Annotated in this window: 52 protein-coding genes and 1 pseudogene (2 of these 53 cut by a window edge); 19 read left to right on the top strand and 34 right to left on the bottom strand. The window is 66.9% G+C overall.

The genetic code is table 11. The features are described 5' to 3' along the window. From AC6LJ9_RS04980 to AC6LJ9_RS04970, 3 genes are all read right to left on the bottom strand, one after another. A protein-coding gene (locus tag AC6LJ9_RS04980) for an MFS transporter (RefSeq protein ID WP_392409957.1) crosses the window boundary here: on the bottom strand, positions 1-261 show its beginning. 942 nt of this gene lie to the left of the window's left edge; only the first 261 of its 1203 coding nucleotides appear in the window; it begins with the start codon at positions 259-261; its stop codon lies beyond the left edge, outside the window. A gap of 163 nt (positions 262-424) precedes the next feature. Beyond that, entirely contained in the window at positions 425-1624 is a 1200-nt protein-coding gene (locus tag AC6LJ9_RS04975) for a DUF1501 domain-containing protein (protein ID WP_498146660.1), read from the bottom strand. A 44-nt stretch (positions 1625-1668) separates the two neighbouring features. Further along, the gene (locus tag AC6LJ9_RS04970) at positions 1669-3297 is read right to left on the bottom strand and encodes a DUF1800 domain-containing protein (protein WP_498146659.1); all 1629 of its coding nucleotides are present in this window, start codon (positions 3295-3297) and stop codon (positions 1669-1671) included. A 244-nt stretch (positions 3298-3541) separates the two neighbouring features. On the opposite strand from AC6LJ9_RS04970, the gene AC6LJ9_RS04965 reads away from it, so the two are divergent. Beyond that, complete coding sequence (locus AC6LJ9_RS04965) at positions 3542-3862, top strand: hypothetical protein (protein ID WP_498146658.1); 321 nt, start codon at positions 3542-3544, stop codon at positions 3860-3862. Here the strand turns inward: AC6LJ9_RS04965 and AC6LJ9_RS04960 are convergent. From AC6LJ9_RS04960 to phrB, 4 genes are all read right to left on the bottom strand, one after another. Then, a complete protein-coding gene (locus AC6LJ9_RS04960) occupies positions 3859-4506 on the bottom strand; it encodes a hypothetical protein (RefSeq protein ID WP_498146657.1) in 648 nt (215 codons plus the stop codon). The genes AC6LJ9_RS04965 and AC6LJ9_RS04960 overlap by 4 nt on opposite strands. 15 nt (positions 4507-4521) lie before the next feature. Next, positions 4522-5010, bottom strand: coding sequence for a type III secretion system chaperone (locus AC6LJ9_RS04955; RefSeq protein ID WP_498146656.1), 489 nt, complete (start codon positions 5008-5010; stop codon positions 4522-4524). Positions 5011-5070: 60 nt separating this feature from the next. After that, on the bottom strand, positions 5071-6753 hold the full coding sequence (locus AC6LJ9_RS04950; protein WP_498146655.1) for a methyl-accepting chemotaxis protein: 1683 nt from the start codon (positions 6751-6753) through the stop codon (positions 5071-5073). 234 nt (positions 6754-6987) lie between these two features. Then, entirely contained in the window at positions 6988-8406 is a 1419-nt protein-coding gene (gene phrB / locus AC6LJ9_RS04945) for a deoxyribodipyrimidine photo-lyase (RefSeq protein ID WP_498146654.1), read from the bottom strand. A gap of 269 nt (positions 8407-8675) precedes the next feature. Here phrB and AC6LJ9_RS04940 point away from each other — a divergent pair, with 269 nt between their 5' ends. Further along, positions 8676-10124, top strand: coding sequence for a CoA transferase (locus tag AC6LJ9_RS04940; protein WP_498146672.1), 1449 nt, complete (start codon positions 8676-8678; stop codon positions 10122-10124). 43 nt (positions 10125-10167) lie between these two features. Here the strand turns inward: AC6LJ9_RS04940 and AC6LJ9_RS04935 are convergent, their stop codons facing one another. From AC6LJ9_RS04935 to AC6LJ9_RS04925, 3 genes are all read right to left on the bottom strand, one after another. Beyond that, positions 10168-10707: a peroxiredoxin gene (locus AC6LJ9_RS04935; RefSeq protein WP_498146653.1), complete on the bottom strand. Its 540-nt coding sequence runs from the start codon at positions 10705-10707 to the stop codon at positions 10168-10170. 181 nt (positions 10708-10888) lie between these two features. Beyond that, a complete protein-coding gene (locus AC6LJ9_RS04930) occupies positions 10889-12247 on the bottom strand; it encodes a YXWGXW repeat-containing protein (RefSeq protein WP_498146652.1) in 1359 nt (452 codons plus the stop codon). Positions 12248-12278: 31 nt separating this feature from the next. Then, on the bottom strand, positions 12279-12434 hold the full coding sequence (locus AC6LJ9_RS04925) for a hypothetical protein (protein ID WP_199770848.1): 156 nt from the start codon (positions 12432-12434) through the stop codon (positions 12279-12281). A gap of 363 nt (positions 12435-12797) precedes the next feature. Here AC6LJ9_RS04925 and AC6LJ9_RS04920 point away from each other — a divergent pair, with 363 nt between their 5' ends. Beyond that, entirely contained in the window at positions 12798-13427 is a 630-nt protein-coding gene (locus AC6LJ9_RS04920) for a dihydrofolate reductase family protein (protein ID WP_498146651.1), read from the top strand. Positions 13428-13499: 72 nt separating this feature from the next. Here AC6LJ9_RS04920 and AC6LJ9_RS04915 read toward each other — a convergent pair whose 3' ends face one another. Continuing rightward, entirely contained in the window at positions 13500-14177 is a 678-nt protein-coding gene (locus AC6LJ9_RS04915) for a TetR/AcrR family transcriptional regulator (protein ID WP_498146650.1), read from the bottom strand. Between the two features lie 151 nt (positions 14178-14328). On the opposite strand from AC6LJ9_RS04915, the gene AC6LJ9_RS04910 reads away from it, so the two are divergent. The 5 genes from AC6LJ9_RS04910 to AC6LJ9_RS04890 are packed head-to-tail and all read left to right on the top strand — an operon-like array spanning position 14329 to position 20982. Beyond that, positions 14329-15330 carry an HlyD family secretion protein gene (locus AC6LJ9_RS04910; RefSeq protein ID WP_498146649.1) on the top strand — a complete coding sequence of 334 codons (1002 nt, stop codon included), beginning with the start codon at positions 14329-14331 and terminating at the stop codon, positions 15328-15330. Continuing rightward, complete coding sequence (locus tag AC6LJ9_RS04905; RefSeq protein WP_498146648.1) at positions 15327-17108, top strand: ATP-binding cassette domain-containing protein; 1782 nt, start codon at positions 15327-15329, stop codon at positions 17106-17108. Before AC6LJ9_RS04910 ends, AC6LJ9_RS04905 begins: the two co-directional genes overlap by 4 nt. Further along, the gene (locus tag AC6LJ9_RS04900) at positions 17105-18241 is read left to right on the top strand and encodes an ABC transporter permease (RefSeq protein WP_498146647.1); all 1137 of its coding nucleotides are present in this window, start codon (positions 17105-17107) and stop codon (positions 18239-18241) included. The genes AC6LJ9_RS04905 and AC6LJ9_RS04900 overlap by 4 nt, the downstream gene beginning before the upstream one ends. A 3-nt stretch (positions 18242-18244) precedes the next feature. After that, complete coding sequence (locus tag AC6LJ9_RS04895; protein ID WP_212320631.1) at positions 18245-19360, top strand: ABC transporter permease; 1116 nt, start codon at positions 18245-18247, stop codon at positions 19358-19360. A gap of 14 nt (positions 19361-19374) precedes the next feature. Then, the gene (locus tag AC6LJ9_RS04890) at positions 19375-20982 is read left to right on the top strand and encodes a TolC family protein (protein WP_498146646.1); all 1608 of its coding nucleotides are present in this window, start codon (positions 19375-19377) and stop codon (positions 20980-20982) included. Positions 20983-20991: 9 nt separating this feature from the next. Here the strand turns inward: AC6LJ9_RS04890 and AC6LJ9_RS04885 are convergent, their stop codons facing one another. Together AC6LJ9_RS04885 and AC6LJ9_RS04880 are read right to left on the bottom strand one after the other, a co-directional pair. Next, positions 20992-21561, bottom strand: coding sequence for a cysteine hydrolase family protein (locus AC6LJ9_RS04885; protein ID WP_212320633.1), 570 nt, complete (start codon positions 21559-21561; stop codon positions 20992-20994). Between the two features lie 8 nt (positions 21562-21569). Further along, on the bottom strand, positions 21570-23651 hold the full coding sequence (locus tag AC6LJ9_RS04880; protein WP_498146645.1) for a DUF8189 domain-containing protein: 2082 nt from the start codon (positions 23649-23651) through the stop codon (positions 21570-21572). Positions 23652-24199: 548 nt separating this feature from the next. Between AC6LJ9_RS04880 and AC6LJ9_RS04875 the strand changes: the two genes are divergently transcribed. From AC6LJ9_RS04875 to AC6LJ9_RS04865, 3 genes are all read left to right on the top strand, one after another. Further along, complete coding sequence (locus AC6LJ9_RS04875) at positions 24200-25267, top strand: YkvI family membrane protein (RefSeq protein ID WP_498146644.1); 1068 nt, start codon at positions 24200-24202, stop codon at positions 25265-25267. Positions 25268-25414: 147 nt separating this feature from the next. Continuing rightward, positions 25415-25828 carry a PaaI family thioesterase gene (locus AC6LJ9_RS04870; protein WP_498146643.1) on the top strand — a complete coding sequence of 138 codons (414 nt, stop codon included), beginning with the start codon at positions 25415-25417 and terminating at the stop codon, positions 25826-25828. A 127-nt stretch (positions 25829-25955) separates the two neighbouring features. After that, positions 25956-26396: a hypothetical protein gene (locus AC6LJ9_RS04865; RefSeq protein ID WP_498146642.1), complete on the top strand. Its 441-nt coding sequence runs from the start codon at positions 25956-25958 to the stop codon at positions 26394-26396. A 22-nt stretch (positions 26397-26418) separates the two neighbouring features. On the opposite strand, the gene AC6LJ9_RS04860 is transcribed toward AC6LJ9_RS04865, so the two are convergent. The 3 genes from AC6LJ9_RS04860 to AC6LJ9_RS04850 form a co-directional block, all read right to left on the bottom strand. Beyond that, positions 26419-26862 (bottom strand): DUF695 domain-containing protein, encoded by a 444-nt coding sequence (locus tag AC6LJ9_RS04860; protein ID WP_498146641.1) that lies wholly within the window; start codon positions 26860-26862, stop codon positions 26419-26421. 402 nt (positions 26863-27264) lie between these two features. Then, the gene (locus AC6LJ9_RS04855) at positions 27265-27597 is read right to left on the bottom strand and encodes a hypothetical protein (RefSeq protein ID WP_498146640.1); all 333 of its coding nucleotides are present in this window, start codon (positions 27595-27597) and stop codon (positions 27265-27267) included. A 314-nt stretch (positions 27598-27911) separates the two neighbouring features. Then, positions 27912-28463 (bottom strand): helix-turn-helix domain-containing protein, encoded by a 552-nt coding sequence (locus tag AC6LJ9_RS04850; protein WP_498146639.1) that lies wholly within the window; start codon positions 28461-28463, stop codon positions 27912-27914. A 71-nt stretch (positions 28464-28534) separates the two neighbouring features. Here AC6LJ9_RS04850 and AC6LJ9_RS04845 point away from each other — a divergent pair, with 71 nt between their 5' ends. Then, entirely contained in the window at positions 28535-29056 is a 522-nt protein-coding gene (locus tag AC6LJ9_RS04845; RefSeq protein ID WP_498146638.1) for a GNAT family N-acetyltransferase, read from the top strand. A 15-nt stretch (positions 29057-29071) separates the two neighbouring features. Here the strand turns inward: AC6LJ9_RS04845 and AC6LJ9_RS04840 are convergent. After that, positions 29072-29260: pseudogene (locus AC6LJ9_RS04840) on the bottom strand (IS256 family transposase); the annotation flags it as partial. 181 nt (positions 29261-29441) lie between these two features. Between AC6LJ9_RS04840 and AC6LJ9_RS04835 the strand changes: the two are divergent. Genes AC6LJ9_RS04835 through AC6LJ9_RS04825 form a run of 3 tightly spaced genes read left to right on the top strand, consistent with a single transcriptional unit; the run spans position 29442 to position 30733 of the window. After that, complete coding sequence (locus AC6LJ9_RS04835; RefSeq protein ID WP_498146637.1) at positions 29442-29879, top strand: hypothetical protein; 438 nt, start codon at positions 29442-29444, stop codon at positions 29877-29879. Then, positions 29876-30244 (top strand): Imm8 family immunity protein, encoded by a 369-nt coding sequence (locus tag AC6LJ9_RS04830; protein WP_498146636.1) that lies wholly within the window; start codon positions 29876-29878, stop codon positions 30242-30244. Before AC6LJ9_RS04835 ends, AC6LJ9_RS04830 begins: the two co-directional genes overlap by 4 nt. A 36-nt stretch (positions 30245-30280) precedes the next feature. Further along, positions 30281-30733 carry a hypothetical protein gene (locus tag AC6LJ9_RS04825; RefSeq protein WP_498146635.1) on the top strand — a complete coding sequence of 151 codons (453 nt, stop codon included), beginning with the start codon at positions 30281-30283 and terminating at the stop codon, positions 30731-30733. Positions 30734-30778: 45 nt separating this feature from the next. On the opposite strand, the gene AC6LJ9_RS04820 is transcribed toward AC6LJ9_RS04825, so the two are convergent. Beyond that, on the bottom strand, positions 30779-31156 hold the full coding sequence (locus AC6LJ9_RS04820; protein WP_498146634.1) for a hypothetical protein: 378 nt from the start codon (positions 31154-31156) through the stop codon (positions 30779-30781). Between the two features lie 103 nt (positions 31157-31259). Continuing rightward, positions 31260-31877: a LysE family translocator gene (locus AC6LJ9_RS04815; protein WP_498146633.1), complete on the bottom strand. Its 618-nt coding sequence runs from the start codon at positions 31875-31877 to the stop codon at positions 31260-31262. Positions 31878-31958: 81 nt separating this feature from the next. Here AC6LJ9_RS04815 and AC6LJ9_RS04810 point away from each other — a divergent pair, with 81 nt between their 5' ends. Further along, on the top strand, positions 31959-32411 hold the full coding sequence (locus AC6LJ9_RS04810) for an Lrp/AsnC family transcriptional regulator (RefSeq protein ID WP_103274152.1): 453 nt from the start codon (positions 31959-31961) through the stop codon (positions 32409-32411). A 156-nt stretch (positions 32412-32567) separates the two neighbouring features. Beyond that, positions 32568-33086, top strand: coding sequence for an O-acetyl-ADP-ribose deacetylase (locus AC6LJ9_RS04805; protein ID WP_498146671.1), 519 nt, complete (start codon positions 32568-32570; stop codon positions 33084-33086). A gap of 56 nt (positions 33087-33142) precedes the next feature. Here AC6LJ9_RS04805 and AC6LJ9_RS04800 read toward each other — a convergent pair whose 3' ends face one another. The 5 genes from AC6LJ9_RS04800 to AC6LJ9_RS04780 form a co-directional block, all read right to left on the bottom strand. Then, entirely contained in the window at positions 33143-33568 is a 426-nt protein-coding gene (locus AC6LJ9_RS04800; RefSeq protein WP_498146632.1) for a DUF6896 domain-containing protein, read from the bottom strand. 94 nt (positions 33569-33662) lie between these two features. Further along, positions 33663-35066, bottom strand: coding sequence for a cysteine--tRNA ligase (cysS, locus tag AC6LJ9_RS04795; protein ID WP_103274154.1), 1404 nt, complete (start codon positions 35064-35066; stop codon positions 33663-33665). A 621-nt stretch (positions 35067-35687) separates the two neighbouring features. Beyond that, positions 35688-35858 carry a hypothetical protein gene (locus AC6LJ9_RS04790; RefSeq protein ID WP_158658400.1) on the bottom strand — a complete coding sequence of 57 codons (171 nt, stop codon included), beginning with the start codon at positions 35856-35858 and terminating at the stop codon, positions 35688-35690. Between the two features lie 795 nt (positions 35859-36653). Then, the gene (locus AC6LJ9_RS04785; RefSeq protein ID WP_498146631.1) at positions 36654-37256 is read right to left on the bottom strand and encodes a hypothetical protein; all 603 of its coding nucleotides are present in this window, start codon (positions 37254-37256) and stop codon (positions 36654-36656) included. Between the two features lie 31 nt (positions 37257-37287). Next, positions 37288-37911 (bottom strand): glutathione S-transferase family protein, encoded by a 624-nt coding sequence (locus AC6LJ9_RS04780; protein WP_498146630.1) that lies wholly within the window; start codon positions 37909-37911, stop codon positions 37288-37290. Positions 37912-38247: 336 nt separating this feature from the next. Between AC6LJ9_RS04780 and AC6LJ9_RS04775 the strand changes: the two genes are divergently transcribed. Further along, positions 38248-38781: a DUF1697 domain-containing protein gene (locus tag AC6LJ9_RS04775; protein ID WP_498146629.1), complete on the top strand. Its 534-nt coding sequence runs from the start codon at positions 38248-38250 to the stop codon at positions 38779-38781. Positions 38782-38878: 97 nt separating this feature from the next. On the opposite strand, the gene AC6LJ9_RS04770 is transcribed toward AC6LJ9_RS04775, so the two are convergent. The 7 genes from AC6LJ9_RS04770 to AC6LJ9_RS04740 form a co-directional block, all read right to left on the bottom strand. Beyond that, positions 38879-41596 (bottom strand): autotransporter family protein, encoded by a 2718-nt coding sequence (locus tag AC6LJ9_RS04770; protein ID WP_498146628.1) that lies wholly within the window; start codon positions 41594-41596, stop codon positions 38879-38881. Between the two features lie 626 nt (positions 41597-42222). Then, positions 42223-44097: a PepSY-associated TM helix domain-containing protein gene (locus tag AC6LJ9_RS04765; RefSeq protein ID WP_498146627.1), complete on the bottom strand. Its 1875-nt coding sequence runs from the start codon at positions 44095-44097 to the stop codon at positions 42223-42225. A gap of 70 nt (positions 44098-44167) precedes the next feature. Beyond that, positions 44168-46627: a TonB-dependent siderophore receptor gene (locus tag AC6LJ9_RS04760; RefSeq protein WP_498146626.1), complete on the bottom strand. Its 2460-nt coding sequence runs from the start codon at positions 46625-46627 to the stop codon at positions 44168-44170. A gap of 131 nt (positions 46628-46758) precedes the next feature. After that, positions 46759-47880 (bottom strand): FecR domain-containing protein, encoded by a 1122-nt coding sequence (locus tag AC6LJ9_RS04755; protein WP_498146625.1) that lies wholly within the window; start codon positions 47878-47880, stop codon positions 46759-46761. After that, positions 47880-48539 carry an RNA polymerase sigma factor gene (locus AC6LJ9_RS04750; protein ID WP_498146624.1) on the bottom strand — a complete coding sequence of 220 codons (660 nt, stop codon included), beginning with the start codon at positions 48537-48539 and terminating at the stop codon, positions 47880-47882. Before AC6LJ9_RS04750 ends, AC6LJ9_RS04755 begins: the two co-directional genes overlap by 1 nt. A 321-nt stretch (positions 48540-48860) precedes the next feature. Beyond that, positions 48861-49895, bottom strand: coding sequence for a 5-methylcytosine restriction system specificity protein McrC (locus tag AC6LJ9_RS04745; protein ID WP_498146623.1), 1035 nt, complete (start codon positions 49893-49895; stop codon positions 48861-48863). 2 nt (positions 49896-49897) lie between these two features. Beyond that, on the bottom strand, positions 49898-51655 hold the full coding sequence (locus AC6LJ9_RS04740; protein ID WP_498146622.1) for an AAA family ATPase: 1758 nt from the start codon (positions 51653-51655) through the stop codon (positions 49898-49900). Positions 51656-52168: 513 nt separating this feature from the next. On the opposite strand from AC6LJ9_RS04740, the gene AC6LJ9_RS04735 reads away from it, so the two are divergent. Further along, positions 52169-52420, top strand: coding sequence for a hypothetical protein (locus AC6LJ9_RS04735; protein WP_498146621.1), 252 nt, complete (start codon positions 52169-52171; stop codon positions 52418-52420). Here the strand turns inward: AC6LJ9_RS04735 and AC6LJ9_RS04730 are convergent. The 3 genes from AC6LJ9_RS04730 to dbpA all read right to left on the bottom strand — a co-directional run. Next, on the bottom strand, positions 52407-53093 hold the full coding sequence (locus AC6LJ9_RS04730) for a class I SAM-dependent DNA methyltransferase (RefSeq protein WP_498146620.1): 687 nt from the start codon (positions 53091-53093) through the stop codon (positions 52407-52409). The genes AC6LJ9_RS04735 and AC6LJ9_RS04730 overlap by 14 nt on opposite strands. 228 nt (positions 53094-53321) lie before the next feature. Further along, positions 53322-53729, bottom strand: a complete 408-nt coding sequence (locus tag AC6LJ9_RS04725; protein ID WP_498146619.1) for a DoxX family protein — start codon at positions 53727-53729, stop codon at positions 53322-53324. 183 nt (positions 53730-53912) lie between these two features. Then, a protein-coding gene (dbpA, locus tag AC6LJ9_RS04720; protein ID WP_392409992.1) for an ATP-dependent RNA helicase DbpA crosses the window boundary here: on the bottom strand, positions 53913-54610 show its 3' portion. It continues 691 nt past the right edge of the window; the window shows 698 of its 1389 coding nt (coding positions 692-1389); its start codon lies beyond the right edge, outside the window; its stop codon occupies positions 53913-53915.

Below are 54610 nucleotides of genomic sequence, written 5' to 3'. Positions count from 1 at the left end.
CAGCGCGCACAGCAGGTTGCCGATCACGAAGGTGCTGGCCAGCCCGATCAGCGTGGTCTTGCGCGGCAGCCGGGCGGTGATGATGGCCATGATGGGCGCGCCGATCACCACGCCCATGGCGTAGCCGGTGATCAAGAGGCCGGCGATGTCGATCGACACGCCCAGGTCGGCGGCCACGTCGGGCAGCAGGCCCATGATGACGAATTCGCTGGTGCCGATGCCGAAAGCGGCGGCGGCCAGCGCGATGAGGTGCAAGGGCATGGAAAGAGGCGGGAAGGGGGCGGTCCCGGGACAGGACGCCCGGCGGCACGGGGAAACCCACGAATTCTAGAACAAGGCGTCGCCGCGTCCGGCGCAATGCCCTGCCGGCGTCGTGGAAATGAGCGCTTGCGTCCCGGCCGGGCTGGCGGACTCGCGCCCGCGTTCAGACCAGTTTCAGGTCCAGCGGCCGGACGCCCGGAAACACCTGCGCCAGTCGGGCCGCGTCCAGTCCGTACAGGCGCGCGAACAGGCCGGCGAAGACGGCGCGGTACTCGTTCAGCACCGGGTAGTCGCGGTCCTGGAACAGGGTGTCGCGGCGCACCTCGACCTGGCGGCCGGCGATGCGTCCGCCGCGCACCGCGCCGCCCATCACCCAGTACACGGTGCCGTGGCCATGGTCGGTGCCCTTGTTGCCGTTCTCGCGGAAGGTGCGGCCGAATTCGCTGATGACCACCACCGTGGTCCGCTTCCAGGCATCGCCCATGGCGTCGGCGTAGGCCGCCAGCGCCCGTCCCAGCTGGCCCAGCCGCGTGGCCAGCGCGCCGCTGGCACCGCCCTGGCCCACATGGGTGTCCCAGCCGCCCACGTCGACGAAACCCAGGTTGTATTGGTCGCGCATGAAGCGGGCGATGCGCCGCGCCTCCTGTTCGAGCCGGTCGGCCGACACGGCGTTGCCGTTGGCGGCCTGCATCTCCGCGTCCATTTCCTGGCGCGCCGCGCTCATGATGCGCTGGCCCTCCGCCACGGTCGCGTTCAGCTCGGTGCGCCGGTACATCGACGCGATGGCCTGGTTGTCCCTGTCGTTCAGCCGCGACTGGCGGCTGGCGCCACCCAGGTCCACGTTGGGCACGTGGGCCGCGCCTCGGCAGATCTGCGGCACGTCGACGGTGAAGGCGGCGGCCTGTCCGCGCTCATCGCCCAGCACGCCCGCCAACCGGTTCAGAAAGCCCGAGCCGTAGCCGGCGCCGCCCTTGTCCAGCCCCTGTCCCAGCTCGATGCGGTTCTGCGTCTCGAAGTGGCTGCGGCTGGTGTCCTCGGTGCCGGCGAAGGGCAGGAAGGCCAGCTCGCGCCGCTGGTAGAACGGCATCAGGCTGGCGGCCAGCGCGGGATGCAACGCCCAGCCGTCGGCCAGCGGCAGCGCGGCGTCCGCGCCGCTGCCGGGCCGGGGGATGGCGATGGTGGGCCGCGACGCGTAATAGAAGTCGCTGGCGGCCGGCACCAGCAGGCTGGCGGCGTCGTAGGCGCCGCGCATGAACACGACCAGCAGCCGGTTGTCCCGCGCGGCCGGCGCGGCGTAGAGGCGGCTGGCGCCCAGCGCGAAGGGGGCGGCGGCCATGAGTTGGAGCAGGCGGCGACGGTGCATGGTGATCTCCGGGGCGGACGGGAGCCTTGTCGTGCGGACGGGGGCTAGCGCCGCATGAACTCGGGCGAGGCCAGCAGATAGGTATTGGCGTCGCGGGGGTTGGCGGCCTGCGCCAGCGCCTGGCGGGTGTCGGGCGAGAGCCGGTCGAACAGTCCGGTGCCGGCGTAGGCCTTGAGCAGGTCGGGCAGGCGAGGTGAGGGCGGCTGCGGCGCTTGCGTTTGTTGTTGTTGTTGTTGTTGTTGTTGTTGTTGTTGTTGCTGTTGTTGTTGCTGTTGCTGCTGCTGCTGCTGCTGCGGGTTCTCGGCGGGATCGCGGTAGAAGTTCGGCGGCGCGGCGGCGATCGCGCGCGCCGTCTCGAAGCGCGCCGTCATCTGGCCGGGGCCGGCCCAGTCCGATTGCGCCAGCGGGTAGCCGTCGGGCGTGAGGCGCTGGTTCAGCGGCTGGCCGAGCTGGCGCAGCAGGTTCAGCGCGGGCCGGGGATTGACGATGGTCGGCATGCCAGCATAGGCCAGCCGCAGCGACGAATACACATAGTGCACCGGATCCTTGAACACGCCGGCGTCCAGCGAGCGCGCGAATTCGGGCGAGGCATACAGCGTCTGCAGCACGGCGGCGATGTCGCCGTCACTGGCCAGGAAGGTGCGCGCCATCCTGTCGACCAGCGCGGGCGGCGGCGCGTCGCCCAGGAAATAGGCCGCCAGCTTAGCGCTGATGAAATGCGCGGTGGCCGGATGGCGCGCCAGCAGGTCCACGGCCTGGTCGACCTCGGACAGGCCGGCGCCGGCGATGCGGTGGCCCAGGAACTGCTTGTCGCCGTAGTCGTGGCGCGCCGGATTGAACAGGAACAGCCCGTCCTGCACCACCTGCGCGCGCAGCTCGGGCCGCACCTTGGGCGGCTCCTGGCGCCGGCCGATGCCCAGGCCGGTGAGAATGCGCGCCAGCTCCTGCACGTCCGTCTGCGTATAGCCGCCTTTCACGCCCAGCGTGTGCAGCTCCATCAGCTCGCGTGCATAGTTCTCGTTGATCTTGCCGGCCGCGTTCTGCGCGTTGTCCAGGTACAGCAGCATGGCTGGCGAGCGGATGGTCGCGGCCAGCAGGTCGCGGAACTTGCCCAGCGCGTGCGGCCGGATGGCGCGGTCTTCATAGCTGCCGATGAAAGCGCCCACGTCGCCCTTGGGGGCGTAGACGTTGAAGTGGTTCATCCAGAACCAGGTCATCTGCTCCTGCAGCTGGTTGGGCGAGTACAGCGCGCGCCAGACCGCGCGGTCGGCCGTGGCGTCGGCGCGGTCGCGGGCGATCACGCGCGCGTCCCGCTGCGCCTGGACCCGGGCGTCGGGCGTCTGGTCCTTGGCGTCCTGGCGCAGCCTGCGCTGTTCGGCCTGCGCATCCTCGTCCGATTGCCGTGAGATCGGCAGGGCGTCGATGCGCCGCTGCACCTCGGCCGGCAGCGCGGCGCCGGGGGCAGGGTGCAGCTGGGCCTGCAGATAGCGGTCCGGCCCCAGTTCGCGGATGCGGGCCAGCTCGGCCGGCGTGGCGCCCCAGGTGATGCGGTTGACCAGCGCGGCCTCGCGCGCCGGGTCCGCCGTCGGCGGCTGGGCCAGCGCGGCGGCCGCCAGCGGCAGCAGCAGGAGGGGGGCGAGACGCGGCGGAATGCGGCGGTGCAAGATGGGCATGGACGGACACCAGGAAATGGGCGCGCGATCAAGCATATGACGGCATCATCGCCCGGACATTCCCGTTTCGCCGCGACTTGAAACGCACGGAAACGGATGGTTGTAGCCGGGCCGGCAGGGCGCGCGAGCGGGGCCGTCCGGCCGGCGCGCTATCCCTGTATCAAGCGGGGCCATTGCCGCTTTATCCGCGCCGCCCGCCTATGATGTCGCCTACGCCACCGCCGCAAGCACAAGGAGCCCGACCATGCAAGGAATGACAGAACGCCTGGAGACCATGCTGGCCAAGGGTACCGACAACATGCTGCTGCGCTTCTCGCTGGGCAAGGCCTACGCCGAGCAGGACTGCTTCGGCGACGCCGAGCGGCATCTGCGCGTGGCGCTGGAATTCGATCCCGACTATTCGGTGGCCTGGAAATGGCTGGGCAAGGCCTGCCTGGGGCAGGGCGACAAGGCCGGCGCGCGCGCGGCCTGGGAGTCCGGCCTGGAAGCGGCGCGGGCGCGCGGCGACCAGCAGGTGGTGAAGGAGCTGCAGGTCTTCATGAAGCGGCTGGACAAGGAAGCCTAGATCGGGCCGCCGAACGCGTCGTCGAGCGTCGCGCCCGCGCGCGCCAGCTGCCGCGTCTGGTTGAGATAGCGTGAATAGCCCTGCGGGTCCTTCGCGATGGTGTCGACGGCATCCATGCCCAGGTTCAGCGTCAGCATGGCGAACGGGCTGCCCTTGGTCAGCACGTGCGCGCCCAGTTTCACGCTGCTCAGCGCGACCTGCTTCAGGTCGTTCTGTTGCACGCCCTTGCCGATATCCACGATCATTTCCACCGAGTCGGCGATCAGGCCGAACTTGATGCCCGGCGGCTTCTTGGGCGTGGATACGCCCAGCGCCTCTTTCATTGCGTCCGTCAGCGGACCCTTGGTGATTTCGCTCGCCAGGGTGGAGCCGGAGGAGATCACGGCGCCCGCGTCTCCTGTCTGGCAGCCCTTGACGAAGCCCAGCGTGGCGCTGCCGATGCCGAGCTGGCGCTGCACGAGGCTGAAGAGATGTTTCGGCGTGTCCTTCTGCACGAACGCTTCGCCGACCGCATTCATGGCGCTGGCCGAATCGTTGAGCGTCTTTTGCGCGTCGCCCGCGCCGCGCTGCGACTCGGTCGCGCCGGCGTGGGTATTGAACATGGGGTTGGGGCTGGCGCCTATGCTGTTGAATGGCGTGCTCATGTCGCGGTTCCCCGATCAAATGAACTGCTGGACATCGTCCGACAAGGCCGGCTCAGGCAGATCATCCGCCTGCGCGAGCAGGCTCTCGATCTGGCGGCTGGCGATGGCGCCGGCCAGCGCATCGACCTGCACGCCAAAGGCCGCAAGCAGCTCAAGAAAGGCCTCGCCCCGCCAGCCGTCCTCCGCCGGCGCCCACAGCAGGCGCAGTATCAGGGTCTGTTCCGCAGGGTGCAGCCCGATGCTGCTGGGATAGGCCATGCCGGGCACCACATTGGCCGCGAGCAAGGCCCGGAACAGGTTGGCGGACATGGTCTCGTCGGTTTCCGACAAGGCGCCCGTCAGCACCAATGCCGGCTGCCCGCGCACCGGCTCGATCAAGATGGCGCGGTTGCCGCGCGTATAGAGGCTGAACGCCCCTTCGTCGGTGGCGCCGATGATGACTCCCAGCGCGGATTCGATCTGCCCGATCCAGTCCTTCAGCTCGGCGGTGGCGTTGGCTTGCATGTCACGCTCCGGGGTAAAGGGCGTGGGTAACCGGCGGCGGGCGAAGGTTCCCGCCTGTTTTCAGGGCAGTTGCCGTTCCAGCAGCGGAATCTGCCTGCGCGGCGAGGGCAGGGGCTCGGCCTGCGCCATGGGACGCCTGGGCATGGCGCCCTGGGCGCCGGCAACCCTGAACACCTCGATCGCATGGCGCAGGTGCGCGCCGCGCGTGCGCAGATTGTCCACCGCCAGGCTGGCCTGTTCCACCCGCGCCGCATTGCGCTGCGCGGCGGTGTCGGTCTCGGAAATGGTGCGGCTGACATTGTCGATGCCGGTGTGCTGCTCGGACGAGATGGCGGCGATCTCATTGACGATCTGCGTCACCTGCTTCACGGAGGTCTCGATGTCCAGCATGGCGTCGCCGGCGCGCTCCACATGGCGCACGCCTTCGGTTACCCGCTGGTTGGACGTTTCGATCAGTTCCTTGATCTCGCGCGCCGCCGTGCCGCTCTTCTGCGCCAGGCTGCGCACCTCGGCCGCCACCACCGCGAAACCCTTGCCGGCGCCGCCTGCCCGGGCGGCTTCCACGGCGGCATTGAGCGCCAGGATGTTGGTCTGGAAGGCGATGCCGTCGATGATGCCGACGATCTCCGAAATCCGCGACGTGCTCTGCACGATGCCTTGCATGGCCTGGACCGCGTCGCCCACCACCTCGCCGCCGCGCCGCGCCACGTCGGTGGCCTGGCCGGCCTTCTGGTCGGCCTCGTAGGCGCTGGACGCGTTCTGCTTCACGGTGGACGCCAGCTGCGCCATGCTGGCGGCCGCTTCTTCCAGCGAGGCCGCCTGGCGCTGCGTGTGCGCCGACAGGTCGGCGTTGCCGTCGGCGATCTCGGCGGCCGAATGCAGCGCGCTCTCGATGCCCTGGTGCACGTCGCGGGTGATGCTGACCAGGCTCTTGCGCATCACTTCCAGCGAGAACTTCAGCGCGCCGATCTCGTCGCGCAGGCTGGCCGGCGGCAGCGGCGTGCTGAGATTGCCCGCCGCGATCTGCCGGGTGAAGTCGGTGGCCGTGACCAGCAGGCCGGTGATGGAGCGCGCGAAGCCCCAGCCCGAGGCGAAGATCAGCGCCACGCCGGCGGCCAGCAGCGCGCCGGCGGCGGCCAGCTCGCGCGTGTCCATGCTGTCATACAGCGCGGCGATGGCCACGCCTGACGCGCCCAGGAACAGCGCACAGGCCAGGCAGGCCCAGGCCAGCATGCGCGAGCGCACGCCAGTCAGGCGCCACAGCATCAGCCGCGCCAGCAGGCCGCGCAGCCCGGTGGGCTTGGGCTGGCCCGCGCTCAGGCGGACGCCGCGCGCACCGCTGCGCAGCCGCGCATAGACCGCCTCGGCGGCCTCGACCTGCTCGCGCGTGGGCTTGACGCGCACCGAGGCGTAGCAGATGGTCTCGCCGCGCTCCATGATGGGCGTGACGTTGGCCAGCACCCAGTAATAGCCGCCGTCCTTGCGCCGGTTCTTGACCACGCCGGTCCACGAATCGCCGCGCTGGATGGTGCGCCAGAGGTCGGCGAAGGCCTCTTCCGGCATGTCGGGATGGCGCACGATGTTGTGGGCCGAGCCCACCAGCTCTTCGCGCGAGAAACCGCTGACTTCGACGAACGCCGGGTTGGCGTAGATGATGCGGCCGCGCGCATCCGTGCGGGAAATCAGATACTGCTCATCGTGCAGCGTGTATTCCTGGTCGTACACCGGCTGGTTGTTGCGCATGCGTCTGTCGTCCTGTGATGGGCGTTGGCGAGTTGCAGCCGGATCATCGGGGAGGGACGCCAGGGCGATCTTGATTTAGGTCAAGATATTTGAAAATTATGCAAAACGTAAACGCGCGGAGCGGGGCGCGGCGTGATGTGATGGTCGGCTTTGGGTGCGCGGCAAGGGGCGCGTCCCGGCGGCGCGGTATTGGCGCGCCTCGGACCCTGGAACCGGCGCGCGATGCCCGCCGGTTCAGGCGCGCGGCAGCTTGCCGAACGCTTCCAGCGCGCGCAGCCGGCTGCCGGCCAGGTCCACGATGGGCGCCGGGTAGCCGGCGGCCGCGCGCTCCATCGGGCTGGGCTCGTGGATGGCGTCGCCGGGCAGGTGCGCCAGCTCGGGCAGCCATTCGCGCAGGAACGCGCCGTCCGGATCGAACTTGCGCGATTGCGACAGCGGATTGAACACGCGGAAGTAGGGCACCGCGTCGGCGCCGGTGGACGCGCTCCATTGCCAGCCGCCGTTGTTGGCGGCCAGGTCGCCGTCCACCAGATGCGCCATGAACCAGGCCTCGCCCAGGCGCCAGTCGATCAGCAGGTTCTTGGACAGGAACATGGCCGTCACCATGCGCAACCGGTTGTGCATCCAGCCCAGCGCCAGCAGCTGGCGCATGGCGGCGTCGACGATGGGGATGCCGGTCTTGCCTTGCTGCCAGGCGAGCAGGTCCTCGGGCGCGTCGCGCCAGGGCACATGGACGGTTTCCGGCTTCATGGGCCGGTGCATGGACAGCTCGGGATAGGCGGCCAGCAGGTGTTGGTAGAACTCGCGCCACAGCAGTTCATTGATCCAGGTGGCGATGCCGGCCTTGCCGCTGTCCAGCTCGCCCAGGTTCGCCGCCTGCGCCGCGCGCAGCGCCTGGCCGGCCGACAGCACGCCGGCCGCCAGATAGGGCGACAGGCAACTCGTGCCGGGCCGCGACGGGAAGTCGCGGTCGCCCTGGTAGGATTCGATGGCCTCGTCGACAAAGCCGGCCAGCCGCTCGCTGGCGGCATCCTCGCCGGCGGGCCATAGCGCGCGCACCGCGTCCGAAGGCGGGTCGAAGCCGTCGAAGCGGTCGGGCAGCGCGTCCGCGCTCCAGGCCGGCGGCGTCTGCGCACGGGGCGCGGCGACCGCCGCCAGCGGCGCGCTGCGCAGCTTCTCGCGGCAGGCGCGCGCATAGGGCGTGTAGACGCGGTAGCACTCGCCCTTGCCGGTCAGTACCGAGCCCGGCGGCAGCAGCGTGCCGCCCTGGTGCAGGGTCCAATCCACGTCGGCTTCGCGCAGCGCGGCGGCCACGGCCTCGTCGCGGCGGCGCTCGTTCAGGCCCCACTCCGCGTTGGCGTGGACCTGTGCGATGTCGTGGTCCGCGCAGAAGCGCGCGATGGCGTCCGGCGCCTCGCGCCAGTCGCGCACCGTCAACAGCTTCAGGGGAATGCCCAGGGCCTGCAGGTCGCGCGACAGCGCGTGCAGGTTGCGCAGCCAGAAGTCGACCTTGGCCGGCGCGTCGCCATGCTGCTTCCATTGTCCGGGCGCCGCCAGGAACAGCGCTGTGACCGTGCCGTCACGCGCGGCGGCGGCCAGGGCGGGATTGTCGTGCGCGCGCAGATCGGTGCGCAGCCAGAACAGCGTATGCATGGGGCGGTCCAGGGCGTAGGGGCGTGGGATCGTGCCGGCTTGCGGCAAGGCTGGCATTCTATCCCGCGCGCCTCGGTCCGCGCGCCGGCGCGGCTGCCTGGCAGCCGATGTAAAAACTACGAGCAGATGTGACCAGCCGATCGGGCGCGATGCTCGCGGGCGGCGGCATCTGGTCAAACCATGAAACACGCTCGCGCCGTTCGCGTATTGACGGACCGGACCTTGGGCAATGTAATCGGAACGAAGACCACCGCAAGATGACTGACGCCATGGGAAATCTGATGGACCTCCGCCCGTCCTTCCTGAAGGGACGCTCCTCCTCCGGCACCACATCGCGCAATGTCCTGCAGGCGCTATGGCAAGCGGCCGGCATGCCCGATGAAGCGCTGGCGCATGTGTCGCTGACCGGCGCCGATCCCGTCCTGCCTTCGTCCTTCGCCGTCGGGCAGGCGGCGCAAGCCAGCATGGCCGCCGCCGCGCTGGCCGCCGCCGAGATCTGGCATCTGCGCGGCGGCGCGCGCCAGCAGGTCAGCGTCGACATGCTGCATGCGGCGCAGGAATGCCGCAGCTACTTCCGCATCAACGGCGTCACGCTGGATCCCCACGACCCCATCACGGGCGCGTATCGCTGCGGCGATGGCGGCTGGGTGCGCATCCACGCCAACTTCGCCCACCATCGCGACGGCGCGCTGGCCTTGCTGGGCTGCCCGCCGGGCGAAGGCACGACCCGCGCCGCCATCGAGCGGGCGCTGGCGCGCTGGAACGCCGTCGATTTCGAGCAGGCCGCCGCCGACGCCGGCATGGTGGTCGCCGCCATGCGCAGCTTCGATGAATGGGACCAGCATCCGCAGGGCCAGGCCGTCGCCGCGCAGCCGCTGTTCACGCTGGAACGCATCGGCGAGGCCGATCCGCGTCCCTTGCCCAAGTATGGCCAGGATCCGCGCCCGCTCACGGACATCCGCGTGCTCGACCTGACCCGCATCATCGCCGGCCCGGTCTGCGGCCGCGCGCTGGCCGCCTATGGCGCCGACGTGATGCTGGTGAATTCGCCGAACCTTCCGAACATCGACAACATCATCGACACCAGCCGGGGCAAGCTGTCCGTGTTCGCCGACCTGGACACGGCCGATGGCCGCATCGCGCTGGGCAACCTGCTGCGCAGCGCGCATGTGTTTGTGCAGGGTTACCGGCCTGGCGCCATGGCGGCGCAGGGCTTCGGTCCGCAGGACGCGGCGCGGATCCGGCCGGGCATTGTCTATGTATCGCTGTCGGCCTATGGCGAGCACGGCCCCTGGGCCAGGCGCCGGGGCTTTGATTCATTGGTGCAGACCGCGTCCGGCTTCAACCATGCCGAAGCCCAGGCCGCCGGACAGCCGGCGCCCAGGCCGTTGCCCATGCAGATCCTGGACCACGCTTCCGGCTACCTGATGGCCTTCGTCGCGCAGGCCGCGCTGGCGCGCCAGGCCACCGAGGGCGGCAGCTGGCATGTGCGCGTGTCGCTGGCGCAGACCGCGCACTGGTTGCGCGGCCTGGGCCGCATCGAGGGCGGGCTGGCCACGCCCATGCCGGCCATCGATGCCTACCTGCAAACGGAATCCTCGGGCTTTGGCGAGCTGGTCGCCTTGCGCCATGCCGCGCAGTTCTCGCAGACGCCGGCGCGCTGGACGCGGCCGTCCTGTCCGCCAGGCACGCATCCCACGGTCTGGCCCTGGGCCTAGCCTGGCCGAACGCCGCCGCTTGCCGTGCGGCGGCCAGGTCCGGTCAGGGCTTGCCGGCCTTCCACTCGCGCAGCGCGCGCAGCGTGTTGGCGACGTGGTGCTCGGGGCTCATGTCGGTGTACGAATACAGCACCTTGCCCGTTGGCGAAATCACATAGGACACGCGCTGGGCCATCTCGGGCCGGCGGTCGTGCACCGCGTCGTAGGACTTCATGATCTTGCCGTCGCCATCGGCGGCCACCGCGAACTTGCCTCGGCACTCGCTGACCGAGAACTTGTTCAGCGTGTCGATGTTGTCGGTGGACACGCCGATCACCGTCGCGCCCAGCGCCTTGTATTCATCGGTCGCCTCGGCGAAGTTGTGCGCCTCGATCGTGCAGCCCTGCGTGAAGGCGGCGGGGAAGAAATACAGCACCACCGGGCCTTGCTTGAGCGCCTCGTTCAGCTTGAAGGCATAGACCTGTCCGCCCAGCGAGGCCTGCGTGCTGAAGTCCGGCGCCGGCGCGCCGGCGGGCAGCGCGGCGTGGACGGCGGGGCTGGCGAGCAGGCCGCAAAGCAGCAGGCGGGAGACGAGGCGATTCATGGCGAACTCCAGGGGGCGTGTCGGGGAAAGGGCGGCGCGGACGGCATGGGCCGGGGAGGCTGCCGCATGGGCCGCGCGCCTGATGCACTGTAGCGTCGCGCGCCGTCAGGGTCCAGCGTCCGCGCATGACGCGGCGCCAGACCGGGATCGCGCGCGCATCGGCTGGCAGCGCGGGAAGGGTTCAATCGCGGCCATGCCCGCCGCCGCCGCCGCGATTGCCGCCGCCCCGATCACCGCCGCCTCGCTCCGGACGGTCGCCGCCGCGCTCTTCATGCCGCTGCGGCGGCGCTGGCCGATTGGCCTGCGGCGCGCTGGCCGGCTGCGCGCGCGGCGCTTCCATCTGCGGGCCGCGCTGCCGTTCGTTGTGCGTGGGCTGCGCCAGATTGTCGGGGCCGCGTTCCGGCCGCTGCATGCGGGGCTGCGGCGCCTGTTCGCGAACCTGCGGCGGTGCCTGGACCTGCGGGCGAGGAGGCTGCGCCTCGCGGCCCTGCGGCGGCGCGGCGCGCTCGTTCGGGCGCGGGCCGGGGCCGCCGGGGTTCGAGTCCGGACGCGGCGCGGTGCTGGTGCTGCGGAAGCCGGAATCGTTGTGGCGATCGCCTCGCGGGCCTGCGCCATCGGGCCGGCCGGCGTTGGGGCTTGCTGCGTTCGGGCCTCCGAAGCTGGCCCTGTCCGCATTGGGACCGCCGGCATTGCGGCCGCCGGGGCCGGGCCGGCCTCCGTCCGGGCCCGCGCCAGGACGCGGGCCGGCGCCGGGACTCGGTGCGCCATCGGGCCGGGAGCCGGCGCCCGGTCCGGGGCCGTGCTCCATGAAGGCGCGCGGCGGGCGGCCCTGGTTGTGCTCGAAGAACTGCCCGCGATCGGCGCCGGCCGAGCGCGCGAAGTTGCGCTGCGCGGCGGTGGGCGGGATGTGGGCTTCGTTGCGCGCGGCAGCCTCGCGCGGGTCGGCCATGCGCCGGATGCCGTTCGGACCGCCGTTGTAGCTGATGCGGCGGTTGTCGATGTTGTTGACCACCACGTTGTGCGTATACACGTTGGTGATATGGGTGACGTTCACATTGGTCACCGCGCGGTTGTAGAAGTAGCGGTCGTGGTTCCAGTAGCCACCCACGAAACCGATGCCGATATAACCGAAGCCGTAGTTGATGCCGCCGTAGAATCCGATGTGCGGCCCCCAGTAGCCGGCGTGCCACAGATAGATGCCGTCGACGAAACCCCAGTACCCCGGCGTCCACAGCGCGCCGGTGTACGGCGCCAGCACCCAGGCGCCCGGCACCCAGAAGTAGCCGTTGCGGTTCAGGCTCCAGTAGCCGGGCACCCAGATATAGCCGTCGGCGGGCGGCGGCGGCTGGGTGTAGACGGGCAGGGGCGGCGGCGGGGTGGGGCTGCGGTCCACCGGCGCCAGGTTGGCGTTGGCGGGGTCCGACGCGTCATAGGCGGGGGCGGGCGGCGGCGCATAGGTTTGCGCCTGGGCCGCGCCCGTGGCGAACAGGACGGCCGCGGCCAGGGGACGCAGGAAGGGAAATCCGATAGGGCGTGTCATGATCGCCTCCGGGGTGAGCGCGGGACGCGGTTCAATAGCCGTGACGATAATAGTAGTGCGGCCCGGGGTAGGCGGGGTAATAGTAGTAATTCGGCGCCGGCCGGTAGTAGGCCGGCCGCGCCGGCACCACCACGCATCCGCCCAGCATGCTGGCCAGGGCAAGCACCAGCACCAGGCGCTTCTTCATGGAGGGGCGGGTTTCCGTGGGCGCAAGACGGTCTCCCTCGGCGGGGCGGCAAGCGTGCCCGGTATGCGCGGTGTGCGGGGTGTGGGAGAGGGTTTCCATGTTCGTGGCTCCTGCGAGCGTCCGGCGCGCGAGCGGCGCCGGTTTTTGCGCTCACAGGAATTAGGCCACCTTCCCCGAAGGATGTTCGGCGCTGTAATCGTTCCGAAACAGCTTTCGCGTGACCGATGTTTGCGCGCTGGTGACCGGCCGTATCGGGCGTTGCCGGGTGTGCGCGGATGACGATATTTGTGACCTTGTGTCGATTCCAGGGCAGTTGATTCGTCGTGACAGAGGGCCCGTCGGGCCCGCCAACCGGAGAACAGCATGCGCAAGCTCGTCGTTTCGACTTTCATCAGCCTGGACGGCGTCGTCCAGGCTCCCGGCGGACCGCAGGAAGACACCAGCGGCGGCTTTCCCTATGGCGGCTGGATGGTGCCCTACGCCGACGAGACCATCGGCAGCCATGTGCGGAACCTGATGGCGGCTCCGTTCGAGCTGCTGCTGGGCCGCCGGACCTACGACATCTTCGCGGGCCACTGGCCGCACATCCCGGCCGATTCCCCCACCCGCCATCTGGCCGACCGCCTGAACGGCGCGACCAAGCATGTGGCCACGCACCGGCCCGAGGCGCTGCCCTGGCGCGGTAGCCAGGCATTGCGGGGCGATCTGGTCGACGCGGTGCGCGCGCTGCAGCGCCAGGACGGCCCCGACCTGCTGACCTTCGGCAGCGGCGACATGGTGCGCCAGCTGCTGGCGGCGGGCCTGGTGGACGATCTGTGGCTGCTGGTCTATCCGGTCATGTTCGGACGCGGCCGGCGCATGTTCGGCGACGATGCGCAGCCATCGGCGTTCAAGCTGGCGCACGCGGCCAGCACGCCGGGCGGCGTGTTGCTGACGCGCTATCTGCGCGAGGGGCAGCCGCCGCGCACGGGGTCGTTCGATACCGTCGCCTGACGATGCGCCCGTATCGGCGCTGATGCGAGCAAATGTTCAGCTCTTGGTCAGGATCGTCGCACGCATCCGCGGCTATTTCTTCTTGCGGCGGGCGGGCGCGCTGCCGGCGTAGTCGCGGCCGATGGCTTCCAACCCGGCGATCGCGAAGCGGCTCAGGTGGTCCACCAGCGTCTCGGCGGGCATTCGCAGCATCGCCTGCACCGGCCCGGGAACGCCGCGCCGGCCGATCTGCAGCAACAGGCAGGGCGCGATGACGCTGAGCAGGCAGCGTTGCAGCGCGGGATCGTCCTGGGGAATGCCGCTGATGTCGCTGGCGATGGCCATGACCACCGCGATCTTTTGCGGGATCTCGGACTCGAACAGCACCTGGATATGGGAGGAGGGCGCGAGTATTTCCGCCGTCAGCACGCTGATGTGCCAGTTCTCGGCGCCGCTCAGCGCGTTCCCGACCAGATGGCCGATCACCGCGCGCAGCTTGTCCGTCGCGGCCAGCCGGCTTTGCGCCAGCCGCTGCAGGTCGGCCACGTCCATCAGGCGGCGGTGCGCCTCGGCCAGCACGGCCTGGTAAAGCCCGCTGCGGCTGCCGAAGTGATAGTTGATCGAGGCCAGGTCCACCTCGGCGCGCGCGGCGATGGCCTTGCTGGCGGTTTCGGCGTAGCCATGGGCGGCGAACAGTTCGCCGGCCGCCTCGAGTATCCGTGCGCGGGTCGCTTCGCCGTCGGGGCGTGGCGCGCGGGCTGCCTTTTTCATGAATCCTGAATTCCTGCCGTGTTGGGGTACGCCGCAATTTTGCGCGACGTTGACTTTAAATTCAATTTAAATTTAGAATTTATTCGTCGACCCGACCCCAACGCCGAACGCGAACCGCCCGCCACCGCCCGGCCCCCCGGGAATCCCCGCCATGAAAAAGCCCATCATCCTCATCGCCGCCGTCGCGGCCCTGTCGCTTGCCGCCTGGGGCGGCTGGCGCTACAGCCAGCGCGACAGCGGCGGCGATCTCGTCTACTACGGCAACGTGGACATCCGCCAGATCTCGCTGGCCTTCGACGGCAATGGCCGCGTGCAGGAACTGCGCGCCGAAGAGGGCGACCGCGTGCGGGCCGGCGCCGTGCTGGCGGTGCTGGACACGCGCACGCTGGCGCTGCAGGCCGACCAGGCGCGGGCGCAGATGGACGCCCAGCAACAGACGCTGCTGCGCCTGCGCAACGGCTCGCGTCCCGAGGAAATCGCCCAGGCGCGCAGCCGGCTCGTCGCCGCGCAGGCCGACGCGGCGCGCGCCCGGCAGGACCTGGCGCGGCTGCGCGGCATCGCGGCCAACACGCAAGGGCGCGGCGTCAGCGCCCAGGACATGGACCGCGCCCGCAGCGCCGCGCAGGTGGCCCAGGCCCAGGCGGACGAACAGCGCGAAGCGCTGCGCCTGGCCGAGGCAGGCCCGCGCAAGGAAGACATCGCTGGCGCCGAGGCCCAGCTGCAGGCCACGCAGGCCCAGCTGGCGCTGCTGCGGCACCAGATCTCGCAAGGCGAGCTGAAAGCGCCCGCCGACGCCGTGGTGCGCTCGCGCCTGCTGGAGCCGGGCGACATGGCCACGCCGCAGCGGCCGGTCTACGCGCTGGCGCTGGCGCAGCCCAAGTGGGTTCGCATCTACGTGGGCGAGGCCGACCTGGGCAAGGTCAAGCCGGGCATGGCGGCCCGGGTCCAGACCGACAGCCAGCCCGACAAGCCCATCGCCGGCAAGGTCGGCTACATCTCGTCGGTGGCCGAGTTCACGCCCAAGGCGGTCCAGACCGAGGAGCTGCGCACCAGCCTGGTGTACGAAGTACGCGTGCGGGTCGACGACCCGCAGGACGCGCTGCGCCTGGGGCAGCCGGCCACGGTGCGCATGGCCCCGGACGCCGCGCAATGAACGAGGCCAGCGCCACGGTGGTCGCCGAGCGCCTGCGCAAGACCTTCGAGGCGCCCGGCGGCGGCCTGCTGCGTGCGGTCGACGACGTGTCGCTGCGCATAAGGCCGGGCGAGCTGACCGCGCTGGTCGGCCCGGACGGCGCCGGCAAGACCACGCTGCTGCGCATGCTGGCCGGGCTGCTCAGGCCGGACGACGGCGCGCTGCGGGTGCTGGACATCGACGTGACGCGCGACCCGCAGGCGGTGCAGGACCGCATCAGCTACATGCCGCAGCGCTTCGGCCTGTACGAGGATCTGAGCGTGCAGGAGAACCTGGACCTGTACGCCGACCTGCACGGCGTGCCGCAGGCGGCGCGCCGCGAACGCTATGCCCGCCTGCTGGAGATGACCGACCTGGCGCGCTTCACCGGCCGCCCGGCCGGCAAGCTGTCCGGCGGCATGAAACAGAAGCTGGGGCTGGCCTGCACGCTGGTGCGCTCGCCGGACCTGCTGCTGCTGGACGAGCCCAGCGTGGGCGTCGATCCGCTGTCGCGGCGCGACCTGTGGAAGATCGTGCGGCAGCTGATCGACGACGAGAACCTGAGCGTGATCGTCAGCACCGCCTACATGGACGAGGCCGAGCGCTGCGCCCAGGTCTTCGTCATGCACCAAGGCCGCCTGCTGGCCGAAGGCGCGCCGGCCCGCCTGACGGCGCGCGCGCGCGGCCTGACCTTTACCGCCACGCCGCCGCCGGACACGCCCGCGCGCGACCTGCAGGCGCGCCTGATCGACGCCGACACGCTGATCGTGGACGCGGTGCCCAAGGGCGGCGCGGTGCGCTACATCCGCCAGCCGGACGCGGATCCGCGCGCGCTGGACGCGCTGCTGGGCGGCGTCGCGCGCCAGGCGCGGCCGGAAGAGCTGGAAGACGCATTCATGATGATGCTGCGCCAGCACCAGGACGCCGGCGCGTCCGCGCCGCGTATGGCGCAAGGACGGGCGGACGACATGGCGCAGGCCGCCGCGCCCGCCAGGAACGGCGGCGACGGCCCGGCGATCGTGGTGCGCGACCTGGTGCGCCGCTTCGGCGATTTCACCGCCGTGGCCAGCACCTCGTTCGAAGTGGCGCGCGGCGAGATCTTCGGCCTGCTGGGGCCGAACGGCGCCGGCAAGACCACCACCTTCCGCATGCTGTGCGGGCTGCTGCCCGCCACCAGCGGCCATCTGGAAGTGGCGGGCCTGAACCTGCGCACGGCCCGCGCCCAGGCGCGCGGGCGCATCGGCTATGTGTCGCAGAAGTTCGCGCTGTACGGCAACCTGACCGTGCGCGAGAACCTGGAATTCTTCGGCGGCGCCTACGGCCTGCGCGGCCAGGCCCGGCGCCAGCGCGTGGCCGCGATGGTGGACCAGTTCGGCCTGGACCCCCGGGCGGTCAGCGGCCTGCTGCCCGGCGGCTACAAGCAGCGCCTGGCCATGGCGGCCGGCCTGCTGCACGAGCCGGAGATCCTGTTCCTGGACGAACCGACCAGCGGCATCGACCCGCTGGCGCGGCGCGCGTTCTGGCGCACCATTACCGCGCTGGCGCAAAGCGGCGTCACCATCATCATCACCACGCACTTCATGGAAGAGGCGGAATACTGCGACCGCATCGCCATCCAGGACGCGGGCCGCATGCTGGCGCTGGGCACGCCGCGGGCGGTGCGCGCCCAGACCGGCGGCGCGGGCGCGGCCGACATGAACAGCGCCTTCATCGCCATCGTCGAGCAGGGCCGCGCCCGCGCCGCCGGAGGCCAGGCATGAGCGGGGCCGGATTCCTGCGCCGCTTCCTGGCGCTGCTGCGCAAGGAAGTGCGGCAGATGCTGCGCGACAAGAGCAACATGGCCGTGGGCCTGCTGCTGCCCGCCGCGCTGATCCTGCTGTTCGGCTACGGCCTGTCGTTCGACGTCAAGCACGCGCCGCTGGCCGTGGTCATGGAAGACGCCTCGCCCGGCGCGCGCGAGGCGGTCCAGGGGCTGTGGGGCACGGCCTACCTGGCGCCGTCCTGGAGCGCCAACATGCCCGAGGCCGAGGCGCTGCTGCGCGCGGGCGAGGTCGACGCCATCGTGCGCGTGCCGCCGGATTTCTCGCGCCGCCTGGCGGCGGGGCAGGGCGGCGGCGCGCGCGTGCAGCTGGTGCTGAACGGCAGCAACTCCACCACCGCGCAGACGCTGGAAGGCTATGTCGGCGGCGCCATCGGCCTCTGGTCCCGGCGCCAGGCCGAGCGCGCCGGCGGCAAGCCGGCCGGCGCAGGCGTCGAGGTGGTGCAGCGCATGTGGTTCAACGAGGCGGGCATCAGTACCTGGTACCTGGTGCCCGGCCTGCTGGTGCTGGTGCTGACCTTGATCGGCGCCTTCCTGACCTCGCTGCTGATCGCCCGCGAGTGGGAGCGCGGCACGCTGGAATCGCTGTTCGTGACGCCGGTGCGTCCGGGCGAGCTCGTGCTGGCCAAGCTGGCGCCGTACCTGGCCATCGGCGCCATTGATCTGCTGCTGTGCCTGCTGGCGGCGCGCTTCCTGTTCGAGGTGCCGATGCGCGGCTCGCTGCTCATCATCTTCCTGGGCTCGATGCTGTACCTGACCGTCTCGCTGCTGCTGGGGCTGTTCATCTCGGGCGTCACGCGCAACCAGTTCCAGGCCAGCCAGATCGCGCTGCTGACCAGCTTCATGCCGGCGATGATGCTGTCCGGCTTCGTGTTCGACCTGCGCAACGTGCCGGCGGTCGTGCAGGCCGTGAGCTACGTGCTGCCCGCCACGCACTTCATGGGCCTGATCAAGACGCTGTTCCTGGCCGGCAACGACTGGCCCGCCATCCTGCGCAGCTCGGCCATCCTGTGCGGCTACGCGCTGGCGCTGGCCTGGGCGACCCGGCGCACGCTGAAGAAGAAACTGGACTGATCCATGCCTGCCCTCATCGCAACCCTGGCCCAGATCGGCGCGCTGATCCTGAAGGAACTGCTGGCCATCATCAAGGAACCGTCCAGCCGAGTGATCCTGTTCGCGCCGGCGCTGATGCAGGCGTTGCTGTTCGGCTACGGCGCCACCTACGACCTGAACCACGCGCCCTACGCGGTGCTGGACCAGAGCCGCAGCGCGGCATCGACCGAACTGCTGGCGCGGCTGGATGGCGCCGGCGTTTTCACGCGCGCGGCCACGCTGACCTCGTCCGACCAGATCGCGGGCCAGATCGACGCCGGCAAGGCGCTGATGGTGATCAGCATTCCCGCCGACTTCCAGGACCGGCTGGCGGCCGGGCAGCGCGCGCCGCTGCAAGTCATCCTGGACGGCCGCAATTCCTCGACCGCCGGCGTCGCCGGCGGCTACCTGGCGTCCATCGTGGCCGACTTCAACGCGCGGCACGGCGCCCAGGCGCCGGGCGTGACCGTGGAACGGCGCGCCTGGTACAACCCCAACCTGGAATCGCGCTGGACCCTGATGCCGGGCCTGATCGCCGCGCTGAGCATGCTGCAAACCCTGCTGCTGGCCGCGCTGTCGGTGGCGCGCGAGCGCGAGCAGGGCACCTTCGACCAGCTGCTGGTCACGCCGCTCACGCCCATGCAGATCCTGATCGGCAAGGCGCTGCCGGCCATCCTGGTGGGACTGATCCAGTCCACCATCATCTTCCTGATCATCCGCTTCTGGTTCCAGATACCGATGAACGGCTCGGTGTGGCTGCTGTACTTCGGGCTGCTCAGCTTCAACATCGCCGTGGTCGGCGTGGGGCTGTCGATTTCCGCGCTGTCGAACAGCATGCAGCAGGCCATGCTCTACACCTTCCTGGTGATCATGCCGCTGATGCTGCTGTCCGGCCTGCTCACGCCCGTGCGCAACATGCCCGAGGCGCTGCAGCTCGCCACCTACGTCAATCCGCTGCGCTTCGGCATGAACATCGTGCGCGGCGTCTACCTGGAAGGCGCGGGCTGGCGTGAGATCGGCGTCGACTTCATCCCCTTGCTGCTGCTGGCCGCCGTGACGCTGCCCCTGGCCGCGTGGCTGTTCCGCAACCGCATGTCCTGACATCGAGTATCGCCATGTCCGATTCATCCCATTCTCTCCGGCGCGTTTTTCCGTGTTCCCCGCGTCTCGTCCTGACCGCCTGCGCGCTGGCGCTCGCGCTGGCCGGCTGCGCCGTGGGGCCGGATTTCACGCGGCCCGAGACGGCGGCGCCCGACGACTGGAACAGCTGGCGCAGCGCCGACGACGCGCTGCGCGCGCCGCTGGCGGCCACGCCGGCGTTGCCCTCGCAATGGTGGCTGGCGTTCGGCGACCCCGTGCTGAACCAGTTGCAGCAGCGCGCCGTCGCCGCCAGTCCCGACCTGCGCACCGCGGCGCTGCGCTATGCGCAGGCGCGGGTCCAGCGCGGCGTCGCCGCGCAGCGCGCGCCGGAGATCGACGCCAGCGGCGGCATCACGCGCCAGCGGCAGAGCGAGTACGGCGCCGGCACCCGCATGATCGACGCCATCGGCGGCGACCGCGAGACGCTGGCCAAGGCCCTGAGCGAGCCTTTCACGCTATATCAGGCCGGCTTCGACGCGTCCTGGGAACTGGACCTGTGGGGCCGCGTGCGCCGCTCCATCGAGGCGGCCGACGCCGACGTCGTCCGCCAGGCCGCGCTGCTGGACCTGGCCCGGCTGACGCTGGCCAGCGACGTGGCGCGCAACTACTTCGAACTGCGCACCGCCCAGCGCCAGATCCGGCTGGCGCGCGAGGACATCGCCGCGCTCGAAGACCGCATGCGCATCCTGGCGGCGCGAGCCCAAGGCGGCACGGTGGGCCAGCTGGACCTGGAGCAGCAGCGCGCCGACCTGGCCGATACCCGCGCGCAACTGCCGCCGCTGCTGGCGCAGGCGGCGGCCAGCATCAACCAGATCGCGCTGCTGCTGGGCGAGCGGCCGGGGGCATTGCGCGACGAGCTGGCGGGTCGGGAGACGAGCGCGAGCATCAATATGGACGGGGGCAAAGGCGCGGCCAAGAGCACCAGCGCCACCACCACCACCACCACCACCACCACCTGCGCGCCGGCCTTGCCCGACCTGGCGCTGGGCCTGCCGTCCGAGGTCGCCCGGCGCCGGCCCGACATTCGCACCGCCGAAGCCAGGCTGCACCGCGCCACCGCCAACATCGGCGTGGCCCAGGCCGACCTGTATCCCAGCATCCGCCTGGGCGCGCATCTTGGCCTGGAGTCGTACCTGAGCGGCGAGTTCTCGGACTGGGGCAGCCGGGCCTGGTCCATCGGCCCCAGCCTGAGCCTGCCGCTGTTCGACCATGGCCGCCGCAAGAGCGTGGTGGAACTGCGCAAGCTGGAGCAGCAGGAAGCGGCGGTCGACTTCCAGCAGACCGTGCTCAAGGCCTGGCAGGAGATCGACGACGCGCTCAACGCCTACACGGCCGAACGCCAGCAGGCCCGGCAGCTGGCCGAGCGCGCGCGCAGCGCCGACGACGCTTACCGGCTGGCGCTGGCGCGTTACGAGGGCGGGGCGGTGGACTACACCGTGGCGCTGGACAGCCAGCGGCGCTATCTGCGGGCGCGGCGCGACCTGGCCGCCAGCGTAGGGCGGCTGGCCACGCGCTATGTCACGATCAACAAAGCCATCGGCAATGTGCCGCGCGACGCGTCGCCGGCGTCCGCCCAGCCCTAGCCGTCACGCTCAGGCAAAGCGGCCGAGCAGCGCCTCGGCCGTGACCACCATGCAGTATTCGCCGTCCAGGTTGGCCAGCGACATGGCATGCACCTCGTCCGCGCCGCGCGGCGCGCCGTTCCAGTCCTTGCGCCCGAAGGTGAAACAGCCGTCAGCCACCAGCCAGGTCTGAAAACCCAGGTTGCCCGCCATGCGCACCGTGGCCTCGACCGAGTTGTTGGTGATGACGCCGACGACGACCAGGGCGTCGTGGCCCGCGTCGCGCAGCCGCTGTTCCAGGCCGGTGCCGATGAAGGCGTTGTTGGTCTGCTTGCCGATGACCGGCTCGCCGGCCGCCGGCAGGGCTTCCGGCTTGAAGGCATGCCCCGGCTGGCCCGGCCGGTAGTGCGATTGCGGATGCGTGGAATCATGGCGCACATGCCACACCGGCCAGCCCTGGCCGCGCCAGTGCGCCAGCAGGCGCGCGATCTGCGTCTCGGCCTGGGGATTGTTGCGCTGGCCCCAGCTGGGATGATCGATGGCCTGCTGCAGGTCGATCAGCAGCAGCACGGCGCCGGGCGCGGGAAGCGAGGACGACATGGGCGGACTCAGTTCGTGGAAGTGGGTTCGGCCGTGCGCGAGGCCTGGCTGGGCATGCGCTCGACGGCCAGCGTGCCGGGGCGGTCCGGCGAAGGGCGCAGCACCACCGCATGGTTCGGCCCGCCCGCGCCCAGGTTGGGCAGGTCGGCCGGCCGCGCCGCCACGGCATTGAAAGGGCCGCCGCCGCTGGCGGGCACGCCGTCCAGCGTCAGGCTGGCCGCCCAGGCGCCGCCATGGCGCGACAGCACCTGGTAGCGTTGCGGCGCGCCGGCGGCGCGGGCGACGATGTACACCGTGTCGCCGATCACGCTCAAGGCGGGCGGCGACGCGGCCAGCGCGTCCAGCTTCGCCGGCTTGCCGCGCTCGACCAGCCAGAGCGCGCCGCCCGGACGTTCCAGGATCGCCAGCATGACATTGCCCTGCGCGTCGACGCCCACCGCCGGGCGGCCGACATAGGACACGCCCAGGTCGGCCGGCTCGCTCCAGTCCATGCTCATATCGCTGGTGTCGCCGGCCTCCACCAGCCGGATCAGATGATTGTCGCCACGCTGCCGGAAATACAGCTCGACGCGGCGCTCGTGGTCGCGGATCGCCGCCAGCCCGCCCGCCGCCTGCGGCGCCGGCACGCGCCGCCAGTCCTGCCACTCGGGCGCCTTGCCCTTGGGAGCCGGCAGCTGGCGCGTGTAGTACAGCGCGCCCGCCGAGGTGGCGGCCAGGATCACATAGCGCCCGTCGGCGGCGCGCGCCGCGGCCGGCGAGCCGGTCACGCCGTCCAGCGCCGGCAGGGACTGCCACGTCCCCCAGCTGCCGTCGATGCCCGACGGCGCGATCCAGTGCAGCTGGCCGTCGTAGCCCAGCGCCACGGCGGCCGCGTCGCCCTGCGGCGCCACCACCGGAATCTGCGCCACGCGCATGCCGCCCAGCGCCTGCCAGCCTTGCCAGGTGCCGTCATGGCGCTGCTTGTTAGCCCACACGCCGCCCAGCGGATCGCGCGCCATCAGGCCCGCCGTGCCGTCGGCATGGGTGTAGCTGACCAGCGGCCCGTTGGTGCGGCCGCCCAGGCTCTGCCAGCGGCGCTGGCCCGAGTCCCAGCGGTTGACGGCCGCATTGGTCTCGCCGGCGGCGAACACCACCAGGCCGCCGCGCCCGTCGGCGTACAGCTGCGGCGTGATGTCCTGGCGCGACACGTAATAGGCGCGCTGCACCCAGGCGGCGGCCGGGCCGGCCGGCTCCTTGCAGCCGCTCGGGCCGGCGCAGTAGTGGTAGTCGTTCCAGGCGTAGTGCTGGAAGATCACGGACTTGCCGGCGATCTCGGCCGGGTCCAGGTTGCTGGCGCGTTCCTGGCTGGGGTAGTCGATATAGCCGGCCTCGGCGTAATTGCCGGGCACGCGCAGCATGGCCTCGCGCACCAGCCGCGCGCTGGCGATATGGTCGGGATGGCCGTGGCCCGCGCAGCGCCAGCACAGCTGCGTGTAGGGCACGCTGATGGTGTCGTCCAGGTGGCGCACCGTGGTCGGCGCGTACTGGCGGATCAGGTCGGCCAGCGTGTCGACCAGATCGGGGCGGGTGTAGCGCTCGGCATGCGGGCCCAGCGTGTCGGCGCTCTGGCCGGGCTCGGACTCGACGCGGCTCAGCGGCGTCAGGCTGCCCCAGCCCTGGCCGAGCCAGGGATCCTTCAGGCGCATGTGCCACAGCTGCACGCGCGGGTTGCCCTTGAGCGTGAAGCGCGCGATCGTGTGCCCGCCGGCCACGGCCGTGTCTTCCTTCCATTCATCGGGCTGATGCGCCATGTAGGCATAGGCCGCGCGCACGCCGCGCTCGCGGCCCAGCATGTAGCCGTCGCCCTCGCCGGCGTCGCTGGCGGTCATGTAGACCAGCCGCACGCAGCCGCCCGCCTCGATGTTCGAGGCAATATCCGGGTTCATGAACAGCAGGTCGTCGTCCAGGTGCGCGACAAAGGCCAGGTCCTTGATGCCATGGCATTGCGCCAGCGTGGGCGGGGCGGCCTGCGCGGCAAGCGGGATCAGGCCGGCCAGCGCACACAGCAGCGCGCGGGCGGCGCGTATCGGCCAGGCCATCGTTGCGGGCATATCAGTCCTTGCGTGACAGGCGGCGCGTCTCCGAAGCGCGTCGGGATCGGCGGACGCCGGGCTGGGGTCGAAGTGGGGAATTGTAGTGCGGCCGGATGACGGGCCCGTGCGGGAAGCGCCTGCACAACGATCCTGGCGGCAGAGCAGGGCGCGCATTGCGCGACCGAGGCCGGACTGCAAGTCCTGGCCCGTGCGGCAAGTCGTGCCGCGCCGGGCGTCCATCCAAGCGCTCGAATGGGTCCTTGCCTACCGTGGGAAAACCCCGAGTCCGGAACGCTTGCGTGGAATATTCTCGAATCCGATAATTTTCTTATTCGAGAATTATTGCGTCATGCCCGCGCAAGGACCGCAGGCCCGCTTCCGCGAGCCGCGAGCCGCGCCCAGGCGCCGACGCATGTCCGCGAGCCGTGCCGAACCGGCGTCGGCGCGCCATCCATAAACAACGGACGGCACGCAAACCCCGGGGACCGCCCGCCACGCTCGCGGGCGCCCGCAGCGCATCAGTACATACCTATAAGTACATACACAAGTACAAACCGGAGACATGCATGAGCGCGTTCAAGGAAATCAGCAAGATAGCCGGCGCCTTCGTCGGCGTGATCGTCGGCGCGGGCTTCGCCTCGGGCCAGGAGATCCTGCAATTCTTCACCAGCTTCGGCGTCTACGGCCTGATCGGCTGCGTGGTCGCGGGCCTGACCTTCGTCTTCCTGTCCATGGTCTTCTCGACCCTGGGCCAGCGCCTGCGGGCGCAATCGCACAAGGAAGTCGTCCAGGCCCTGCTGGGCCGGCACCTGGGCATGGTGTTCGACCTGCTCATCACCTTCTTTCTGTTCGCCATCACGGTCGTGATGCTGGCCGGCGCCGGCTCGCTGCTGCAGCAATGGCTGGGCCTGCCCGAAGCCTGGGGCAGCGTGCTGGCCACCGTCGCCACCGTGCTGATCGTGTGCCTGGACGTGCGCCAGGTCATCGCCTTCATCGGCGCCGTCACGCCGCTGCTGGTGTTCCTGACCGTCGTGGTCGCCGCCTATGTCGTCAGCACCCCGCACGCCAGCCACGACGTGCTGCTGGCCGCCGCGCAACAGCAGCCGCGCGGCGCCAGCCAGTGGCTGGTGGCCGCCTTCCTGTACGTGTCCTACAACATCGTCGCCGGCATGCCGTTCCTGGTCATCATGGGCGGCCAGGCCAGCTCGCGCCGCAACGCGCTGTGGGGCGGCGTCCTGGGCGGCGTGCTGCTCGGCATCCTGATGCTGCTGATCGGCGCCGCCATGTACCTGCGCATCGACACCCTGGGCGGCGTGTCCATGCCCATGCTGGCGCTGGCCACGCAGATCTCGCCGGGACTGGGCCACCTGATGTCCCTGGCCATCTTCGGCATGATCCTGAACACCGCCGTCGGCATGCTGTACGCCTTCGTCGCCCGCATTCTGCCGGCCGGCGGCGCGCCGTTCCGCCTGGGCACCACCGTCGCCGGCATCGCCGCGCTGGCCGGCAGCTTCGTCGGCTTCATCAAGCTGGTCGGCGTGGTCTATCCCATCTACGGCTACATCGGCTTTCTGCTGATGGGCTGCACGCTGGTGTGCTGGCTGCGCTCGGCGCGGCCGCGCGCCATCGCATGAGGCGGGCAGGGGCCTTGTCCGCCCGACGAGCCCCGGCAATCCCCGGCCGGCCATACGGTGTTCGATACCCATCCGCGCGCGGACCGGGTATCGTCATGGCGCACAAGATCGCATAGCCACCGTATTCAACCGACCAAGGAACGCAAGATGCTTCGTCCCGGAATCACCCTGGATAATTTTGTCGAACGCCAACGCGGCACGCTGCCCGACACCTACGGCGTGCGGCTGCTGGCCCTGTCCGAAGGGCGCATGAGCATGGAAATGACCGTCGCGCCCTGGATGATGGCGCCCAACGGCTACCTGCACGCCGCCAGCCTGGTCATGCTGGCCGACACCTGTGCCGGCTACGCCACCATGGCGCACCTGCCCGAAGGCGCCAAGGGCTTCACCACGCTGGAACTGAAATCCAACTTCCTTGGCACCGCCCGCGAAGGCGTGCTGAGCGTGGAAGCCATCGCCGACCACATGGGCCGCACCACGCAAATCTGGTCGGCCAACGTGGTCGATGCCACCGGCCGCAAGCTGGCGCTGTTCCGCTGCTCGCAGGTCATACTCTGGTGATGGTTGGATAATGCCGCCCGTGGGCGGCGCGCCAAATGATGCCGCGCCGCTCGCCACCATCGACGATCACGGTTCCCGGCACACGGCGCGCGCCGCCGGTCCGCCCGGGAACACAGGAGCGCAAGGCATGACGCTGAAAAAGAAAGGGAAGTTCTGGTACGGCACGACGCAGGACGACCTGCAAACGGAAATGCGCCGCTACAGCGTCGACAACGTCTACGAGGCCACCCGCTACGCCGCCTCGGCCTGCGCCTGCGGCGGCAAGACCTTCACGCTGGACACCGACGAAGACGCCGGCGTCGCGCTGCGCACCTGCACGGCCTGCGGCAACGAACACTACATGGGTGATAGCGCCAGCTACGCGGACGAGGCCGAGCCGGCACGCCACCCCTGCGTGTGCGATGGCGAAGCGTTCGAGCTGCTGTCGGGCGTCGCCCTGTATGAAGACAGCAACGACGTGCGCTGGTACTACATCGGCTGCCGCTGCGCGCAGTGCGATCTGGTCGGCGTCTTTGCCGACTGGAAATGCGAGGCCGGGGACGCCGACGCCTTCCTGGCGGCGGTCTGACGCGCAGCCGCCGCCGCGCTGCTCAATGAAGCTGGTCTGAGCCTTCGGGCTGCAATCCCGACAGGGCGTTCCAGTCGGGATCCTTGTACGTGCGCAACTGCAAGGGATAGGCGGGATGCCCCGCCAGGCAGGCGTTGAACGCGTCCAGGAAGGCCTCGACGTCGTGGGTGTAGTAGCGCCATTCCTTCTGGTGATTGCCGGTCAGGCACGCCACCTGCACCCCGATGGGGGAGTCCTCGAAGCCCTTTTCGATGGCCTCTTCGAAATTGTTGGTGTGCTGCTTGTCGTCCTCATTGGGCATGCCGGATTCAACGCCCTGGTACGGCCAGGAGATGATGATCAGATTGTCATTCACCTGACGCGCGGACGCCGACGGCAGTCCGGTACGAAAACGAACGATGACCGACAGGCCGTCGATCCGGGCTTCGCCCACGGACCATAGATTGCCTGGAAAAATGCTGCTCATGAAGAAGATTCCTGTGTGTATGCCGGACCGATGTGGAGCGGCGGTTGTTGCTGGGACAAGCTTGCGCGGATGGTCTTGAGGACGGGGGAGGGCATATGTCGGGCCGGTTCTCGCGGCGTCTCGACGTAGCGTTCGGCGGATGGCGCTCTCAAGGAAAGCCATTGCCGTCTTGCGGAATGAGCGTCGGGATATCAGCGCGCCATTGCGACCGTCGTCCGGGACATGGGCATAGCTTGTCTGTAAATGTCGAACAAGGCGAGCGTCTATCGCATGCAGGTTGCGAGGATGGATGCGCGCAAGGCTTGATGCGCCGGAACAGGGCGCGGGTTGGGTGTGCGATTGATTGCCTGCCGGCAATCTGGCCAGGGATGCCGGCAGGCGTTCGCTACGACGCGACGGGTCTTATTGAATGACCGCGGGCGCGGCATGCTGAGCCGCGCCGGGCTCCGTGGCTGCGTCGATCGCGCGGGCCTGTTCCAGCATGGTCTCGGTCAGGACGCCCAGGTGCTCGCACAGGCATTCCACGCCGCCCATCAATGAGGCGACGGTCCACGCGTCCAAAGGCTGCGCGCCGGTGGCGTCGGGCTCGGCCGCGCTATTGCCGACCATGCGGGCGATGGTCTCGATGGCGTTGCGGGCGCGGTCGATGTGGTGGAGAGGGGCGAGGGGGATCAGGCCGAGTTCGGGGTCGGTGGGGATGGACCAGGGGTTTTGAGTGAGGGGGTGGGATTGCATGACAAGCTCCGGTAGTGCTTGGAGTCCGCTATGCCTGGGGCTGCCCTTGGGGACGTGCGGAGACAAGCGGACTTAAAAAAGCCGCCATTCGGCGGCCGTCCACCTGTGGCCTTTCCGGCTTCCATCCCGGACTACCGTTTTGTGCGGTAGTGGGGGGAGTATAGGGGAGTGAGGGGGGGGGGGGATTCGAAGAATCGGACGGGGTTACGTTCTGGGTTGGGTAGGGTGGGCATGGCAGGTGTCTTGGGTGCCTGTTGTCGAGCCAAAGCGGTCAGTGCCCTAGAAACACCGCCCTATCGGTTTTGCTAAGCACGTTAGACATGGAGCACGTTCAGCAGATAACGGCATTCCTCGCGTGCGAAATAGCTGACAGTCTTGTCAACGGCAAAGTCTAGTTGGTCACCGGCCATCAGTTGTCGTGTCTCGTCTCCGTAACTCAGTTCAAGTACGCCTTTTAGCAGCCATAGTCGCTGTCGGTACGGTTTCGAATGCCATTGTGGATAGTCGACGCGGGCGCCACTGGGCAGTTCGATTTCTATGAGTTCAGTGCCGGTTCTATCATCCAGTTCTGCGATCTGCCGTCGGACGTATCCGGTGGCTGGATCCCGCCAAGTTGTTTGATCTGTCTTATGACGGACTAAGAATGGGTTAGGGGATGGAATCGGCGCCAGTAGCTCTGTCAGCGCGACCCCAAGGCCCGACGCAAGGCGGCCGAGCACTGTCGCAGTTGGGCTGCTGTCCCGTCTCTCGATTTTCGAAATCATCGCCTTGCTGACGCCGGAGCGCTCGGCCAACTGGCTGAGACTCAGCCGCTGCGAAGTTCTCAACTCCGAAATACGTTGTGCAATTACGTCGTCAACCAGCATCGAGTTTCCTTTTTTTTCTTCGTCTCGTATATTAGACGATTCGTATCCTATTATGAAATGAGAGGACTTGTATGCATACCGTACATTGCACCGAAGACCGCCATGCTGCGGTCATGCTTGAGATTTTCAACCATGCAATCCTGCATTCCACCGCGTTGTACGACTACAAGCCCCGTCCAGCTGAGGCGATGGCCGGTTGGTTCGAGACTAAACGCAAGAACTCCTTCCCTGTCCTTGGGGTGGAGGACGAAGCCGGGAAGTTGCTGGGTTTTGCATCCTATGGAACGTTTCGTGCGTGGCCCGCGTACAAGTACAGCGTTGAACATTCGATCTACATCCATCACGAGTGCCGCGGCCTGGGACTTGGACGCCGCCTACTCACCGAGCTGATCGAAGAAGCGCAAGCAAGGGAGGTCCACACCATGGTAGGCGGGATCGACACCGCAAATCAGGCGAGCATCGTGCTGCATGAACGTCTGGGCTTTGAGCCTGCTGGCGTTATCAAGGAGGCGGCCTACAAGTTCGGAAGCTGGCTCGACCTTGCGTTCTATCAAAAGGTGTTGCGCACACCAGCTCATCCGAATGAAGAATGACGGCAGACCAATGATTGCTCCTGGCCGATAGCCTAGATGATGGTTCATCTCGCCTGCGAGCGCTCGCTCAATCAATGCCTTCTTGAAGGCCAGAGAGGCGGCGTTGATGGCTTCGGCCGTCATCGGGCCGTTGCCGAACGACTCCAACAGCTCAGGGGGAATAGCCGGCAGATCCGCCAGCTTGGACTTCGGGGTGCGAGGCATACATACTCCTTGGACGTATGTTATGCCTTGAACACGAAATTAATGACAGGCCCAGCCATACCGCTGCATTCTCAAAGCTAGCCTCGGACGACGTACACACAGGCAGACCCGGAGCCCCCCGCCGCGCCATAGTCCAACGGTTATCGACCCACTCAGGCTCATCCCCAAGCCCCCAACCAAGATGACCGCATTCTTCCTCTACTTCGAAACCAAGAACGAATCATCAACCGACTACCGTGCCTTCGCCAACGTCGGCGCCTTCGTCGTCCCGAAGACGATCGATTCCGGAAAAATGCCCATCCTCCTCCACGGCAAGCCCGTCGTTGCCAGCATGATTTCCGACGGCAGCAATCACGGCATCGCCGACTACTTCACAGGCAGCGACAAGCAACAGATCAGGGACATGCTGTTAGCCTTCATCCATGCCCGAGTACAAAACGACGCGGTGATCGCCAACCTCATGAAGTTCATCTACAACAACCAGGAAACGCTGACGCTCGATGACGGCGATCCCGTCGATCTCGCCTATGCCGAATTCGAGCAGCGCTTTGACCCGTCGCTGTTCGAGCGCGACCGCCGCGTCCGGGTGGCCTTGCGAGGATTCGGAAGCCAGCCATGAAAAAGCTCGCGGTTCCCCTGGAAATCAAGGACATCGCTTCTTCGAACATCGACGCCTTGCCATCATGGCGGCCAGACAGCCGGGAACAGGTATTCCTGGGCCTGGACCTGGAGATCGGCGTGCGGGGCGAGCGCGCCTCCAATATGTTCCATGTCCGCGTCGCCACGCCCGAGGCCTTGCGGCGGCATGGCGGCGGCTTTTGCATGGTGAAGCACCGCACGCTGGTGATTTCCGATTTCGACTGGAAGCAGCTGACCGCCTTGCTGGACGACATCGTGCGCGATTGCGCCAGAGGCAGCTGGGAAGAATCCTGCGCGGTGCTGCAGCGGTACTTCAACTGGGAGTACGAAGACTATTCCGCGTAAGGTTAGGCTTCAACGACCACCATTCAGAAAAACCAAATGTTGATCGACAGGGAAATCAAGCCGGGCGTCTCGCTTGGCGGCATCAAGCTGGGTGAGAGCGTGGACTTCTACCTGGACAGGCTGTCCACGCATTATCTGGTGCGTGACGACAGGGAGGCGTCGTGGGCGTTTGTGGGCGACGACCTGATCTCCATCGCGTATGACGCGGACAGATTGATTACCACGGTCTGCGCCAACTCCAGGTTCCAGGGCAGCTACGCCGGACTGATCTGGCCCGGCATGACCGTATTGCAGGTGATCCAGAACACCCACGCCCAAACCGAGTATGCCAGGTGCATCGTGATCAACGGCATCGACGGGGTGGGGCTGCCCTTGCCGGAAGAACATGATGATTTCGAGAACCTGGGGCAATCGATTCCTGACGAGACCGTGCTGGAGTACATCAGCGTGTTCCAGGAAACCTGGGGCAAGAGGCGGCGCAAGAAGTAGCGCGGGAAGTAGGGCGGGAGGCGGGGGGAGCGCAGACCGTCAGGCTCACGCATCCGCGCGCCGCGCCAATACGCCGCTTTCGATCAGGCGCGACAGCAAGCGCGCATAACTCGGATGGGGATCGGCGGCGTTGTCGGCCAGGATCGCCGTCAGGCGGGCGTCGGACGAATCGACGCGCTGGTAATGGCTGCCGCCATCGAACCCGGCCGGCTGGAATGCCGCGCATAGATCGACGATGGCCTGATACTCGGCGAGCCGCAGCCTGTCCAGCTCGCGCGCGGCCATCATGTCGGAGCTCCAGCCCGTTGCCTGATCCGCCGCCGCCAGATAGGCGGCCAGGTCGTAGACCGGCATCCAGGCGGGGCCGATGAGGCCGGCTCCTGTTTGGAATAGATCGGCCAGGTTCGTGGGGGCAGATGGCATGGGCGTTCTTGCGTGGCGTCGGTCCATGGTTGGCCTTTAGCCTAGGGGCGTGCCCGTCAGCGTCGGCGTCCGGCAAGCATACCGGACGGGACAGCCATTTCCGCTACCGATGCGCCAGCGCCATGAACCCCGCCGCCAGCAGAATCATCCCGCCAGCCGTCCCATCGATCAAACGCCGCCGCCACTCGCTCAGGCTGCCGCCGCCAAGCCGCCCAAACCCGACGCACACCGCCGAATACACCACCGCGCACCAGAACATGAACGCCGCCGACAGCAGCAGCGCCTGCACGGTGGTATTGCCCTGCTGCCGATCCATGAATTGCGGCAGGATCGCCAGGTAGACCAGCATCCCCTTTGGGTTGAGCAGCGAGGTCAGGAAGCCCTTGTACAGCTGATCCCTGACCCGCTCGCGCGAGGCTTGCAGGCCGCCGGGGCGCATGGCGGCCCGCACCAGCTTGGCGGCCAGGAAGACCAGATAGCTGATGCCGGTCCAGCGGATGATCTCGAACAGCAGCGGCGATGCCGCGACGACGGCGGCCAGTCCCAGCGCCACCAGCAGCGAGTGGACGCAATAGCCCAGGATGATGCCCGCCGTGGCGCGAAACCCCGCCGCGGTGCCGGTGGACACCGCCTGCGAGGCGACGAAAAGAATGTCGGGCCCAGGGGTGCAAACCAGCGGAATGACGGTGGCCGAGAACAGAAGAAGCGTAGAAATATCCATGGCGCAAGCTTATCGGGACTCGCCTGGAAGGTGCTTCCAAGGTCTTGCAGGGAATCCAGTATCTAAGGCAATATTTATCGCATGGACGATATAGACAGAAAGATTCTTGCGGAGCTGCAGCGCGACGGGCGGCTTTCTCTCACGGACCTGGGCGAGCGGATCGGGTTGAGCCTGTCCCCTTGCCACCGGCGGGTTCGCGCCTTGGAAGAGGCGGGGGTGATCGCGGACTATCGGGCGAACCTGAATCCCTCGGCGGTGGGATTGAATTTCTCCGCCATCGTGTTCGTGACCTTGCGGGTCACGGACCGGGCCGCCGTGCAGGCCTTCGAGGACGCGGTCCCGCAGATTCCGGAAATCATCCAGGCGCAGCGGCTGTTCGGCGATCCGGATTTCCTGCTGCATGTGGTCACGACGGATTTGGCGGCGTATCAGAAGCTGTATGACTACAGCCTGTCGACCTTGCCGAGCGTGCAGCGGCTGACGTCGACCTTGGTGATGAGGAATGTGGTGCAGAATCGGGCCTTGCCGATTTGATCGGGCGTTTTGATCGGGGAATTCGGATCGGGCGTGAATGCTATCCTGCTCGCGTCCGATTCCACCCGACCGTTGTCGCGCGAAAACTCCCGGTGTCGACGCGCAATCGATGCCGTGGTCGCGGCAGCACCGGTCTCATTTTCAAGTAGCAAGAATATGCCCACCCGCCTGCGAGCCATCCGTTCCGATATCACGAAGCTTCAAGTCGACGCCATCGTCAACGCGGCAAACTCTTCATTGCTGGGTGGCGGCGGCGTCGATGGCGCGATCCATCGCGCCGCCGGGCCAGACCTGGTGCATGAATGCAGGCTGCTGGGTGGCTGCAAGACCGGCGAGGCCAAGGTGACCAAGGCCTATCGTCTGTCCGCGCAGTACATCATTCATACGGTGGGGCCGGTATGGCGGGGCGGTGATAACGGGGAGCCGGGCTTGCTGTCCAGCTGCTATCGCCGGTGCATCGAACTGGCGCAGGACAGGGCGCTTGCCTCGATTGCGTTTCCCAGCATCAGCACGGGCATCTATGGCTATCCCATCGAATTGGCGGCGCAGGAAGCGGTCAAGAGCGTTCGTGCAAGCCTGTCTGTGGAATCGTCGATTCAGGAAGTGGTCTTCTGCTGTTTTTCGCAGGAGGACTTGCTTCAATATGAGCGCGTCCTGAATGGACTGCCTGCCTGATCGGTGCTGGGAAATAGCCGCCGGGCCGCAAGCGGCGGCGTTCAACAAGGCGGCAATCAAACGTCCGTGGCGTACACCCGATCGGATCCCGCCAGGTAGCAGACCGTCGATTCCGGGCAGACAATCTCGCCGGATGCGACGGCCAGATCAAACGCAGCCTTCACGGCTTCGGGCGTCTTGAACCCATATGCAGCCAGGTTCGGCATCGCGAACTGCGCGATACGCCCGCAATTGAATCCGTCCGCCTCGCCGTGTTCGCCAAAGTCGAAATCCACGGTGCCGGACGGCAGCCAGACCGCGAACCTGATGCCGTGCTTGTAGTACCGAATGCCGTCCTCGAGCACGCCAGGTAGCGGGAGGTCCATCCCGGCCCAATCCATGGCTGAAGTCGGCATCCTGATGCCAGAGGCTCGCAGCTTCTGGAGGGCCATGTGAACGCTGGCCTGGTAGTCACGGATCAGGCGGTGTAGGTGGGGGTTCATACGCTCATCTTTTGCCGAATAGCCGCTTTCGACCCACAACGGTCACTCGAGCCTGTGCCAACCGGACATTCAGTTCGGCCTCCATGCGTGACCACTAGCTTCCGATATCTGTGGCGGGCGTAGTGATTTCAGTCAGGCGCTGCCCGTCGTTGCCATCCTCGACTCTCCAGCCTCGGGTGCTTAACATCTTCCGTATTTCATCGGCTTTTGCCCAGTTCTTTGCCTCTCGGGCTTGAGCGCGCTCACCGAGCAGCACCCGAATGCGTTCCGGAATGTCAGGCGCAACTGGGTTCCAATCGCGTAGCCCGAGGCCCAGTACAGAATCAAAGCTGTCCACAGTCGCTTTCAAGGTCGCAGGAGGGAGCTCGCTCTTGACGAGTTCCCATAGCACGGCCAATGCCCTCGGCAGATTCAGGTCATTATTCAATTCGGCATTGAAGCGCGCGACGAAATCCGGATCGATGTGGCCACCGTCCGACCAACCGGAATAGAGATGCCGCAGCCGGTTCAAGGCTGTCTGCGCAGCACCAAGAGACGCCCAGCTGAAATGCAGCTTGCTCCGGTAATGAGCTGTCATGCACAGGTAACGGTAGGCAAGCGGATCGATGTTCCGACTGCGCAAGGTCTGCAAGCGAACAAAGTCCCCACTCGACTTCGACATCTTGCTGTCGGCATTGAGTGTTAGAAAATGTCCGTGTATCCAGAAGTTCGCAAGACGAGTGCCGTGGGCCGCTTGTGTTTGTGCAATTTCGTTGGTGTGATGCACGGCGATGTGGTCTTCTCCGCCACAGTGGATGTCGAACCAGATGCCGAGGTACTTCGCCGACATCGCCGAGCACTCAATATGCCAGCCCGGAAATCCACGTCCCCATGGGCTATCCCATTCCATCTGCCGCGCTACGCCTTCCGGACTGAACTTCCACAGCGCGAAATCCGTGATGTTCTGCTTCGTGCCAAGTGGCACGCGTTTGCCCGCCTGCAGGCCGGCACGGTCGAGCCGGGCCAGAAAGCCGTAGTCATCCTGTTTGCTTGTGTCGAAATAGAGACCGTCGTTGGTCCTATACACGTAGCCGGACCGGTCCAACTCGCCGATAAACGCGATCTGTTCGGCGATGTGATCTGTCGCGCGGCACCATACCGTCGGTTCCTGCAAGTTGAGGGCATGCCAATCCGCGACAAAGGCCTCGGTGTAGCGCTGAGCAATAGCGTATGCGGACTCCCCGGTCCGTCTGCTACCTTTTTCCATCTTGTCTTCGCCTTCGTCGGCATCCGAAGTCAGGTGGCCGACGTCGGTGATATTAACGACGTGACGGACCTCGTAACCGTTGCGAATGAGTACCCGGCGCAGAATGTCTTCAAACACATACGTTCTTAGATTGCCAATATGCGCATGGTCGTAGACGGTGGGTCCACAGCAATACATGCCGACGTGATCAGCTTGGATTGGCGTGAACGAGCGCACGGTACGCGACCAAGTGTCATACAACGCAAGTGGCATCAACTCTCTCCATGTCGAAGGGCGCAGGCAAAAACAAAAAAGCCGCCGGTTTTGCAACGGGCGGCCAGAGGCGATTGATTCAACGTGTAGCTAATGGCTAGACGCAGTTTTCCCCCGGCACGTTCTGACAACATGCACGGACCAGCGAAAAGAGGGATTTGGAGCGGGTAGCCATGACTGCAATCCTAGCGGCTTGTGGCTGTACAGGTCAATACTGGCGAATGACCGGTTTCTGCGATGTCTTCCGACTGACCGTTCGTGCCCGATAGAGGACAGCCTCGGCCTGGTGCTGACGACCTGCCGCAGTCCTTACCTTCGCCGAAGAGCCTTTCCGCATGACGGCCCTTCAGGGGCGGTAGTACACGACGGCTGTGACGCTCGCTCTGCGCACAATGCCGGCCACGTACTGATAGCGCCTAGACCGAAAATTTGATACTTGCGAATGCTCATGCTCACGAGCCAGGGGTGACGCGCCATGACATCAAGGAAAGACTGCTGGCGTCAACCGGCACACCAGAGCCGCTCGACGATTCGAATGAGAGCATCTGACGCGGCCCGCCCTCAAATCTATCGAACGCCTCAATCAGGGTGTTCCCGTCCTCAATGGCAACGAAGTCCCTACTACGGCGCCTTGATCTCCTTCTCTTTTTCCTTATCCTTTTTTGCGCCGTCGTAGTGCGACTTGATGGCGAAAAACATGCCCGTTCCCAACACGAGGATCTTGAACGTACCTAAGACTACAGGGACCCAAAAATTCATCATTACCTCAAAACGCTGCTTCGGCAGCTTCATTCACGACTCGTGGGCCAGGCAAGGAAAAACGAACGACAGCCGTGAGGACCACGAAAAGCATCAGCCTGATCCCGACGAGTGTGAGATCACGATGATCGATTTCATCTTGCGCTTTAGGGAGTGAAGAACGCCGACGCGCCGCATCCAGAAAAGCGCAGCACGGTGAGCGTCATGCTCCTCATAAGCCGTCGAATTCTACCGCCAAGCAACATACAAATTGTTGAATGATTTGACTTGTATGTCTTTGGGTTTGGCTTGTATGTCTTTTATGGCTTGCGCGAGTTGAAAACATGTTTTGGGTGCGACTTTGTGTCGCAGGCTCAGGCTGTCGGAATCACCACATTGACCATAAGGGAACAAACGCCTGGAAACTACGACGAGCGATTTTTCCTTTCCCATCCTATCGCCATCACGAATGCGCGATGCCTGAGACGCTGAGAGAACGCGCGCTGGCCAGAGGCCGCGAGGAGCAGGTCGGCGATTTCTTTGTCAACGGGAAGCCCTGCTTCCAGCCAGGTGAGTGCTAGCTCGGCCCAGTATCCCGTTGGCCACTTGAGGGCAGCTATCACAACCTCTCGCGCTGGAGGGCCTTCATTGGACAACTGGTCCATTGGCCGCTCAAGATGGATCACTAGCTCGGATGGATTCATCAATGGTTCGGTGCATGTTGTTCGTGGTCAGGCGAACGGTGACTGGCGCTTGGAACATGCCAAGGCCGACCGTGTACCAGGCGTTCCCAGCCATTGTCGTATTGGCGCAGGGTGCGGCAAGGCGATGAAGAGTTCGTGGCCGCCCTTACTGATATACCTTCCCTCGATATAGAAACCACGCGACCTCGGCCCAGGACGGCGGACCGCGTTCGTCGCCACCCTCAAGAACCGCCAGCCCGGTATGGAGGAACGTCGCGATATCTGCATGCCGCCATCCTAGCGCGCCATCGTATCGATAATTCTCGGGGTCTTCCGCTTCAAGCTTTTGCGCGCGTTCGCGATCTTTTGCCAGCGCCCGAGCAAATCGCAAGAAGGATTTCCTGTCCGCCACTTCGTCAAGCAGTGCTTCGAGGGACTGCAGTCGAAACCGTAGATGTTCAATGCCAGCTTCGATCTCGGCGACGATCGCTTCGCTTGCCCTGGGTTTGAGCTCTTCCAGTAGGGCCTCGTCCCCGGACTCCCCCGTACATGCCAGGGCCTGAATTGCACTCCGGAGCAGTTGTGGGTCTTGGCTATCCAGCGTGCGCAGGGCGTGCTCACGTATGTGGCGCGAGATTCCCGGGCAGGCTTCTTCCTCGCCTTCCATCCATGCCTCGTACAGGGCAAGGCCGTCAGGCGCGGGTTCAGCGTACCTTCCGTAGCGTTCAAGCAGCCGCTCCAGACGGGCCTTCTCGAAACTTGTGCTCATGTCGGCGTTGCGCGATCAATGCGAGTCCGCATCAACCCTGCGCCTCCTTCACCGCCCGCCGCACCGCATCCCGCTGACCCACGCGTTCCAGATACGCCGTCAGCTTCGGAAACCGCGTCATATCCACGCCATCCCCCTCCAGCCAGCTGCCGACGGTATACAGATAGCCATCCACGACGCTGTACCGTTCCCCCGCGACCCAGGACCCGACGATCTGCGCTTCCAGATAGGCCGCGCAAACGGTCATGGTCTGCGGCACCTTGGCGCGCATGGCTTCATGGGCGGCGGGATCGTCGGCCCAGCGGGCGCCGCGGCGCTTGTGGGCGTGGGCGACGTGGGCGGTCGAGGCCAGGTAGCTGGCCAGTTCCTGCATGCGCGCGAAGGCGAAGGGATCGTCCAGCGGCGCGAGTCCGGCCGCCGGAAAGCTCTGCGCCACGAAGGCCAGCAGGGCGGGGGTCTCGGTCAGCACGCCCTGGGGCGTGGCCAGTGCGGGCACGCGGCCCTTGGGGTTCACGCGCAGGTAGTCCGGGCCTTGCTGCTGCCCGGCGGCGATGTCCAGCTTGACCAGGTCGAACTCGGCGCCGGCTTCGTGCAGGGCGATGTGGGTGGCCAGGGCGCAAGTGCCGGGAGCGGTGTAGAAGGTCCAGCGTGACATCGGCGTTTTCCTTTTGAGTGGAGCGGCTTGAGGGGTATCGGTCAGCCGCCTAGGATAATGCGGACAGGGCCGTGGAGAAAGGTGTCGGGGCCGAATGTCCTGGCGCGGTCGCTTGCTTGCGTTTTGCTGAAGATGGTTGGATGCGGCGCTGCCGCTTGTGGAGGCCGCTCGCTTGCGAGAGAATCCGCGCAGCGTTCCTGGGGCGAAGTCCGCTCCGCCAGCCTGCGAGGCGACCTATGAAGCGATTCATAGCGACCTGTAAGCCAAGCCGACCAGGCGTCATCAACCGGCCCGCAATTCGTTCGCCAACATTCACCAAGCTTAGACCATACCACCATGAAAACAACCATCATCCTGCTGCGCGGTGTGATGCCCACGGGCAAGAACAAGGTGCTGATGGCGCCGCTGCGCACCGCGCTGGAAGAGGTGGGGTTGAGTCAGGTCCGGACGTACATACAGAGCGGCAACGTGATCGTGTCGACGCGGCTGGGCCTGCCCGCCGTGGAGCGGCTGGTGCACGAGACGATCAAGGAACGGTTGGGCGCGGAGCTGAAGGTGCTGGCCCGGCATGTGCCGTATTTCGAGGAAGTGTTGGCGCGCAATCCGTTCAAGGACGAGGATCCGGCCAAGCTGTATTTCACGCTGCTGGCGTCCTTGCCCGAAGCGGCGACGCTGGCCGCGTTCCAGGCGCTGGATCATGCGCCGGATCAGGTGCGGGTGGTGGGCGACATGGCCTATGTGCGTTGCCACACCAAGTACAGCGACGTGAAGGCCAACAACAATTTCATCGAGAAAAAGCTGAAGCTGGCCGCGACGACGCGCAACTTCAATACGATCAGCAGGCTGGTGGCGCTGGGCAACGAGGGGTGATGGGCAGGCAGGGGCCTGCCCGCGCCTTGCAAGCGCCCGCGCTGAAACGACAAGGGGCGCCGCGATCGCGGCGCCCCTTGTGCTGGCTACGCCTGCTTTAGAAGCGCACGGCCAGCTTCAGCTGACCGGACTGCTGCCGGTTGCCGCCGCCGAACTGCGCGTCGTAGCCGACGCCCACCGTGGTGTTGCGCGCGACCGCCATCTCGGCGCCCAGGCCCAGCACCGCCGCGTTGCGCGCGATGGGCACGCCCGTCACCGAGAAGTTGCTGCCGCCGTCCAGCGCCAGTTCCTGGCGCGGCTTCAGGTCGCCCGAGGCATGACGCCAGCCCACCGACGCGGTCAGGCGGTTGCTGCGCTCGGCGCCAAACTCCCATGCGCCGCGCAGGCCCAGCGTGCTGCTGGCGACGTTATTGGTGCTGGCCGATCCGCTCAGCGCGGCGCTGCCGCCCGACTCCTTGAAGCCGCGCGTGCGCAGCTGGTTCCAGGCCAGGCCGGCGTAGGGCTCGATGCTGTAGGCATCGCCCAGCGGCAGCTTGTAGCCGAGTTCGGTGTAGAGCTGCGTCGACGTGGCGCGATAGGACGACTTGAGTTGCTGGTTCAGCGTGCCGGCCGCGACATCGCGCTTGGCGTCGATGTTGTGCCAGGTGTAGGCCGCGCCGGCCATGAAGCGCAGCTGGCCCGGGCCGGCGGCGAAGTTGCGGCCGCCGAAGACGGTCGCGGTGTAGCTGTCGACCTTGGTGCGCGACGCGCTGTCGGAGATCGTGTTGCGGCTGTCCAGATAGCCCACCGCGCCACCCATGCGCCAGCCCTTGCCGGCTTCGGTGTCGCCGCCGACGAAGAGTCCGCCGGATGACTGGCTCACGCTGGCCGCGTTGCCATCGCCCTTGAACTTGCTCCAGTTGCCGACGACCTGTGTCCAGACCGGATAGGCGCCGCTTTGCGGCAGGGCGTCGGACGAGGGCGCGCCGCCGGCCTGGGCCGTCGGGCGTCCGGCGCGCATGGGCGCGTCCAGGTTGCCGCGCAGGCGGTCCAGCGACAGCGTGCGCACGGTGTCGCCCTGGCTCAGCAGCACGCTGGCGTTGCTGGCGTAGGCTTCGCCGGACAGCTGTTTCAGGGCCGAGCGCGCCTGGTCCTGGGTCATGGTCAGGACCGCTTGCGTGACCTGGCTGGCGCCGCTGCCCTGGTTCGACGTGTTGCCGCTGCCACCACCGTTGCCGATGCCGACGCCGGACAGGCCGTTGCCGGCGGACGACGAGCCGCTGCCGGTCGCGGGCGGATCCTGCTTGTCCAGCGCGCCGCCGACGCTGCTCTCGTTGCCCGTGCCGCCGATGCTGCCGATCGGCACGTCGTTGCGCGTCAGCGTCATGAAGACGTTCTTCGGGTCGTAGCTGAGCGTGGGGGTCAGGAAGGCGTAGCTGCTGGACGCGCCGGTGAAGCGGCCCTGCACGCCGCCGTCGGCCGTCAGGATGTTGTAGGTGGTGCGCGGCGCGTAGTTGCCGTTGGGGCCGATGTGTTCCACGGTACCGTCGAGCGTGGCCACGCCGGTGACGTGGATGCGGTCGCTCGCGGTGCTGGCGGGGTCGGCATGCACGCGGTAGATGGTGTTCTGGCCGAAGCTCAGGTTGCCGTTGATCGTGAGCGTGCCGATGGGCGAACCGTCGTTGCCCGGCGCGATGACGGCGGTGGGGTAGAGCGTGGTGGTGCCCAGCTGGCCGACGCCGGCCAGCACGACTTCGCGGCCGATGTCGACGGGGCCGTTGAGCTTGCCGTCGATCTCCAGCGCGCCGTCGGCGATCAGGATGGGGCCGGACAGGCCGCTGCTGTCGGCGGTCAGGATCACCGAGCCCGGGCCGGTCTTGACGAAGCCCTGCGTGCCTTGCAGCGGGTTGGCGATGGTGTCGACGTACTGGGCCGAGGCATAGGTGCCGTCGCCGACCACGATGACGGGCTGGTTGCCGCCGCTGCCGACCAGGGTGATGGGCGCGCCTTGCAGGCGATACCGGTCGCTGGCGAACTGGATGCCGGACACGCGCACCGGGCCGGCGCCGCCATCGACCGTGACCGTGCCGGCCGCGCCGGTGAAGATGGCGTAGCCGCCGTCGGGCAGGGCGCCCGTGGCGTTGCCGGGGCTGTTCCAGTTGGCGCTGCTTGCGGTCCAGGTGCCGTCGCCGCCGCCCGCGCGGGTCGCGGACGCCGCGCCGTTGCCGTTCCACAGGTTGGTGGTGCTGGGACCCAGGATCAGGTTGATGTGCTTGTCGCCGGTCAGCGTCTGGATGTTGGCGGCGGGCACGGAGTCGCCGGTGACCGAGCCCAGGGTCAGGCCGTTGCCGCTCAGGTTGCCGGTGTACGACAGGATGCGGTAGTAGCCGGCGTTGACGCCCAGCGTGTTCACCGAGACGTTCAGCGTGGTGTTGTTCAGGGCCACGTCGCCGCGCACGGTGATGTTGTCGCCGGTGCCGGGTTGCGTGATGGGCAGGCCGGCGTAGCCGGTCTCGAAGTCGTACACGGCGTTGTTCATCGACAGGTTGCCGTTGACGATGAGGTTGCCGTTGGAGACGCCGGTGGGGGTGCCGACGGGATAGCCCGGCGCGACGCGCGAGTTGCCCGAGACGTTGAGGTTGCCGTTGATCGCGCCGAAGCCCGAGACGGTGGCGTTCGCGGTCGCATTGACGTTGCCGCCGAGCGTGACGCCCGCGCCGCCGCCGTTGCCGCCGATCACCAGCGTGCCGCCGTTGACGTCGACGCCGCCGGGGAAGCTGGCCGAGCCGTCGAATACCTGCGTATTGCCTGGCGCAATCGTCAGGTCGGCGGCCATGACGCCCGCGCAATAGGTCGCGCTAAGCGCGACCGTCGTTGTCAGCCATTTTTTCTTGCCATAGATCAAAACGTGAGTCCTTTTGGGTCGATTAATAACCTTATGTCCGATCGCGGTTGAATCGCCTTGAAAGTGCTGCCAGGTGGGCGATGCAGGTGACGCGAATGGAGCGGGTTATCGAAAAAAGGACGAAATTTAAACCAGTTTTTTTGCAGGACAAAGAATAAAAAAATGGATACCGGCCGAGGTGTGGTAAATAATAAAACGGATACCATCCACTGAGTTTAAAAATCATTCCATGGATACCGGCCATATAACAAAAGTGGCGAAATCTGACAGGTTTTGCACTATTGAAATAGGATTATTGCACGTTGTTTCTGTGCTGTGTCGAGGGTGGCTTTGGGTGGCGGGAGCCTGGGTTGGATGGTGTTGCTGGGTGTTGGATTTATTATTATTGATGATAATAAAAAAGGCGAACTAATAATAATCCTTGGGGAGTGGATTTCTGTCTGGAATCAATGCCTGCGTATATCCAATTTTCATTACCCGACATGGGCCGGAAATCAATATGTACATGGGCCCATCGCGCGGATTCCCTGCCCTGGCCAGCCCCGCATCGGGCTTGGCTATGGCCGCAAGCACAGCAGCAGCGCGCCCGACAGCGCGCCCGCCACTGCCAGCCAGGCCCAGGCCCGCCGCGCGCTGCGGGCGGCGAACACGCCGATCGCGATGCCGGCGTACAGCACGAAGCTCAGTAGCGAACCCGTCAGCACGCCGGCCGCTGGCGCCGCGCCGGCCAGGGCCGGGAAGGCCAGCGCCAGCGCCGACATCGCCAGGGCGGACACCAGGTAGCCGCCGGCCGACGCTGCCAGCACGCGGCTGGCGACCTGCCAGCGATGGGCGGCGTCCTTGTTGTCCGGGCGGGGCTTGCCGGCTTGCCGCGTGCTGGCGGCGTCGGACGCGTTCGCCCAGTGTCGCCGCAGCGCACAGGCCATGTAGAGCAGGAGTAGGCCGAAGGCGAGGGCGGTGATTTCCACAGCAGCCTGCAAATGCTCGCCATTCACGGCATACCTCCACAGGTGCTGCCCGGTGGTCGCCCAGTTCAGGAGCGGCAGGCCCAGGCACAGCAGGGCCGTCGTCGCCAGCTGCTCGATCCAGGCACGGCGCGGTTGACGCCAGAATGCGTGTGCCAACGTGGCGCCCCAGACGGCGAGGAAGATCCGGATTTCCCACGCGCTGCGGTCCGCCAGGGACAGGGGCAGCAGCCGGTTGCCGTAGAAATAGGCGATGCTGGCCAGCGCGATGCCGGCTAGCGCGGCTACGTTGAAGGCCTCGACCCAGCGGTAGACCCTGGCGGTGGCGGCGCCGAATTCATGTTCGCTCTTCTTGCGGCGCTTGATGGCGTACAGCAGCGTGCCGGTGGCGATCATGGCGGTGCCCATCAGGCCGCTCAGGAAGTACAGCCACTTGATTTTCCATCCGCCAAAGCTGGCCTTGTGCAGGGTTTCTATCGTTTCGTGGACGTGCTTGGCGGCCACGTCTTCGTGATGGGCAGGCAGCAACTGCAGGACCGCGCCGGCATGGGCGTCGAACGTGACCAGGCTGGCGTCGGTCAGCAGGCGCGGCGCGTCGCTGGCCAGGGGCTTGCGGCCGACGATGCGCACGATGCTGCGCGCGTCGCCCGGATGCTCGATCGTGATCAGCGCCGCGTCCTGGCCGGTCAGCGCGCGGGCCTGCAGCAGCAGGGGATGCAGGTCTGGAAGTCCGGCCTGGCCCGGCGCCGCGATGCGGGGGGCGGCCGGCGCGGGCGCCAGCTCCGCCTGATAGCGCCGGTACGCGCCGGCGTCGCCGCCATAGGCCGCGTGCAGCGGCCACGGCATGTAGCTGCTGTAGAAGAACGCCAGCCCCGTGTAGCCGATCATGAATAGAAACGGCAGGCCCAGCACGGCGGTGGCGTTGTGCGCGTCCAGCCAGCTGCGCTGGCCCTTGCCGGGCCGGAAGGTGAAGAAGTCCTTGAAGATGCGCTTGTGCACCACCACGCCGGAGATCAGCGCCACCAGCATGCACATCGATATCCAGCCCACCAGCCAATAGCCCGGCAGGCCGCCGTGCAAGGTGTAGTGGAAGGACATGAAGTGGCGGCCGCCTTCGGTCTGGCGGAGCCGTGGCGGAGGCTGGATGTCGCCGTTGGCCGGGTCCAGCCAGAGTTCCTGTTGCGCGCCGTCGTCCGCGCGCCAGGACAGTTGCGCGGGCCAGCCGGGCCGCGCGGGCGGCGCGATGTTCCAGGCGGCGGCGCCGGCCGCGCGCGACGACAGCTCTTGCGTCGCGCGCGCGAGCCAGCGCGCGGGGTCCGGCTGCTCGCCGGACGCGGCGTCCGTCACGGGCGTCGCTTCCATCCAGCGCGTGATGGGTTCGCGAAAGACGCTGAGCGTGCCGGTCAGGAAAATCGCGCACAGCAGCCAGCCGCAGCTCAGGCCGCACCATGTATGCAGCCAGGACATGCTCTGCCGAAAGCCCGGCTTCACGCCATCCCCCGCGAGCGGCCCCGGGGAACGGCGGCGGCGCGTCCGCTCACAGCGTGCCGCGCAGCGTCAGCATCACGTTGCGCGGTTCGCCGTAGTGGTTGCCTCGGCGGATCTGGCTCACCATGCTGTAGTAGTGCTTGTCGAACACGTTGGCCACGTTCAGCGCCAGGCTCCAGTGCTTGTCGATGCGATAGCCCGCGCGCAGGTCCCACACCGCGCGTCCGGGCGCGCCCATGCGCACGGACGTGTCGTCATAGGCCGGGTACGAGTAGCCGCTCTGCGCCGACACGCCGCCGCCGATCGAGAAGGCGTTCCAGCGGCCGGGCAGCTGGTAGTTGGTGGACAGGCGGAACAGATGGCGCGGCGTCTCGGCGCTGATCGTCTCGCCCTCGTCGTCGCGGCTGGTGACGAAGGTGTAGCCGGCCATCAGCTGCCAGCCGGGCGCCAGTTCGCCGCTGGCCTCCAGCTCGAAGCCCTTGCTGCGCAGCGTGCCGCCATTGCGGTAGCACAGAGTCGAGGCCAGCGAGCCCGGGCAATTGCCCGCGCTGGCCAGGTCTTCCACGGCCATGCCGGACTTCTTGACGGCGAACACGGCCGCGGACAGGTTCAACCGGCCGCCGTACAGTTCGCCCTTGACGCCCGCCTCGTAGTTGGCGCCGATGGATGGATCCAGCGGCTTGCCGGAGGATGTCACGTAGGTGCTTTGCGGCTGGTAGGTGTCGGCGTAGCTGGTGTAGACCGACCATTGATCGTTCAGGTCATAGACCAGGCCGGCATAGGGCGTGAATTCGTGCTTCTGTTCGTAGTCGCGGGTTTTCTTGCCGGTCAGGCCGTCGTCGGAGCGGTATTTCAGCCAGCTGAACTTGCCGCCCAGCAGCAAGTGCAGCGGGTCGGCCAGTTGCAGCCGCGTGCTGCCGTACAGGCTGGTCTGCTCCATGCGCGAGGCTTCCTTCGAGTCCCAGTCCGGACGGGTCGGCCTGGGAATGGAGGCGTGATCGGGGTTGTAGATGTCGATCGCGGTGTCGGCGTCCAGGCTCACCGACTTCTGGTGGATGCGCTGGCGCGACCAGCTGGCGCCCAGCAGTACCTGATGCGTGCCGCCCAGCGCCTGGAAGCTGCCCGTGGTGTTCAGGTCCAGGCCGTCGCTTTTCACATGCGCGTTGTTGAAGTAGAGGGTGGAAAAGCTTGAACCCTTGCCCGTGGCCCGGTCCACGCCGCCCGCCGGGATGGCCACCCGCTGGTCCAGGTCGACCTCGGTGTGGTTGAGCGACAGGCGCGCCTTCCAGTCCTTGCTGAAGCGGTGCTCGGCCTCGGCGAAGACCTCGTTCACCTGGCCCTTCTGGCGGTTCCAGTCCTGGATCAGCGAGGTCGAGCGCGACACGTCCAGCGCGCCGCCGTCCTTGTAGCGCGGCAGGCCGAAGAGCCAATAGCCGTCGGTGTTGGTGGCCTGGTGGCGCGCGCCGAAGGTCAGCGTCGTGTCCTGGCCCAGGTCGGCGTCGATCACGCCGTAGAACAGCGGCGTCTTCGACTTCGTGCCGCTGTAGAAATAGTGGCGGTCCTGGTAGGCGGTGACCAGGCGGCCGCGCACGGTGCCGGCGGCGTTGATCGGGCCGCCCGCGTCGATTTCCGTGCGGTAGTTGTCCCAGGAGCCCACCGTGGTGGCGAACTCCAGATGCCCTTCGCCGCGCGGACGCTTGCGCACCATGTTGATCGCGCCGCTGGGATCGGCCGAGCCCAGCATCATGCCGCCGGCGCCGCGCAGCACCTCCACCCGGTCGAAGACCGCCGTGTCGATCGGCAGCCAGCCCACCGGGGCGTAGACGATGCCGGCCACGCCGTCGACCAGGTAGTTGTTGTCGTCGACGGTGAAGCCTCGGATCGAGAACTTGTGGTTGCCGAAGTTGCGCGCCGTCTTGGTCACGCCGGTGGTCTGCGCCAGCGCTTCCTCCAGCGTGGTCAGGTTGCGGTCGTCCAGCTGCTGGCGCGTGATCACGCTGACCGATTGCGGCGTTTCGCGGATCGACTGCGTCATCTTGCTCATGGTCAGCGCGCCGCTGGTGTACGAGCCGGTCTGCTCGGTGGTCGGGTCGCGCAGGGAGCCGCCGCTGACGGTCACGGCCTGCAGGGTCACGGCGTCGGCGCCGGACGGCTGTCCGACGGACGTCAGGGTGAACACGTCGGGCCGGGCGCCGTTCACGCGCACCTTGGTGCCGCTCAGCAGCCGGTCCAGCGCTTCGCGCGGCGTGTAGCGGCCGTTGACGGCCGGCGCCTGCTGGCCCGAGACGGCTGCCTCGTCAAACAGCACCTGATGACGGGACTGCTCCGAGAACAAGCGCAAGGCGCGGTCCAGCGGCTGCGCCGGAATGCTGAAATCCATCTGCGCGGCCTGCTGCTGCGCCTGCGCCGCCGGCGTCGCCAGGGCGGTCAGCGCCCCTGCCACCAGCACCGGCAGGGCCTTGACCCGCATGCCCGTGCTCAATGCGCCGTTGATCAACGCGCCTTTCAAGCTTCCCCGTCCCATTCCCGCTCCATCCTGGTTGACCGAATTGACCGATACCGGCCTTGCAGGGGTAAACGGATTTCGGGGCAGGATTGGGAACCCGCGTTTGAAAAAAAATCTGGCTGACGCCCGGGCCGTCAGCGGGCCTGGATCAGATAGCCGCCGTCGGCGGTGCGCTTGACTTGCACGGGCAGCAGATCGGGCAGGGCTTCCAGGAAGGCGGCCGGCGCGTTCGTGGCCGCGAAACCGGAAACCGGCAGGGACTTCAGGCCCGGGTGGGCCAGCGACACGGGCTTGCCCACGTACTGCGCGATCTCCTGGACCACTTCGCCCAGCGGCGTGCGCCGGTAGACCAGCCGTCCGTTGCGCCAGCCGCCCACGCTTTCCGGCAACGCCGCCACGGGACGGTAGCTGGGTTTGCGCGTATCCACGGCCAGGCCTTCTTCCGCGTTCAGCGTCAGCTCGGCGCCGGCCTTGTCGCGGTCGGGCTGCACCCGTACGCGGCCGTGCAAGACCTTGACGATGACCTCATCCGGCGCGTTGCGCACGTTGAAGGCCGTGCCGACCACGGTGACGCGGCTCTGGCGCGCATCCACGGTGAAGGGGCGGCGCGCGTCCGGCGCCACATCGAAATAGCCTTCGCCCTGGTTCAACACCAGTTCGCGGCGGCGCGGGTAGTAGCGCACCTGGAGCGTGCTGTTGAAATTCAGCGCGACGCGGGAACCGTCGGGCAGGTCCAGATGACGTGTTTCGCCGGCGGCGGTGGCCACGTTCAGCGTATAGCCGGGGGTGTTGTCCCAGCGATACCAGCCGTAGCCGCCGCCCAGCATGACAGCGGCACAGACGGCGGCAAATGCCTTGGAGAAAACCGGCTGGCCCAGCAGCGCCTGCCAGAAGCGGGGCCGGGCGGGCGCGGGGCGGGATGCCGGTCGCGATGCTGGCGGGGGCGAGATCGCCGCCCGCGCGTCCGACACCGGACGGGGCGGGGGCGCCGTCCGGGCGTGCGAGGGCGGCGGGGACAATGCTGCCGCCGGCTTATCCGATGCCAGCGCGGGCCGGGGCACTTGCGCCAGATCCTGCCAGGTGCGCGACACCTGCGCGTATGTCTGCCGGTGTAGCGGCTCTGCGGCCAGCCATGCCGCCAGTTCGTGCTCGTCCTCGGCCGTCCAGCTGGCATCCTGGCGGCGCACCAGCCATTCGGCCGCCGCCTCATGCAAGGCAAGCGGATCGGGCGGAACAGAGGAGGGGGCGGCGGTCATCAAGGAGCGGAATCGCTATTGTTGTTCTTGTCCAGGCCGGCCGGATCGGCGGCGGGCCGATGCAGCTGCTGCATCTGCGCAACCGTAGCATAGTGCACCCGCACCTCGCAGTAGGCGATGGCCCGTGCCAGATGCTTGACCACCATGCGCCGCGAGATCTGCATGCGCGCGGCGACCTCGTCCTGCGTCAGGCCGTCGAAGCGGCTCAGCACAAAGGCTTCGCGCTGGCGCTCGGGCAGTTCCTGCAAGGCCTCGCCCAGGCGCGCCAGCCGCTGCTGATGCGCCGCCGCGTGCATCGGACACGAGGCCTCGTCGCTCATCATGGCCTGCCCATCGTCGGCGGCCTCGTCGAAGGAAACGGTCCGCAGGCGCCGGCCCGCCTGGCGCTCGCGGAACTCGTCGGCCACGCCGTTCAGGACGGTCTTGCGCAGGTAGGCACCTTGCTCGTCGGTGGAGGCCAGCGCGGGATCGGCCGCCACCCATTTGACGACGCCGTCATGCAGCGCGTCCTCGGCGCTGCCAATGCTGCCCTTGAAGCGCGCCAGCCCGCGCAGCAGGGGCAGGCGCCAGCGGGCGTAGGCCTTGGCGATGGCGCTTTTGTTCGTGGCGCTGGTGGAAGAGGGGCTGCCGTTGGGCGCCAGCACGGGCCTGCGGCTCATGCGGGGGTTTCCATCTTGTGTGCGTGCGCCGGCCTGGGCGTGACACGCCCGGATTGGGGCGGGGCCAGGCATGAGACGAAAGAAGGGAACGGGATGATGAGCACGGCGCCCGGGGACTGAGCATCGGCCGGCGGCCGAAATGTCGCTGGCGGGTTGAAAGTGGCAAGATTGTACTGAGATTTATTCTCAGTATCAATTTTCCCATTTCAGAATGGCGAGCTCCTGCCCGCGCGGGATCGCTTGGACCCTGTTCGGGCTCAGGGGGAACGGAAGCGCTTGCTCAACGCCCCGGGCAGCCGGCCGCTTGCATCCGCTGCTTGTTCATGCGAACAGCTCCGCAAGTTCCGCATGAACATTTTCCCAGGGCTGCGCCAGGTCTATCGTCGCGATCGTCAATGCGCGGCCCTGGATGGAATACCGGCAACGCAGGGTCTGATCCACTCTGGGATAGACCAGCATTCCGCTCAGATTGACGTCCGGCGCGCGTTGCGCATTCGTCAGATAGGCCCACATCTGGAACAGATTGTCGGGATGCAGCTTCTGCGCGCCGTGGCGCTCGTTCAACGTATGCTGGTAGTACTTCGCGTCAATGATGAGATGTTCATTGCCACGCTGGATCGAGATATCGGTTTCCATGCGTGGCAACAGCGCTCGCGCTTCGTCCTGGGCCTCCACGCCATGCCATTGGATGTGTTCTCGCCCCACCGACCACTGCGGCAGTTCGATCCGGATGAAATGGAACAGGAAGTTCTGGAACACCAGCGCCATTGCCCTTTCATCTCGTATCAGATCCCGGAATTGATATCCCCCGCCTTCCGGGTCGGGCAAGCATGCTTCATGGATGAGTTCACAGACGTTCAGCAGGAAACGATAGAAACGGTTGTTCGCGTGCAGCTGCACCGCGCGAAATGCGCGCGCGTTCAGCGTGGTTTCGGTGATGCCTCGCAGGTCTCGATGCAACACGCCGACGCGCTTGCGCAGGTCGTCGCGCAGGCCGCCTGTATTCGACAGCCGGCGCAGTGTCGTCTTCAGGATCCGATTGGGCAGCGTATTCGGCGTAAGTTCGTCGAAGCGGCAGGCGGCCCGGCCGTGCGCCGCCAAATGGCGACGGGCCGTCCGCAGGATGTCCAGGCGTCCCCGCACTCCGGGCAGTTCGTCTTCGCGTAATTCGTAGCCTTGTTCCAGGCCGCGCCGCTTCATGTGGTCGATGCCTTGGCACAGCACATGAGCGAACAGATTCGCGAGTTCGGTGGCGGGTACGCCCGAGACGTCGACGAGCTTGCCTTGCGGCAGCCTGTTCCAGGCATAGCACAGCAGGTAGTACAGATTCTGGATCGGAATGCGTGGCGCGGTCATCGTCATTTTCCGCGCAGCTTTCTTTCCCATTCCCTGACTCGCGCTTCATCGTCAAACCAGTATTCCCGTAGCAGCGGGAGGATTTCTGATTCGATGACGTCCTCGTACCATTCGGGCGTCGCGCCCGCTTCGCTGATGCCGGTGCAGTAATAGCTGTGCCCGATGCAGAAGCCCGGCCCGAGATTGGCGCGGTCTTGCGCGATGGCCTGATTGAGCGCGTCCATCTCGCGCACGATGCGCGCGGCGAGTTCCTCCGTGGCGCCACGCTGTTTGATGAAGGCGGTGAATTGCGGCGTGCCAAAGCCGGGGCCGACATCGACAAAGGCAAAACGGCGCCGCAATGCGTAGTCGACCATGGCCAGGGACCGATCGGCCGTGTTCATCAGGCCGAGTATGTGCACGTTTTCCGGCACATGGAATTTGGCGTCTTCCTTGTCCGCATACGCCAGCGGCACGGCCCACTCCGGTCCGCGTTTGTCACTCTCGATGAGCATCATCAGCTCGCCAAACACCTTGCCCAGATTGCTGCGGTTGATTTCGTCGATGATGAAGACGAAGTCTTCGTCGCTGTTGCGGGCTTTCTCGCAAAATGCATGAAAAGGGCCGTTGCGCAACGTGAATCCGGCGCCATTCGGGCGGAAACCCTGGATGAAGTCCTCGTAGGCGTAAGAGGGGTGAAATTGGACCATCTCGACCCTTTCGTCCGATTTGCTGGCCATCAGGGCGTAAGCCAGGCGACGGGCGAAGAAGGTCTTTCCCACGCCGGGCGGGCCTTGCAGGATGAGATTCTTCTTGGCGCGCAGGCGCTCGACGATGCGGCTGAAGTCCGCGCGGTCGATGAACAAGCCATCGATCGCTTCATCCAGCGTGTAGGACATCTCGGCAGATTGTTCGTCCAGATCCTCCGGCTGTGGTTGAGGGACCGCTTCGGGCTTGGCCGCTGCGGGGCGCGTCTGCGCGGGACGGCGCCATTGGTCGCGCAGCGGCGGCACGTAGTAGTCCAGCGGCTGGCCGGCGTGTTCGGTCTCGAGACGCCGCCGGACGACTCGCAGGGTGTGGTCAAGTTCCACGGGATCCAGCGCGCGGATGTCCGACCCGGGTTTGTTGGAAAACACACGAGCGATGAGCCGGCGGTCGCCTTGCCCGAAGATGCGTTCGAAGTCGTCCGGGAAGAGCAGGAACAGCAGCATGTGCCGGAACTGGCGTGCCGCGCTGTCTGGCACGGATTGCAGCCACCATGCGAAGTTCTCGCCGTCGGACAGCAGTTCCCGGCGCTTTTCCAGGGGTTCCGCCTTGAACATGCCCACGAATCTGATGATGAACACCAGTTCGCGCCAGCGATGGTTGTTGTATCCCGGGCCGCCGCTGCCTATGCCGGCGAGTACGTCGTCAGAGAGATACGGCGTCGCCGCGGACAACGGCGCTTCGTCCGACCAGCGCCAGATGGCGTTGATGATCTCGCGCTTTCTGGCCGCGCTGGTATTGCTGGGGCACAGCAGCATCGCCCACATCATTTCCGCGGCCAGTTGTTTGACCTCCGGTCCCGTGGGGGCGAGCTGTTCACGGAGCTTCTCGATGAAATTCCGGCCGTTGGGATCGGGGTTTCCAACGAAGTACGTATTCAATGCAGCGATTCCCGCCTGGGTCCAGAGCGGTTTGTCGCTAAATACGGAGCCATCTTCAAGCAATGCCACGTCGCGCCAGTGTTCGGCGGCACGAAGAATCGGGGCGGAATTCACTTCACCGCAATACCTGCTCATCTCGCATCCTATGTGTTCAAAATAGGGCTGCCATGCGGCAGCCTCACATCTGGTCGGACGATCAACCAGGCGTCCGACCTGCACGCTGGATTCAGGCCCACGCAGATGACCGAGTTCATCCTGGCAATAATGGGCGTCACTTCGATTCGTGCAGCATCACCACCCCACCTTCGCTTCGCTGTCTTCTGATGGCGAATTTGATATCCAGCGAGCCGGCAGGGGAGCTTTGCTGTTCTCCGTATATGACCGGCGGCTCGACGGGCCGGGTGTTTCTGTTTGAATGACTTGAAGAAAAAGTACTGCACTTTAACAATTTCAAACAGTTTGTGTCTTTGGCGGTCAACCGGTATGTTTCGAGAGTCCGCGAGGCGATCGCTTAGAAGGCTCGGAATCCGAGAGCATTGCCTTGGAATGCTTGACGCTGACATGGACTGCGCATCGAGAGTAAGGTGGACACTAACGGCCTTGACCACCCGGCACGCCGGCCCGTGCCACGAGCAGGATCAGAAGACCATGAAGACCCTACGCCAGGCATTGCGCCCCATCCTTGTCGCAGTCGTCGCCGCAACACTCACCGCCTGCGCCGACACGCCGCCCCGGCGCGCCGACATGGACTACCGCAGCCGGCCATCTCCCGCCGCGCAACGCCCTGACAATGCCCCGGCTTCCTCGGACCGGCGCCTGACCATCCAGTCCGGCGAGGGAGAAAGGCTGAATCTCCCCTGGTTCATCCGGGATACGCAGGACTTCATCAACCGCGACTGATCCCGCCCGGGACTGTCGTGATGCGCGGCTGACGCGCCTCGCCCTCGACGGCGCCGCCACGCCGGGCCAGCCAGACATTCGCGCGGCCGCACTCCTCGTCCCACTCGACATATCGCACCACTTCAAACCCGTTGGCTTGCAGCAGGTCGCGATACTCCTGGCGGTCCAGGCTGCCGTGATACAGCGGCTGTCCTTCGAGTTCCCCGATCGCTTCCCCCAGCGTGGTCCCGCTGGTGAACATCAGCGGCGCGCCTGGCGTGGCCAGGCGTCCGAAGGTGGCGAACATGGGCCGCTGGTCTTCGGGCTTCAGATGAAAGAAGCTGTGCCAGGCGATCAGGCCGTGGAAGGTTTCGTTCAAGGGCAGGCGGCGCATGTCGGCGGCGATCCAGCGGTGATCCGGGAACGCGGCTTGCGCGCCTGCGAGCAGGGGCAGGGAGGTGCCCACGCCCGTGATCTCGCAACCCTGTTCGATCAGGTGGCGGGCGATGGGCACGCCGTTGCCGCAGCCGATGTCCAGCACGCGCGGCTTGCCGGAGGCCGGCAACAGCGCCAGAAAGCGCGCCAGCCAGTCGCGCTCGAACAGATCCCGGCTTCTCTGCTGCTCAAAGGCGCGGGCATGTTCCTGGTACAGCGCGATCACGTTGTCGGCGGGAGCGGTCGGCGATTGCTTCATCTGGGAGCTCATCAATCGGACGGTAGTCCGGGGAGTCATCAATCGGACGAATATCGGACTGTAGTCCGGGAAATCATCAATCGGACGAATCCTGGAGAATGGCCGGATCACGATCAAACGCGCGGCGAGCACGATCCGAAAAGAACAAGGGCCGCCTGGCGGCGACCCTTGTTTCCATCAACCGGCGGCTCGCGCCGTCAGTCGTCATGCCGGACGATCACGCGCGCCTCAGTTCCAGCGCCCGCCGTTGCCCGCCAGGCTGAAGCGGCCCGCGCCCATGAAGGCGATGGCCAGCGCGGTGAACAGGAACATGCCTTGCAGTTCCAGCGCCCAGCCGCCGTTGTTGGTCAGGCTGGCGAGCTGGCCGGTGTGGGCCAGCAGGATGGCGACCACCATGTTGATGGCGATGATCAGGCCGCCCAGGCGGGTGTAGATGCCTACGATGATGAGCACCGGGGCCAGGATCTCGCCGATGTAGGCGCCATAGGCCAGAAAGCCCGGCAGGCCGTGCGAGGACAGCATGCCGGCGATGCCGCTGACGCCGCCGCCCGAGAGCTTGAACAGGCCGTGCAGCAGGATCAGGATGCCCAGGGTCAGGCGCAGGATCAGCTTGCCGGTGTCGTCGGATTTGATCATGTTGGGGTTCTCTTATTCAGATTGAGAAGAACAGTGGGCTGGTTGGAGCGCACCGCGAGCCTATGGTTCCTCTGTCCGGCCCCCTTTTTTCCCCGGGGGCCGGACAGGCGCGGCCATTATGGCAAAACCCGAGCAAATCCATCAAGCATTCGGCCAGCGCTCCCTGGGAGCGTTAACCAACGCTTACAGCTCTTCCAGGTAGCGCATGCGGAAGCGCTTGCCCTTGATGGCGCTGTTGGACAGGCGCGAGAACGCCTGCTTGGCGATGCGGCGGTCCAGCGCGACGTAGGTGTTGAACTCGGTGACGTTGATCTTGCCGACCTGCTCGAACGTCAGGCCGCCGTCGCCGGTCAGCGCGCCCAGCAGGTCGCCGGGCCGCAGCTTGTCCTTCTTGCCGCCCTGGATGCACAGCGTGACCATGGGCGCGCGCAGCGGGCGGTCGGCCTTGGGGCGCAGCGATTGCAGGTCGCCCCAGACCAGCGGGACGCCCTGGTACTGCTCGATCAGGGTGGCCCAGCGCATTTCGTCGGGCGAGCACAGGCTCAGCGCCAGGCCCTTCTGTTCGCCCCGGCCGCTGCGGCCGATGCGGTGGACGTGGACCTCGGTGTCCTTGGTCACGTCGACGTTGATGACGGCGCCCAGGTTCTGGATGTCCAGCCCGCGCGCGGCCACGTCGGTGGCGACCAGCACCGAGCAGCTGTTGTTGGCGAACTGGATCAGGATCTCGTCGCGCTCGCGCTGTTCCAGGTCGCCGTTCAGCGCCAGGGCGCTGACGCCTTGCTGGTTCAGGGCCTCGACCAGGTCGTGGCTGCGGATCTTGGTGTTGCAGAAGGCCAGCGTGGAAGCCGGCCGGAAATGCGCCAGCAGGCGGGCGACGGCGT

This window comes from Achromobacter sp. 1011811831 (assembly GCF_059760905.1).
This window is presented reverse-complemented; position numbering and strand designations above follow the sequence as displayed.

What these genes read in the sequence shown, in the direction of transcription:
- AC6LJ9_RS04835 (WP_498146637.1), top strand. Translation starts at nt 29,442, where the DNA reads ATGACCGCATTCTTCCTCTACTTCGAAACCAAGAACGAATCATCAACC.
- AC6LJ9_RS04750 (WP_498146624.1), bottom strand. Translation starts at nt 48,539, where the DNA reads ATGAGCCGCAGGCCCGTGCTGGCGCCCAACGGCAGCCCCTCTTCCACC.
- AC6LJ9_RS04870 (WP_498146643.1), top strand. Translation starts at nt 25,415, where the DNA reads ATGCTTCGTCCCGGAATCACCCTGGATAATTTTGTCGAACGCCAACGC.
- AC6LJ9_RS04830 (WP_498146636.1), top strand. Translation starts at nt 29,876, where the DNA reads ATGAAAAAGCTCGCGGTTCCCCTGGAAATCAAGGACATCGCTTCTTCG.
- AC6LJ9_RS04755 (WP_498146625.1), bottom strand. Translation starts at nt 47,880, where the DNA reads ATGACCGCCGCCCCCTCCTCTGTTCCGCCCGATCCGCTTGCCTTGCAT.
- AC6LJ9_RS04905 (WP_498146648.1), top strand. Translation starts at nt 15,327, where the DNA reads ATGAACGAGGCCAGCGCCACGGTGGTCGCCGAGCGCCTGCGCAAGACC.
- AC6LJ9_RS04745 (WP_498146623.1), bottom strand. Translation starts at nt 49,895, where the DNA reads ATGACCGCGCCACGCATTCCGATCCAGAATCTGTACTACCTGCTGTGC.
- phrB (WP_498146654.1), bottom strand. Translation starts at nt 8,406, where the DNA reads ATGCATACGCTGTTCTGGCTGCGCACCGATCTGCGCGCGCACGACAAT.
- AC6LJ9_RS04855 (WP_498146640.1), bottom strand. Translation starts at nt 27,597, where the DNA reads ATGCAATCCCACCCCCTCACTCAAAACCCCTGGTCCATCCCCACCGAC.
- AC6LJ9_RS04935 (WP_498146653.1), bottom strand. Translation starts at nt 10,707, where the DNA reads ATGAATCGCCTCGTCTCCCGCCTGCTGCTTTGCGGCCTGCTCGCCAGC.
- AC6LJ9_RS04925 (WP_199770848.1), bottom strand. Translation starts at nt 12,434, where the DNA reads ATGAAGAAGCGCCTGGTGCTGGTGCTTGCCCTGGCCAGCATGCTGGGC.
- AC6LJ9_RS04800 (WP_498146632.1), bottom strand. Translation starts at nt 33,568, where the DNA reads ATGAACCCCCACCTACACCGCCTGATCCGTGACTACCAGGCCAGCGTT.
- AC6LJ9_RS04975 (WP_498146660.1), bottom strand. Translation starts at nt 1,624, where the DNA reads ATGCACCGTCGCCGCCTGCTCCAACTCATGGCCGCCGCCCCCTTCGCG.
- AC6LJ9_RS04810 (WP_103274152.1), top strand. Translation starts at nt 31,959, where the DNA reads ATGGACGATATAGACAGAAAGATTCTTGCGGAGCTGCAGCGCGACGGG.
- AC6LJ9_RS04910 (WP_498146649.1), top strand. Translation starts at nt 14,329, where the DNA reads ATGAAAAAGCCCATCATCCTCATCGCCGCCGTCGCGGCCCTGTCGCTT.
- AC6LJ9_RS04850 (WP_498146639.1), bottom strand. Translation starts at nt 28,463, where the DNA reads ATGCTGGTTGACGACGTAATTGCACAACGTATTTCGGAGTTGAGAACT.
- cysS (WP_103274154.1), bottom strand. Translation starts at nt 35,066, where the DNA reads ATGCCACTTGCGTTGTATGACACTTGGTCGCGTACCGTGCGCTCGTTC.
- AC6LJ9_RS04815 (WP_498146633.1), bottom strand. Translation starts at nt 31,877, where the DNA reads ATGGATATTTCTACGCTTCTTCTGTTCTCGGCCACCGTCATTCCGCTG.
- AC6LJ9_RS04825 (WP_498146635.1), top strand. Translation starts at nt 30,281, where the DNA reads ATGTTGATCGACAGGGAAATCAAGCCGGGCGTCTCGCTTGGCGGCATC.
- AC6LJ9_RS04915 (WP_498146650.1), bottom strand. Translation starts at nt 14,177, where the DNA reads ATGAAAAAGGCAGCCCGCGCGCCACGCCCCGACGGCGAAGCGACCCGC.
- AC6LJ9_RS04765 (WP_498146627.1), bottom strand. Translation starts at nt 44,097, where the DNA reads ATGTCCTGGCTGCATACATGGTGCGGCCTGAGCTGCGGCTGGCTGCTG.
- AC6LJ9_RS04780 (WP_498146630.1), bottom strand. Translation starts at nt 37,911, where the DNA reads ATGTCACGCTGGACCTTCTACACCGCTCCCGGCACTTGCGCCCTGGCC.
- AC6LJ9_RS04950 (WP_498146655.1), bottom strand. Translation starts at nt 6,753, where the DNA reads ATGCGCAACAACCAGCCGGTGTACGACCAGGAATACACGCTGCACGAT.
- AC6LJ9_RS04865 (WP_498146642.1), top strand. Translation starts at nt 25,956, where the DNA reads ATGACGCTGAAAAAGAAAGGGAAGTTCTGGTACGGCACGACGCAGGAC.
- AC6LJ9_RS04930 (WP_498146652.1), bottom strand. Translation starts at nt 12,247, where the DNA reads ATGACACGCCCTATCGGATTTCCCTTCCTGCGTCCCCTGGCCGCGGCC.
- AC6LJ9_RS04960 (WP_498146657.1), bottom strand. Translation starts at nt 4,506, where the DNA reads ATGAGCACGCCATTCAACAGCATAGGCGCCAGCCCCAACCCCATGTTC.
- AC6LJ9_RS04920 (WP_498146651.1), top strand. Translation starts at nt 12,798, where the DNA reads ATGCGCAAGCTCGTCGTTTCGACTTTCATCAGCCTGGACGGCGTCGTC.
- AC6LJ9_RS04900 (WP_498146647.1), top strand. Translation starts at nt 17,105, where the DNA reads ATGAGCGGGGCCGGATTCCTGCGCCGCTTCCTGGCGCTGCTGCGCAAG.
- AC6LJ9_RS04860 (WP_498146641.1), bottom strand. Translation starts at nt 26,862, where the DNA reads ATGAGCAGCATTTTTCCAGGCAATCTATGGTCCGTGGGCGAAGCCCGG.
- AC6LJ9_RS04890 (WP_498146646.1), top strand. Translation starts at nt 19,375, where the DNA reads ATGTCCGATTCATCCCATTCTCTCCGGCGCGTTTTTCCGTGTTCCCCG.
- AC6LJ9_RS04730 (WP_498146620.1), bottom strand. Translation starts at nt 53,093, where the DNA reads ATGAAGCAATCGCCGACCGCTCCCGCCGACAACGTGATCGCGCTGTAC.
- AC6LJ9_RS04775 (WP_498146629.1), top strand. Translation starts at nt 38,248, where the DNA reads ATGAAAACAACCATCATCCTGCTGCGCGGTGTGATGCCCACGGGCAAG.
- AC6LJ9_RS04970 (WP_498146659.1), bottom strand. Translation starts at nt 3,297, where the DNA reads ATGCCCATCTTGCACCGCCGCATTCCGCCGCGTCTCGCCCCCCTCCTG.
- AC6LJ9_RS04885 (WP_212320633.1), bottom strand. Translation starts at nt 21,561, where the DNA reads ATGTCGTCCTCGCTTCCCGCGCCCGGCGCCGTGCTGCTGCTGATCGAC.
- AC6LJ9_RS04875 (WP_498146644.1), top strand. Translation starts at nt 24,200, where the DNA reads ATGAGCGCGTTCAAGGAAATCAGCAAGATAGCCGGCGCCTTCGTCGGC.
- AC6LJ9_RS04820 (WP_498146634.1), bottom strand. Translation starts at nt 31,156, where the DNA reads ATGCCATCTGCCCCCACGAACCTGGCCGATCTATTCCAAACAGGAGCC.
- AC6LJ9_RS04940 (WP_498146672.1), top strand. Translation starts at nt 8,676, where the DNA reads ATGGGAAATCTGATGGACCTCCGCCCGTCCTTCCTGAAGGGACGCTCC.
- AC6LJ9_RS04725 (WP_498146619.1), bottom strand. Translation starts at nt 53,729, where the DNA reads ATGATCAAATCCGACGACACCGGCAAGCTGATCCTGCGCCTGACCCTG.
- AC6LJ9_RS04740 (WP_498146622.1), bottom strand. Translation starts at nt 51,655, where the DNA reads ATGAGCAGGTATTGCGGTGAAGTGAATTCCGCCCCGATTCTTCGTGCC.
- AC6LJ9_RS04790 (WP_158658400.1), bottom strand. Translation starts at nt 35,858, where the DNA reads ATGAAGCTGCCGAAGCAGCGTTTTGAGGTAATGATGAATTTTTGGGTC.
- AC6LJ9_RS04770 (WP_498146628.1), bottom strand. Translation starts at nt 41,596, where the DNA reads ATGGCCGCCGACCTGACGATTGCGCCAGGCAATACGCAGGTATTCGAC.
- AC6LJ9_RS04955 (WP_498146656.1), bottom strand. Translation starts at nt 5,010, where the DNA reads ATGCAAGCCAACGCCACCGCCGAGCTGAAGGACTGGATCGGGCAGATC.
- AC6LJ9_RS04895 (WP_212320631.1), top strand. Translation starts at nt 18,245, where the DNA reads ATGCCTGCCCTCATCGCAACCCTGGCCCAGATCGGCGCGCTGATCCTG.
- AC6LJ9_RS04735 (WP_498146621.1), top strand. Translation starts at nt 52,169, where the DNA reads ATGAAGACCCTACGCCAGGCATTGCGCCCCATCCTTGTCGCAGTCGTC.
- AC6LJ9_RS04965 (WP_498146658.1), top strand. Translation starts at nt 3,542, where the DNA reads ATGCAAGGAATGACAGAACGCCTGGAGACCATGCTGGCCAAGGGTACC.
- AC6LJ9_RS04805 (WP_498146671.1), top strand. Translation starts at nt 32,568, where the DNA reads ATGCCCACCCGCCTGCGAGCCATCCGTTCCGATATCACGAAGCTTCAA.
- AC6LJ9_RS04880 (WP_498146645.1), bottom strand. Translation starts at nt 23,651, where the DNA reads ATGCCCGCAACGATGGCCTGGCCGATACGCGCCGCCCGCGCGCTGCTG.
- AC6LJ9_RS04785 (WP_498146631.1), bottom strand. Translation starts at nt 37,256, where the DNA reads ATGAGCACAAGTTTCGAGAAGGCCCGTCTGGAGCGGCTGCTTGAACGC.
- AC6LJ9_RS04845 (WP_498146638.1), top strand. Translation starts at nt 28,535, where the DNA reads ATGCATACCGTACATTGCACCGAAGACCGCCATGCTGCGGTCATGCTT.